Source organism: Neorhizobium alkalisoli (assembly GCF_007829835.1).
In the GTDB taxonomy this organism is placed as follows: domain Bacteria; phylum Pseudomonadota; class Alphaproteobacteria; order Rhizobiales; family Rhizobiaceae; genus Neorhizobium.
On sequence record NZ_VIWP01000003.1, the window covers coordinates 1 to 53,955 of the forward strand.

General features: G+C 57.8%; 64 protein-coding genes, 2 tRNA genes and 1 riboswitch (1 of these 67 only partly in view). Of the genes, 38 read left to right on the top strand and 28 right to left on the bottom strand.

Annotation, left to right across the window (positions count from 1 at the left end; all coding sequences use genetic code 11):
* On the top strand, positions 1–809 hold an 809-nt coding region (locus FHW37_RS10790; protein ID WP_210249286.1), incomplete at its 5' end, for a hypothetical protein.
* A gap of 1,452 nt (positions 810–2,261) precedes the next feature.
* On the opposite strand, the gene FHW37_RS10795 is transcribed toward FHW37_RS10790, so the two are convergent.
* Positions 2,262–2,513 carry a hypothetical protein gene (locus FHW37_RS10795; RefSeq protein ID WP_145636098.1) on the bottom strand — a complete coding sequence of 84 codons (252 nt, stop codon included), beginning with the start codon at positions 2,511–2,513 and terminating at the stop codon, positions 2,262–2,264.
* A gap of 99 nt (positions 2,514–2,612) precedes the next feature.
* Here FHW37_RS10795 and FHW37_RS10800 point away from each other — a divergent pair, with 99 nt between their 5' ends.
* Complete coding sequence (locus tag FHW37_RS10800; RefSeq protein ID WP_145636100.1) at positions 2,613–2,912, top strand: hypothetical protein; 300 nt, start codon at positions 2,613–2,615, stop codon at positions 2,910–2,912.
* A gap of 750 nt (positions 2,913–3,662) precedes the next feature.
* Positions 3,663–4,298 (top strand): recombinase family protein, encoded by a 636-nt coding sequence (locus FHW37_RS10805; RefSeq protein ID WP_145636102.1) that lies wholly within the window; start codon positions 3,663–3,665, stop codon positions 4,296–4,298.
* 110 nt (positions 4,299–4,408) lie between these two features.
* On the opposite strand, the gene FHW37_RS10810 is transcribed toward FHW37_RS10805, so the two are convergent.
* Positions 4,409–5,908, bottom strand: coding sequence for a KAP family P-loop NTPase fold protein (locus FHW37_RS10810; protein ID WP_145636104.1), 1,500 nt, complete (start codon positions 5,906–5,908; stop codon positions 4,409–4,411).
* Positions 5,909–6,052: 144 nt separating this feature from the next.
* Between FHW37_RS10810 and FHW37_RS10815 the strand changes: the two genes are divergently transcribed.
* The 6 genes from FHW37_RS10815 (at position 6,053) to FHW37_RS10840 (ending at position 8,919) form a co-directional block, all read left to right on the top strand.
* The gene (locus FHW37_RS10815) at positions 6,053–6,346 is read left to right on the top strand and encodes a hypothetical protein (RefSeq protein ID WP_145636107.1); all 294 of its coding nucleotides are present in this window, start codon (positions 6,053–6,055) and stop codon (positions 6,344–6,346) included.
* Between the two features lie 315 nt (positions 6,347–6,661).
* Positions 6,662–6,916 carry a DUF982 domain-containing protein gene (locus FHW37_RS34645; protein WP_145636109.1) on the top strand — a complete coding sequence of 85 codons (255 nt, stop codon included), beginning with the start codon at positions 6,662–6,664 and terminating at the stop codon, positions 6,914–6,916.
* A gap of 131 nt (positions 6,917–7,047) precedes the next feature.
* Positions 7,048–7,266 carry a hypothetical protein gene (locus FHW37_RS10825; protein ID WP_145636111.1) on the top strand — a complete coding sequence of 73 codons (219 nt, stop codon included), beginning with the start codon at positions 7,048–7,050 and terminating at the stop codon, positions 7,264–7,266.
* A 73-nt stretch (positions 7,267–7,339) separates the two neighbouring features.
* Positions 7,340–7,591 carry a hypothetical protein gene (locus FHW37_RS10830; RefSeq protein ID WP_145636114.1) on the top strand — a complete coding sequence of 84 codons (252 nt, stop codon included), beginning with the start codon at positions 7,340–7,342 and terminating at the stop codon, positions 7,589–7,591.
* Between the two features lie 418 nt (positions 7,592–8,009).
* The gene (locus tag FHW37_RS10835; RefSeq protein ID WP_145636116.1) at positions 8,010–8,210 is read left to right on the top strand and encodes a hypothetical protein; all 201 of its coding nucleotides are present in this window, start codon (positions 8,010–8,012) and stop codon (positions 8,208–8,210) included.
* 442 nt (positions 8,211–8,652) lie between these two features.
* Entirely contained in the window at positions 8,653–8,919 is a 267-nt protein-coding gene (locus tag FHW37_RS10840; protein ID WP_145636118.1) for a hypothetical protein, read from the top strand.
* 5 nt (positions 8,920–8,924) lie between these two features.
* On the opposite strand, the gene FHW37_RS10845 is transcribed toward FHW37_RS10840, so the two are convergent.
* The 4 genes from FHW37_RS10845 to FHW37_RS10860 all read right to left on the bottom strand — a co-directional run bounded on the left by FHW37_RS10845 (position 8,925) and on the right by FHW37_RS10860 (position 10,459).
* Positions 8,925–9,104 carry a hypothetical protein gene (locus FHW37_RS10845; protein ID WP_145636120.1) on the bottom strand — a complete coding sequence of 60 codons (180 nt, stop codon included), beginning with the start codon at positions 9,102–9,104 and terminating at the stop codon, positions 8,925–8,927.
* 316 nt (positions 9,105–9,420) lie between these two features.
* Complete coding sequence (locus FHW37_RS10850; RefSeq protein ID WP_145636122.1) at positions 9,421–9,801, bottom strand: PAS domain-containing protein; 381 nt, start codon at positions 9,799–9,801, stop codon at positions 9,421–9,423.
* Between the two features lie 134 nt (positions 9,802–9,935).
* The gene (locus FHW37_RS33925) at positions 9,936–10,193 is read right to left on the bottom strand and encodes a hypothetical protein (RefSeq protein WP_145636125.1); all 258 of its coding nucleotides are present in this window, start codon (positions 10,191–10,193) and stop codon (positions 9,936–9,938) included.
* Between the two features lie 189 nt (positions 10,194–10,382).
* Positions 10,383–10,459, bottom strand: a tRNA-Gly gene (locus tag FHW37_RS10860).
* Between the two features lie 129 nt (positions 10,460–10,588).
* Between FHW37_RS10860 and FHW37_RS34465 the strand changes: the two genes are divergently transcribed.
* A complete protein-coding gene (locus tag FHW37_RS34465) occupies positions 10,589–10,723 on the top strand; it encodes a hypothetical protein (RefSeq protein ID WP_281407245.1) in 135 nt (44 codons plus the stop codon).
* A 198-nt stretch (positions 10,724–10,921) separates the two neighbouring features.
* Here FHW37_RS34465 and FHW37_RS33530 read toward each other — a convergent pair whose 3' ends face one another.
* Positions 10,922–11,146 (bottom strand): hypothetical protein, encoded by a 225-nt coding sequence (locus FHW37_RS33530; protein ID WP_186458279.1) that lies wholly within the window; start codon positions 11,144–11,146, stop codon positions 10,922–10,924.
* Here FHW37_RS33530 and FHW37_RS10865 point away from each other — a divergent pair.
* The 8 genes from FHW37_RS10865 (at position 11,046) to FHW37_RS10900 (ending at position 19,701) form a co-directional block, all read left to right on the top strand.
* Positions 11,046–12,284 carry a septal ring lytic transglycosylase RlpA family protein gene (locus tag FHW37_RS10865; protein ID WP_145636127.1) on the top strand — a complete coding sequence of 413 codons (1,239 nt, stop codon included), beginning with the start codon at positions 11,046–11,048 and terminating at the stop codon, positions 12,282–12,284. The two genes, FHW37_RS33530 and FHW37_RS10865, sit on opposite strands and share 101 nt — an antisense overlap.
* 94 nt (positions 12,285–12,378) lie before the next feature.
* Positions 12,379–13,545: a D-alanyl-D-alanine carboxypeptidase family protein gene (locus FHW37_RS10870; RefSeq protein ID WP_145637975.1), complete on the top strand. Its 1,167-nt coding sequence runs from the start codon at positions 12,379–12,381 to the stop codon at positions 13,543–13,545.
* Positions 13,546–13,608: 63 nt separating this feature from the next.
* Positions 13,609–14,289 (top strand): dTMP kinase, encoded by a 681-nt coding sequence (gene tmk / locus FHW37_RS10875; protein ID WP_145636129.1) that lies wholly within the window; start codon positions 13,609–13,611, stop codon positions 14,287–14,289.
* The gene (locus FHW37_RS10880) at positions 14,286–15,317 is read left to right on the top strand and encodes a DNA polymerase III subunit delta' (protein WP_145636131.1); all 1,032 of its coding nucleotides are present in this window, start codon (positions 14,286–14,288) and stop codon (positions 15,315–15,317) included. Before tmk ends, FHW37_RS10880 begins: the two co-directional genes overlap by 4 nt.
* Before the next feature lie 111 nt (positions 15,318–15,428).
* The gene (metG, locus tag FHW37_RS10885) at positions 15,429–16,985 is read left to right on the top strand and encodes a methionine--tRNA ligase (protein WP_145636133.1); all 1,557 of its coding nucleotides are present in this window, start codon (positions 15,429–15,431) and stop codon (positions 16,983–16,985) included.
* A 33-nt stretch (positions 16,986–17,018) separates the two neighbouring features.
* Positions 17,019–17,801, top strand: coding sequence for a TatD family hydrolase (locus FHW37_RS10890; protein WP_145637976.1), 783 nt, complete (start codon positions 17,019–17,021; stop codon positions 17,799–17,801).
* A gap of 2 nt (positions 17,802–17,803) precedes the next feature.
* Positions 17,804–18,634: an MBL fold metallo-hydrolase gene (locus FHW37_RS10895; RefSeq protein ID WP_145636135.1), complete on the top strand. Its 831-nt coding sequence runs from the start codon at positions 17,804–17,806 to the stop codon at positions 18,632–18,634.
* 194 nt (positions 18,635–18,828) lie between these two features.
* A complete protein-coding gene (locus FHW37_RS10900) occupies positions 18,829–19,701 on the top strand; it encodes an alpha/beta fold hydrolase (protein ID WP_145636137.1) in 873 nt (290 codons plus the stop codon).
* Between the two features lie 30 nt (positions 19,702–19,731).
* On the opposite strand, the gene FHW37_RS10905 is transcribed toward FHW37_RS10900, so the two are convergent.
* From FHW37_RS10905 to FHW37_RS10915, 3 genes are all read right to left on the bottom strand, one after another.
* A complete protein-coding gene (locus FHW37_RS10905) occupies positions 19,732–20,211 on the bottom strand; it encodes a GNAT family N-acetyltransferase (protein ID WP_145636140.1) in 480 nt (159 codons plus the stop codon).
* A gap of 58 nt (positions 20,212–20,269) precedes the next feature.
* Complete coding sequence (locus tag FHW37_RS10910) at positions 20,270–20,854, bottom strand: J domain-containing protein (protein ID WP_145636142.1); 585 nt, start codon at positions 20,852–20,854, stop codon at positions 20,270–20,272.
* Positions 20,855–20,997: 143 nt separating this feature from the next.
* Positions 20,998–22,146, bottom strand: a complete 1,149-nt coding sequence (locus FHW37_RS10915; RefSeq protein WP_186458224.1) for an MFS transporter — start codon at positions 22,144–22,146, stop codon at positions 20,998–21,000.
* 234 nt (positions 22,147–22,380) lie between these two features.
* Between FHW37_RS10915 and FHW37_RS10920 the strand changes: the two genes are divergently transcribed.
* Positions 22,381–22,806 (top strand): DUF4864 domain-containing protein, encoded by a 426-nt coding sequence (locus FHW37_RS10920; protein ID WP_145636146.1) that lies wholly within the window; start codon positions 22,381–22,383, stop codon positions 22,804–22,806.
* Between the two features lie 60 nt (positions 22,807–22,866).
* Here the strand turns inward: FHW37_RS10920 and tgt are convergent, their stop codons facing one another.
* The 5 genes from tgt to coaD all read right to left on the bottom strand — a co-directional run bounded on the left by tgt (position 22,867) and on the right by coaD (position 26,833).
* A complete protein-coding gene (gene tgt / locus FHW37_RS10925) occupies positions 22,867–23,997 on the bottom strand; it encodes a tRNA guanosine(34) transglycosylase Tgt (RefSeq protein WP_145636148.1) in 1,131 nt (376 codons plus the stop codon).
* Positions 23,994–25,082, bottom strand: a complete 1,089-nt coding sequence (gene queA / locus FHW37_RS10930; protein WP_145636149.1) for a tRNA preQ1(34) S-adenosylmethionine ribosyltransferase-isomerase QueA — start codon at positions 25,080–25,082, stop codon at positions 23,994–23,996. The genes tgt and queA overlap by 4 nt, the downstream gene beginning before the upstream one ends.
* Positions 25,083–25,150: 68 nt before the next feature.
* The gene (locus FHW37_RS10935) at positions 25,151–25,660 is read right to left on the bottom strand and encodes a peptidylprolyl isomerase (protein ID WP_145636151.1); all 510 of its coding nucleotides are present in this window, start codon (positions 25,658–25,660) and stop codon (positions 25,151–25,153) included.
* Between the two features lie 56 nt (positions 25,661–25,716).
* Positions 25,717–26,289, bottom strand: coding sequence for a peptidylprolyl isomerase (locus FHW37_RS10940; protein ID WP_145636154.1), 573 nt, complete (start codon positions 26,287–26,289; stop codon positions 25,717–25,719).
* Between the two features lie 49 nt (positions 26,290–26,338).
* Positions 26,339–26,833 (bottom strand): pantetheine-phosphate adenylyltransferase, encoded by a 495-nt coding sequence (gene coaD, locus FHW37_RS10945; protein ID WP_145636156.1) that lies wholly within the window; start codon positions 26,831–26,833, stop codon positions 26,339–26,341.
* Positions 26,834–27,251: 418 nt separating this feature from the next.
* Between coaD and FHW37_RS10950 the strand changes: the two genes are divergently transcribed.
* Complete coding sequence (locus FHW37_RS10950; protein ID WP_145636157.1) at positions 27,252–27,431, top strand: hypothetical protein; 180 nt, start codon at positions 27,252–27,254, stop codon at positions 27,429–27,431.
* A gap of 341 nt (positions 27,432–27,772) precedes the next feature.
* Here FHW37_RS10950 and gyrA read toward each other — a convergent pair whose 3' ends face one another.
* On the bottom strand, positions 27,773–30,625 hold the full coding sequence (gene gyrA / locus FHW37_RS10955; protein WP_145636159.1) for a DNA gyrase subunit A: 2,853 nt from the start codon (positions 30,623–30,625) through the stop codon (positions 27,773–27,775).
* 228 nt (positions 30,626–30,853) lie between these two features.
* Between gyrA and FHW37_RS10960 the strand changes: the two genes are divergently transcribed.
* Both FHW37_RS10960 and FHW37_RS10965 read left to right on the top strand, forming a co-directional pair.
* Positions 30,854–31,483, top strand: coding sequence for a MarC family protein (locus FHW37_RS10960; protein WP_145636162.1), 630 nt, complete (start codon positions 30,854–30,856; stop codon positions 31,481–31,483).
* Positions 31,484–31,526: 43 nt separating this feature from the next.
* Positions 31,527–32,678, top strand: a complete 1,152-nt coding sequence (locus FHW37_RS10965) for an HPP family protein (protein WP_145636164.1) — start codon at positions 31,527–31,529, stop codon at positions 32,676–32,678.
* A 19-nt stretch (positions 32,679–32,697) separates the two neighbouring features.
* Here FHW37_RS10965 and FHW37_RS10970 read toward each other — a convergent pair whose 3' ends face one another.
* A complete protein-coding gene (locus FHW37_RS10970) occupies positions 32,698–32,964 on the bottom strand; it encodes an RDD family protein (protein ID WP_145636167.1) in 267 nt (88 codons plus the stop codon).
* A gap of 84 nt (positions 32,965–33,048) precedes the next feature.
* Positions 33,049–33,633: a single-stranded DNA-binding protein gene (locus FHW37_RS10975; RefSeq protein WP_145636169.1), complete on the bottom strand. Its 585-nt coding sequence runs from the start codon at positions 33,631–33,633 to the stop codon at positions 33,049–33,051.
* Between the two features lie 247 nt (positions 33,634–33,880).
* On the opposite strand from FHW37_RS10975, the gene uvrA reads away from it, so the two are divergent.
* From uvrA to FHW37_RS10990, 3 genes are all read left to right on the top strand, one after another.
* Positions 33,881–36,802 (top strand): excinuclease ABC subunit UvrA, encoded by a 2,922-nt coding sequence (gene uvrA, locus FHW37_RS10980; RefSeq protein ID WP_145636171.1) that lies wholly within the window; start codon positions 33,881–33,883, stop codon positions 36,800–36,802.
* A 28-nt stretch (positions 36,803–36,830) separates the two neighbouring features.
* On the top strand, positions 36,831–37,643 hold the full coding sequence (locus FHW37_RS10985) for a DUF72 domain-containing protein (protein WP_145636173.1): 813 nt from the start codon (positions 36,831–36,833) through the stop codon (positions 37,641–37,643).
* Between the two features lie 174 nt (positions 37,644–37,817).
* On the top strand, positions 37,818–38,453 hold the full coding sequence (locus FHW37_RS10990) for a BON domain-containing protein (RefSeq protein WP_186458225.1): 636 nt from the start codon (positions 37,818–37,820) through the stop codon (positions 38,451–38,453).
* On the opposite strand, the gene FHW37_RS10995 is transcribed toward FHW37_RS10990, so the two are convergent.
* Positions 38,450–38,872: an OsmC family protein gene (locus FHW37_RS10995; RefSeq protein ID WP_145636177.1), complete on the bottom strand. Its 423-nt coding sequence runs from the start codon at positions 38,870–38,872 to the stop codon at positions 38,450–38,452. The two genes, FHW37_RS10990 and FHW37_RS10995, sit on opposite strands and share 4 nt — an antisense overlap.
* Before the next feature lie 12 nt (positions 38,873–38,884).
* The gene (lipB, locus tag FHW37_RS11000; protein WP_186458268.1) at positions 38,885–39,622 is read right to left on the bottom strand and encodes a lipoyl(octanoyl) transferase LipB; all 738 of its coding nucleotides are present in this window, start codon (positions 39,620–39,622) and stop codon (positions 38,885–38,887) included.
* A gap of 184 nt (positions 39,623–39,806) precedes the next feature.
* Here lipB and FHW37_RS11005 point away from each other — a divergent pair.
* Together FHW37_RS11005 and FHW37_RS11010 are read left to right on the top strand one after the other, a co-directional pair.
* A tRNA-Leu gene (locus FHW37_RS11005) sits at positions 39,807–39,891 on the top strand.
* A 335-nt stretch (positions 39,892–40,226) separates the two neighbouring features.
* Complete coding sequence (locus FHW37_RS11010) at positions 40,227–41,147, top strand: hypothetical protein (protein ID WP_145636183.1); 921 nt, start codon at positions 40,227–40,229, stop codon at positions 41,145–41,147.
* Positions 41,148–41,228: 81 nt separating this feature from the next.
* Here FHW37_RS11010 and FHW37_RS11015 read toward each other — a convergent pair whose 3' ends face one another.
* On the bottom strand, positions 41,229–41,564 hold the full coding sequence (locus tag FHW37_RS11015) for a hypothetical protein (RefSeq protein WP_145636185.1): 336 nt from the start codon (positions 41,562–41,564) through the stop codon (positions 41,229–41,231).
* Between the two features lie 244 nt (positions 41,565–41,808).
* On the opposite strand from FHW37_RS11015, the gene FHW37_RS11020 reads away from it, so the two are divergent.
* The 8 genes from FHW37_RS11020 to FHW37_RS11055 all read left to right on the top strand — a co-directional run bounded on the left by FHW37_RS11020 (position 41,809) and on the right by FHW37_RS11055 (position 47,440).
* Positions 41,809–42,729 (top strand): DMT family transporter, encoded by a 921-nt coding sequence (locus FHW37_RS11020; protein ID WP_145636187.1) that lies wholly within the window; start codon positions 41,809–41,811, stop codon positions 42,727–42,729.
* 99 nt (positions 42,730–42,828) lie between these two features.
* Positions 42,829–43,572: a hypothetical protein gene (locus FHW37_RS11025; protein ID WP_145636189.1), complete on the top strand. Its 744-nt coding sequence runs from the start codon at positions 42,829–42,831 to the stop codon at positions 43,570–43,572.
* 43 nt (positions 43,573–43,615) lie between these two features.
* Positions 43,616–44,233: a GNAT family N-acetyltransferase gene (locus FHW37_RS11030; RefSeq protein WP_145636191.1), complete on the top strand. Its 618-nt coding sequence runs from the start codon at positions 43,616–43,618 to the stop codon at positions 44,231–44,233.
* Between the two features lie 112 nt (positions 44,234–44,345).
* A complete protein-coding gene (locus FHW37_RS11035; protein WP_145636194.1) occupies positions 44,346–45,473 on the top strand; it encodes an S-(hydroxymethyl)glutathione dehydrogenase/class III alcohol dehydrogenase in 1,128 nt (375 codons plus the stop codon).
* Positions 45,470–45,949 carry a GNAT family N-acetyltransferase gene (locus FHW37_RS11040; RefSeq protein ID WP_246690739.1) on the top strand — a complete coding sequence of 160 codons (480 nt, stop codon included), beginning with the start codon at positions 45,470–45,472 and terminating at the stop codon, positions 45,947–45,949. The genes FHW37_RS11035 and FHW37_RS11040 overlap by 4 nt, the downstream gene beginning before the upstream one ends.
* Positions 45,950–45,968: 19 nt before the next feature.
* Positions 45,969–46,292: a hypothetical protein gene (locus tag FHW37_RS11045; RefSeq protein ID WP_145636196.1), complete on the top strand. Its 324-nt coding sequence runs from the start codon at positions 45,969–45,971 to the stop codon at positions 46,290–46,292.
* 4 nt (positions 46,293–46,296) lie between these two features.
* Positions 46,297–46,764, top strand: a complete 468-nt coding sequence (locus FHW37_RS11050) for a YaiI/YqxD family protein (protein WP_432442846.1) — start codon at positions 46,297–46,299, stop codon at positions 46,762–46,764.
* A gap of 13 nt (positions 46,765–46,777) precedes the next feature.
* On the top strand, positions 46,778–47,440 hold the full coding sequence (locus tag FHW37_RS11055; RefSeq protein WP_145636200.1) for a DUF1345 domain-containing protein: 663 nt from the start codon (positions 46,778–46,780) through the stop codon (positions 47,438–47,440).
* A gap of 54 nt (positions 47,441–47,494) precedes the next feature.
* Here FHW37_RS11055 and FHW37_RS11060 read toward each other — a convergent pair whose 3' ends face one another.
* From FHW37_RS11060 to crcB, 6 genes are all read right to left on the bottom strand, one after another.
* Complete coding sequence (locus tag FHW37_RS11060) at positions 47,495–47,890, bottom strand: DoxX family protein (protein ID WP_145636202.1); 396 nt, start codon at positions 47,888–47,890, stop codon at positions 47,495–47,497.
* Between the two features lie 129 nt (positions 47,891–48,019).
* The gene (locus tag FHW37_RS11065) at positions 48,020–48,508 is read right to left on the bottom strand and encodes a hypothetical protein (protein WP_145636204.1); all 489 of its coding nucleotides are present in this window, start codon (positions 48,506–48,508) and stop codon (positions 48,020–48,022) included.
* 56 nt (positions 48,509–48,564) lie between these two features.
* Positions 48,565–49,356, bottom strand: a complete 792-nt coding sequence (locus tag FHW37_RS11070) for an ATP12 family chaperone protein (protein ID WP_145636205.1) — start codon at positions 49,354–49,356, stop codon at positions 48,565–48,567.
* A gap of 10 nt (positions 49,357–49,366) precedes the next feature.
* Entirely contained in the window at positions 49,367–50,020 is a 654-nt protein-coding gene (locus FHW37_RS11075) for an HAD-IA family hydrolase (protein ID WP_145636208.1), read from the bottom strand.
* The gene (locus FHW37_RS11080; protein WP_145636210.1) at positions 50,017–51,009 is read right to left on the bottom strand and encodes an RluA family pseudouridine synthase; all 993 of its coding nucleotides are present in this window, start codon (positions 51,007–51,009) and stop codon (positions 50,017–50,019) included. The genes FHW37_RS11075 and FHW37_RS11080 overlap by 4 nt, the downstream gene beginning before the upstream one ends.
* A 38-nt stretch (positions 51,010–51,047) precedes the next feature.
* Complete coding sequence (gene crcB, locus FHW37_RS11085; RefSeq protein ID WP_145636212.1) at positions 51,048–51,425, bottom strand: fluoride efflux transporter CrcB; 378 nt, start codon at positions 51,423–51,425, stop codon at positions 51,048–51,050.
* Between the two features lie 131 nt (positions 51,426–51,556).
* Here crcB and FHW37_RS11090 point away from each other — a divergent pair, with 131 nt between their 5' ends.
* Complete coding sequence (locus FHW37_RS11090) at positions 51,557–51,832, top strand: hypothetical protein (protein ID WP_145636214.1); 276 nt, start codon at positions 51,557–51,559, stop codon at positions 51,830–51,832.
* Between the two features lie 140 nt (positions 51,833–51,972).
* Positions 51,973–52,227 (top strand): hypothetical protein, encoded by a 255-nt coding sequence (locus tag FHW37_RS11095; RefSeq protein WP_145636216.1) that lies wholly within the window; start codon positions 51,973–51,975, stop codon positions 52,225–52,227.
* Between the two features lie 17 nt (positions 52,228–52,244).
* On the opposite strand, the gene FHW37_RS34060 is transcribed toward FHW37_RS11095, so the two are convergent.
* A complete protein-coding gene (locus FHW37_RS34060) occupies positions 52,245–52,772 on the bottom strand; it encodes a copper chaperone PCu(A)C (RefSeq protein WP_348642836.1) in 528 nt (175 codons plus the stop codon).
* Between the two features lie 174 nt (positions 52,773–52,946).
* A riboswitch (glycine riboswitch) is annotated at positions 52,947–53,035 on the top strand.
* Between the two features lie 160 nt (positions 53,036–53,195).
* On the opposite strand from FHW37_RS34060, the gene gcvT reads away from it, so the two are divergent.
* On the top strand, positions 53,196–53,955 hold the 5' portion of the coding sequence (gene gcvT / locus FHW37_RS11105) for a glycine cleavage system aminomethyltransferase GcvT (RefSeq protein WP_145636221.1). It continues 377 nt past the right edge of the window; only the first 760 of its 1,137 coding nucleotides appear in the window; the start codon lies at positions 53,196–53,198; its stop codon lies off the right edge, out of view.

Below are 53,955 nucleotides of genomic sequence, written 5' to 3' on the forward strand. Positions count from 1 at the left end.
CGTGTCGATACTCGTTAGACATAAGCCTATCCTCAAGCCTGTGCTTGAGCCTTTCTGCTTATGCCGACTGTCCGGTCGAAATGGGGGGCAGTTCAGCCTTGAAAGATGCCACGGAAGCAGATGGTGTTGGGTTCACAGCGCTCACATGGGAAACGGTTTATTCGGCGCTGTCCAAATTCGCGGACGAATGTGGGCACTCTAAAACCCTGTTGGAATTCATGGAGGATCAAGGCTTGAATGCTGGACCGCCGATCACCGCCGATGCAGCACAGGCATTCGTCGCCGGATACCCACTTCTCTCCCGTTTCGAGCGGTATATGAAGGCAATTGCCAAGCGCGATTGGGAATTCATGCCGGAACCATTGCGTGGAGATGAGTATCGACGGGTAAAACAGAATTACGGTCGTTTCGCTGTCGAGTTTCCTATCGTCAACGACATATTCGTTACAGCTGGCATCCTGTACGACAACTACGACCATCAAGTTCCGTTTGAGAACAATTCCAGTCGCGGGTTGGACGTATTTTTGAGACTGGAAAGCCATCCAAAAATGGCAGGCCGAAGAAGTATCATCGACGCCGTGAAGCCGCGCGTAGCGGAGATGATCGCGGAAGGCGGTGTTGTTCGGGTTGATGGCGATGGCATCACAGGTAATCGCCATACGATAGTGATCGCACAGCGTAGCCTTTCCGAATTCCTTGGCTTTGCTACGGAGGCTGAGCAGCAAGACGCCATCTACAGTCAGATCGCTAACTGGTCTAAAGCGCTATTCCGAGATGAAAACGTGTTCGATGTTATATCGAACGCGTAGCGCTCACGGAATTGCTTTCAATTTTCTTCGGGGTCATCAGGCCCCTTTTTCACGCGTACAAGAATTGCTTTCTGAAGCTATCTGGGGTATAAATCCATCACCCCCAAAACATCGCTGATTGCCTATTTCGTATTGTTGCGAAATTCAGGAGAAATACGCAATAATATTACGCGTAATTACTCAATCTTGCGTTTGGAGTTACCATAAATAAATTTGAGACAAATGGCTCCATGCGGCCTTTTTAAAAGCATGACGGAATCTCTAGCGTAAGGGTAATCCGTAGGTCCCATGGTCTGATGGGCAGCGCATATTGATTGCGGCAGTCGTGCCGCCTAGATGCGAGCGAATTCAAATTTAAAATTTAGCAGAAGACTGAAGCTCAATGAGCAACGGTCGAGAGATGGAAAACCATCAAAGATGTCAAAAGGTGATCGATTGGCCTTTTAACAATATCTTGCGCGTGATTACAAACCGAACGTCAAGGGCATTTCGCCACGCCTGTCCTACCCCACTTTTGAGTGGTTGTTCGCATCGATTATACACCAACATTCGACGGATTGTTGGGCGTTGTCAGCCCCCTGACGGGGCTAACTATGTCCAAATTTCAATATATTATAATATCAAATCTGATTCAAAAATTCCAAGGGATAAGCGTTTTTGAGCGCAGCGAGGAAACGATTATCTCAATCATGGAGCCGTAGGCGAAGTGATTGAGAGTTGCTTGAAGTTTTTAGAAACTATTACATGCTTCTAAATCTGTATGAGAAACTGATACGAAATATGAGATACGAATGATAAGTTTCCTCATACGGACTTAGAACTATCAGGTTGGATGATGAAGTCACTCATACGAATTTGAAACTATGAGATACGGATCAGAAAGTTCGTCATATGGATATGAATCCTTCCCTTCGGGAAGGTAATGACATTTTCTCGCAAGCTCGAAAATGCCAATTACTTCTTCTCATTTCGAAATGAGATTTGATTCAATCCGATCAAATAAGAATCTCATCCATACGAATAAGTTTCTCATTTCCGTTTCTAAAGGGATCATCTCGCCTAAAATCCCGATCCAAGTTCGATCAAGCTCATTCCGCTTCGCTGCATTCGCACCATCCAAATCTTATCAAAGCTGCTACCGAAACCCATTCATCAGGGCTTCCGAATTCTCCATTTGGATTTCCGTTCCGGTTTGCCGTTCCGTTCCGCACTCATTTTAATTTTCGCTTTGCAAGCTATTGTATTTCAACGGTTTTTAGACGCGGATTTTCGCTATTTCACGCGTAAGCTATATCGGTACTCCCTCAGAAACCTAAAACGTAATTCATATGAATTTTCGAGGTGCAAAGCCCTGTAAAATAAGGGTTTCGACCATCAACGCCGATATTTGAATGAGCTGAATTTTGAGGTCATTTCTGGTTGCGATTACTCATCATTCATGATTGCGCTCTCTTATTCCGCCTCTTCAGCGACTGCTCTTCGCACTTGCCGGTAAAGTATCAGAAGATAGCACCAAAGGATGATCACCATCCCAATAATGCAGACCGGACCAATCACACGAGCCAGCTTGTTGACAGCCTGACCATCGAGGAACAGATCGAAACACATCCAGAAGGGAACGGCGATTAAAACCAATACCGTGAATTTGTCCGGGAAGGTCGTGTACTGCCAAATATGCCTCAGTGTAATGCGTTTCGACGTCATCTGAAATTTCCGTCAATTTGATGCTTTGGGTTCAAAAAAGTGAAACCGACAAAATTGTAGCCTCGTGTTCGTACTGACGACTGAGAGCGAAGGACATCAATGATTGCTGATCAAGTGCTGATATTTCTGATCCGTAGCATTGCGGAAATTGTCTTCGCGTCTTACTTCATGATCCAAAATCCGGTGCTTTTCGGTGTTTTGGTCGCCTCACTGGTCATAGCGCTCGGCAGTCGAACCCCGTTTTGGTGGACATTTGTCTTTCCCGCTATTGGTTCGGTCGCTACTTACGCGATCTATTGGGGCGGCGTTCCGCTTTCTTCCGTATCGGTGCAGGTTGCTGTGATGATGTGTCCCGTCGCGTTGGCTTGGTGGCTGAGACGACGGTTCAGCCGTTCTTGAATTTGAAAATCATTATAAATTTTCCGGACGACCTTATCATGAATCTTGGATGCCAAGGGGGGTGTCCGGGGTCGCTATTGCCGGAATTTCGGCCAAGATTATCGAGGCAGGCGCGATGGAGAGGGAATCTCCCGCCTGCCTCGACAGCGACGAGGAAATGGAGAGACCTCAACGCACGATTGACGACATCCATGCCACCATGTCGTCAATGGAATTAGAAAGAGACAGGCTTTGAATCTGTGGGACTTAAAGCCTGTCTCGAAGAAGCTGGGTGAGCTTCCGTTCGGACGACAACCGTGATGAGTGATCGATCGCCGTCCTAGGCGAGGGGACGCCTATAGAGATCATATGCATTTGATCAAGGCTGACCAATAGGCTGGATAGCGTTATCCCATCACTCGTCCGTTAGCGTACGATCAGCAAAAGCTAAAAGGGATAGGTTCGAGCGTGCAAGCCTGTCGCGCCATTCCACAAATATGGATAGAGAGAATGGGAGCGGAGGCAGAATGGAGCCCTGAAATTTCTGCCTCCGCACCGTGATCACGAGGCGAAACGTGATGAATGAACTATGGATCGTTGTGGTTAATGAAACCCTAAGCTTCTGCGTTGTCCGTAAGGCTATAGTCCAGCGTACAATCTGAGCATTGAATGAGACCCTTGCAAATCAGGCATCACAAACTGTCCGCAAGGCTTGCAAATCTAATCGTACACGCGTATCATCGGACATCGCCTAATCGTACAGGTAATCCGATGACCAAGACCATCCTTTACAGCCGCGTTTCCACATCCTCTCAGGACCTTTCCCATCAGCTTACTCAAGCAGAGAAGGCGGGCTTAGTCATCGATGAGGTCGTTTCAGATCACGGCGTATCAGGTGTCAGCACCAAGCTCAGCGAAAGACCTGAAGGGAAACGTCTATTCGATATGCTCCGCAAAGGTGACGTTCTCGTTTGCCGTTGGGTTGATCGGCTAGGCAGGAACTATGAAGACGTAACCGAAACCATCAGAACCTTTATGAAGAAGGGCGTGGTTATTCGAACGATCATCAACAACATGACCTTTGACGGCTCGAATGATGATCCGACACAGAAAGCCGTGAGAGACGCCTTGATTGCGTTCATGGCTGCAACTGCTCAAGCGCAAGCTGAAGCTACGAAAGAAGCTCAGAGAGCCGGTATAGAGGCGAACAAAGGCAACACCGAAAAGTACCGTGGAAAGAAGCCGTCTTATGACCGCGACCAGTTCACCACAGTTATCGATATGATCAACGCAGGGCAGGGAGCTTCGGCAATTTCTAAGACGACTGGGCTGACACGGCAGACCGTTTTGCGAATTAGGGATGACCAAGCAGGGGCTGAAGCGGCCTTGGCAAAATGGATGATGTAGTTGCGAATCTCATTCGCAATAAGCTTCGCATTTGTTCTGATGTTATAGTATCACATCGCTTTGTGGAAGTTTCGGGCCTTAAGCGGCGGGGGCAGGAAATGTGGTTGAGCTCAGATCGAAAGCCTACCGGCATGGCGAATAAGCGTCGGGTACTCCGCCACCACGCTGCGTCTGACGCCATCACCATTTCTCCGCACGGGCCGATTGTTGTATTCACTTTGGAAGTACTCGTGTGCTTGTAGTAGCTGAAAGTTCTCCTTGCTTGCTTCATAACCATTTCTTATGGTGTCGTCTAAGTATTGCGAAGCAAGACCAAGAACAAGCTTAATAGAGCTTCCAACATTATTCAATTCAGTACGTTTTTCACGTCCTTGGTAGAGGTATTGGTCTTTAATAGACCAGTTTGTTGAGCCGACCATTCTCGAAAGCCACTCATTATGCGGAGGATTGGTGATATCTTCACGTCTGAGATATCCTAGAATGAGTGGAAACATGATCCCGATGTAAATTGGGAACCGGTATTGCCAAACGGTAGTCAGGCTCATCAAAATATCGATGGCTTGTTCCGACTCCCGCAAGCTCATCTTGTAATGGATAGTAGCATCAGACAGATATCTGGTCGGATTCTGCTCGAAACCTGGATGAAGCCATTTACTGACATCAGGTTTGTGAAATGCCATTAGTCTTTCGACAATCTGCTGCGTGTTTGGCTCTGGTAGTTCGTACGAGCGCGTGAAAAACCGTTGCAGATACCGGCGACTATCGAAGGACGGTCCATAAACCGCGTTGATCGAGTGCGCCAACTGAGTGGTATCCGTCGAAAGAACGAATACGACATTGTCTGCATCAAATAGGTGTTTGATCCGTTCCAGCATCGCGATTGCGTAGGTTGGGCGGCATCTGTCCAATTCGTCGATGAGGATAAAGAACGGTAGGTTTCGAGCCGTTTGCTCCTCGAATAATTTCAGAAGCTCGGAAAGGCTATCTCGGAACCGTTCGAGGCTAACACGAGCTTCGTTGAATTCCTCCATACGTTTCTTGGCAAACTTGTCGATGATTTTGTCCGTGACCTCGACCGCCTGTTTCTCAAAGGTGTCTTTGATGTCTTCTCCTGTTTTGCCAGTTTCGTGAACCTGCTGGTCAATGACCTCTAGGATTTCATCTGTGCCTTCAGCGATCACATATCGGCTCGCTCTTTTTCCTAAACCCTTGAGCGCAATCCATCCGATCTTGGCTGCATTCGTTTTGACGACTTCATAAGCTTTGCGAAGAGCAGGCTGGTCCTCTTTCTGTTGGTCGAAATAACACTGAAAATAGGCTTCAATCTCGGCAATCACGTTAGTGTACGGATCGTCTGAAAAGTCATTTTTCCATGCGTCGATAAGGACAACAGGATGTTCAGCAAGTTCCAGTTGCTGCTTGAAACGCTCCATGAAGAACGATTTTCCGAATCCCCAACCAGCATCGATGTTGAGGACATATGAGCCTGATCGGCCTGCGGCCTTTCGCTCTTCCATTCTCTTCACAAGGAAGTCGTGCAAAAAATCGGCGTCCGCTTTCCGATCCAGCATGTCATCAAGCCAAATCGTCTCAAGCGTCTTTTCGGCCATGGTATCCCCCGACTCTTCAACAAGGCAATCTTAGCTTGTCTTTGCCGGAGTGGTAGCGGAATCGGATCGCTGCAAATTTGCACCTAGACCGATTTCTAGGTTCCGGCTTACGGTCCTTCTATATCAATGAAAGGACGTACTAATATGCAGTTTCAAGCGTATGGGTTTCAACTTTTGCCCGGTTCTGATGACAGCCTTCACTTCGCCAAAACCTATGAGGAATGCCGCGACGAAGCTACCGAACTGCGCCGCGAATACAAAGCGCTCCATGCAGCCGCGCCTCCACTTGGTCCCATGAAAGTCTATCAGTTTTTCATGCGTATGCCGAAAGAGGCTGACCTTCTGAACGCTTTTAACCACCCCGACGAAACTGCTGAGATGCTGATAAACCATTGTGTTATCGAGCGGCGTGAGGTCGGCGAATTTACCGACGATTAGTCAAAACCATTGGGCGGATCGATGCCGTTTTGCAGGCGCGTTTATGAGTCTCGCTGACGAATATTGACAAGAACGCAACGTGAACAGATATTGTCTGGCTGAAGCGAAGGGTTCAGCATGTCATTACCGAATATGCAGCGGAAATGCGCGCGGTGCGGATTGGCCACGTGGCTTAATCAACGCGCGATGGGTCGCAGGTTGCCGCACCTTCAATTGAAAAACCTGTCATATCGATATCGTTGCCATTGCGACGAACCACGACATACTGCGAGCTTCGTGGGTAAAAAGTCGCTATAAAAACTTTGGGAGGAATAGATGGCGCTTGAGTACATTGAGCCATCGGTTTGGAGAGAGCCAGTCTACATCAGGATCGGCTTTGGTGCGTCCGAAATGGTTGAGGGTCCAGTTGTCGCTTTAGATTATTTGAGGCGACGGTGGCCCTCCGAGCGTGGCCCTGCATACAATGCTGCCGTGATAGCATGTCAATCCGCTATCGAAGGTAAGGTAGACCTGATGCAAGCACGAGACGATTTTGCAGCTGCCGCGAGGGAAGCTTATCTGTTGTCATGAGCGCTATTGACTCTGCCGCCTGCCGTGAACAAAATAGGAACGCAGTCCTAATCACGGAGGCCGGTCATGATCTATGCGCAAGCTCGCCAGTACGCGGGCTGAGGCCAAAGTTCGAACGCGAGGACTAATCAATGGAACGCGCAACAGCGGATGTCGCGATCTGCAACTTGCTGCGCGATCTCGGTGCTAAGGTAGATGAGCCGATCAGCATCTATCGGATCGGTGAACCGCTCATCATCGACAAAGGCTATAGCGAAGACGAGCTGATAAATGCGTTGTTCTACCTGCAAAGCCAAAAGGTAATAGACATCCTCGATGGCAATCGGCTGCGTCTAGCGAAACCCCTGTGATCTGTAGTCCGCACGTCTGACGTTTAGGAACCTTTCGATCGGTAGCCGGTTCCCTTCTTAAGGTAGGACTAAAATGGCTTCCGAAATCATTCCAGCGAAAACCATGCGAGCGATTTTCCGGCTTGAGGAGACACGGAAGCTCGCAAAGTCACGTGGAAGGATAGAAGTCATGGACGGGCTAGATGTCTACAAAGCCAAAGGAAAGCCAAAGCCGAAATTCGGTGCGGGCACCATAATCCTAATTGGATGCTGTGTGACACTCGCGGTTGTTGGGATCGTTGTCGGAGCAATCGTGATCTACGGTTCGATGCAAGCCGTGAATTGAGAGCCGTGCAAAAGGTGAAGCCCGGTCGGGGAAGAGATCGACCGGGCTTCGTTTTCCCTTACACACAGCTGGGAGGTCCAGCGCTTACATAAGACTCTCTTCGCCGACATGTTCCACATGCCTCGCGGCGGTCTCTCAAGCACGGGACTAAGTCCATCAAGTGCAAAGCTGGATGCCGCCGTAAACCAGCGCAACCGCAATGTAGATGATGGCGAATATCGTCCACATCCCCTGATCTGGATGACGTTTTTTATCTGAACGAGCCATATGAAGGGCCTCCCAACCCTTTGATTAGTGCCAAATAGTAGCCCAAACTTTTGGACAGAAAAGGGCAGGGCCTCATTCGTCCGCGAACGTACCGACCGGAACCAAATTCAAGTAGCCGCTTTAAAGCGCACCATCTTGGCGGACGGTGACCATGGATTTCGATAAGTTTGTAGAGTTCGCAGTGGCGTTGCGCGAGACAGTCGCAAAACCGTTCTGCTTCGATGAAGGCAGAGCAGCGGCTATGCAAGGTATCCATTTTGTTCGCGGCAATCCATACGCCCGCGAAACTGAACCCGAGAGCCACCAATCTTGGAATGACGGCTGGCTGTCGATTAACGAACCTCAGCAGTAAATTGACAAAGCGCACGTCTCTGTGAGTTCTGGGCGTTTATTCGCTTGATGGGCGGATAGCTTGATTGCGTAATAGTTGAGTGTATAAAGCCGCAAAAGCCAATAATAGGCTCGCGGGAACTATAAAAGTGTACATTGTATCAGTTTTTGACGCAGGTCGGGAACGGAATCTGAAGTGTTCGTCATTGATGTTCACGCCCGATGGTCTGTTCATTGTTGCGGACAATCAGAACTATAGCTTTCCATCGTCGGCACTGCTCAGTGTTGCTTCAGTGGTTGAATGCGATGAACGCGCAGATGGCGAGAGCAAGAGCGAGCCTTGGCTTAAGCTTTGAGCGAAATATCAAAAGGCGTTTTGTTCCAATAATTTAAGGGCGGTTTTCACGGAACGTCTCTGCCTGCCATCTGTTCTGCTGCATCGCAAACCAGCATGGATGGACAGCATGAAGCTGACGCTCGCGGACGTTTGGGACTTTGATAACGACGTAAGATGGTATGTCGCGGAGGAAGTGAACTCTGCTTATCTACTGTGCGCATTGGTCGATCACACCGCGAAGGGCGTTCAGGTGCACGACACCAATCGCACGTTCGAAAGCCAGCCAGCATTGATGAAGTTCGTAACGCGGATGTCGAGAGGCGCTTCGACTGTGCTTTGCGTAAAGTACGAAGACGGTCATGTCGCTCTGCAACGATATCACCATCGTGCTTGATGGTTCTAATGCAGGAACTTTCGCTTCATCTGCTCGACATTTTGCGAGCCATCGAAGATAGCAAACATCCGCGTTGCAATCTCCCGCCCTTTGTCGCTCAACGGATCGATCTCGCGTTGTGAGCAGACGTAGCGATACGCGGCGAAGATCATCTCGATTTGCTTGTCGGTGACGTTGGTTTTCATTGCGCCAATATGATGTCGAGCCGAGCTGGCGACAAGTAAGCGCTACCGTACAATCATCAGCTTGGTTTAGAAGCAGCTAATACAGAAGCGCGTCGGAACCCGGCTGGCCTTGGACTTCGCCGGGTTCCGCTCTCAAGGTGCCAGCTATTTGGCGCAGCTGGTCAAATAGAAACCGCTTGCTCTATGAAATGTTCCATCAAGGGAGGTCGGAGCGCGACGTTAGCTTTTGGGGAGTAACAGCCGCGCTCCGTTGGAGATTGCTGCGTACGGTGGGACACAGCGTCTGAATAATGCTGGTAAGAAGCAAATGTTCCGCTCAATGGCGACCGACAAAGCCCTTGCTCTGGTCGAACACACCGCCGGTAAATTGCGTCGGCATCCCGTCAGCATCGTGAAGGCATCGCCCGAACCATCCAACATGTTTCAGTTCACCGGATTCAGTTTTTACGCGAAACCGGCTCTGTATGAACCCACCAGTCAGAATGGCTGTGTGAATCTCTTTAGCAGTACGCTCGCGATCACCGTCAACTATTCGATTGATGATAAACTCTATAGATAAGCCATTAGCAGCCTTATCTACCGGCAATCCGTGTATGTTGGCAAATGCACTGTCGCCAATTAGCTTGTTCGCGCACACATCGAACGCATACATACCCAGCTGCGACAGATCGGGTTGAAATATTGCTTGAATGCCCATGTGATTCTCCGCCGATATATGCAGCTATAATAGCGAATACTGCCATTAGGTTGCATTAGAGAGATATCATATGTGACTTTTTATGGTCTGCGCGCATACAAATATGAACCTGACTCGCATTCATATTATTCTGCTCAAAGTTGTGGCAATTGGTCGGAGTTGGTCGGGGCAGGCGTGCTTCTAATCGTCGCCCAACTGGCTTTTAGCCGACGACCTGAAGCGGTCAACCGGTATTCCGGTTGTTCCAGAATGACCGCGCGCTGTTCTATAAGCCCGTCTTTGATCGCGCCCTTCAGCGTAGTGGGTCCAATGCCATGGGGTTTCGCAGCCCATTCTTTTCGAGGCATCGCCCGGATCAAGCGGATAAGTCGGTAAGTGATCTGCATAGCCATAAAAACAGCCACGGAAACAACATGTTCCCGCACTGCACACGCATGACGCATTCAGTTTTCTGGTTACACGCTGCCAAATCAGGGAACGGACGTAGACCGAAAAAGCAACAACTTGGAAAGAGAGCCCGAAGATCGGAGACAGAGGGGTCGGCAAAATCTGATATCAGCGGGGATAAGACACGATTAGCTTGGAGCGGATTAGGGGAAGTCGAACCCCTATCTCTAAATTCGGAAGACTTAGCGCTTTTCCGTTAAGCTAAACCCGCATACATCTATTTAGGAAAACTGAAAACGCGGGCTGGCCAGCAGGCACAAAAAAGCCTGATCCAACTGTCCGACGCAATTGTCTCAGGCTCGTTTGCAAAAAAGAACATAATCAAAAGGAGGAGGCTCGAATGGCTTACGATGCCTCACAAGTATTTAGTGGAATTCTGTTCCTCGAATCGTGGCAGGGGATTCTCTCTCAGGCTTTCGGCTACGCTACAAAAGTGCTACATCATGAGATTGACGTGCATGATATTATCCTTTAGAATCATTACGTTATTTCACGAAGGCAATCCCACCTCTTCCGCCATAACTGTGAAAGCCTACTGCGCGCGATGTGCGCATAGCGCAATAACGTCCATCAAGGGCGATGGGCAGGCGAACGTGTTAATCTTGGGTTAATTAAGTATTGATTAACCATAATACGTAGAAATTTAATTACTCCACAATTTTCCGTCGCATTTTTACCTCGAACCAAGCACAAGCTCGACATCATGACATTGCGGACGATTCGTCGTTCGTGTGGTTTTTGTTGCTGAAATGGCGCGGCGGAGCGAGGCCTGACCGAGCGATTTCAGCGGATGCGGAATGGGGCGGTCTGATTTGCGTTTGAGTGGCGGCACGCTTTCGCTTGGTGCGAAATGGCTTGGGATTTCGGTGGTTTGCGCGGCAATGGCATCCTGTGCCACGACGCAGTCCAAGGCACCGGAAAAGAAGGTAGCCCGTAGCAAGGAGTATTTCTCCGAGTCGGAATATGGCGTGAAAGCCAGTCCGCGCGTCGTTGCCGAAGGGCAGCCGGTTCCGAAGGGCGGCGGCCGTTTCATGGTCGGCGATCCCTATCAGGTACGCGGCAAGACCTACGTTCCCAAAGAAGACCCAAAGTATAACAAGTCGGGTCTGGCGTCCTGGTATGGGTCGGCTTTCCATGGCCGTTATACCGCCAATGGCGAAGTCTATGACAGCGCAAGCCTGACAGCCGCGCATCCGACTTTCCCGCTGCCAAGCTACGCCCGCGTCACCAATCTCGATAACGGTTCTTCCGTCATCGTGCGCGTCAACGATCGCGGTCCCTATCACGAAGGCCGCATTCTCGACGTATCCAGCAAGACCGCCGAAATGCTCGACATGAAGCGAATGGGCACTGCCCATGTGAACGTCCAGTATGTCGGTCGTGCCCGCATGGACGGCCAGGATACGCCGTTCTTGATGGCTTCCTATGTCCGCAAGGGCGATCGTCTGCCGACCTTCAATCCGGGCGGCCAGATTGCGTCCGGCGTGATGGTGGCTTCCAACCAGCCGATGCGCGAACAGATGCAAGCCTATGGCTCGTCGCTGCCGCAGCCTAGCCTTCCCGGTGGCCGCACGCCGGCTTCTGCAAAGGGGCAGGGTGCTGCGCCGATCGTCGCTTCTGCTTCGGCCTTCCCGTCGGCTGACCGGTTCGCTTCCGCATCGTCGAATACGCCGCGCCCGGCTGAGCGTCCGCTTGCGGAAACGTCTCGTCAGCCTCAGCGCGTGGTTGCAAGTGCCGTTCCGGCTCCGTCGCAGCCGCGTTTTGTTGAGCCGGCAGCGCAGGCCCGTCCTGTCGCCCAGGTTCGCCCCGCTGCTCAGTCGCAGTTCGCGGCCGCTCCGAAGGCAGTTCAGCCCGTGGTTCAGCCTAGGGAGCAGCAACGCGTGCAGGTCGCCCAGCAGCAGGTCCAGCCGCGTGCACAGGGTATCCAGCAGCGCGCGGTTCAGCCGGTCGCCCAGACCAGCGAAACTGCCTATGTCTCGCCGCCGAAGAGCCGCGGACCGCAGGTCATGTTCGGCAACGTCCTGCTTCAGGATTAAGCCTTGTGAATACCGTGCGGATGGAAGTCCGCACGGGGATTGTGGTACCGCAGGCGCGCTGCTACGCATAAGCGAAACGGTGCACGGAGCGATGATGCGCAGCCTTTTGTTTTCGGCCTTTCTCGTCGCTGCGACGGCATTTCAGCCGGGCGCGGCTTCGGCTGCCGAAGAAACGGCCGCCGCATTTCCGACCAAGGCCAAACAGGCCTATATGATCGAGGCGAAGACTGGCACGGTTCTGCTCGCCACCAATGAAAACCAGTCTTTTCCCGCCGCCTCGCTGACCAAGCTGATGACCATGGAACTGGTCTTTGCGGCGCTTGAGCGTGGTGAGATCTCGCCCGAAACCCTTTATCCCGTTTCCGAATATGCCTGGCGCACCGGTGGCGCTCCCTCCGGCACAACGACGATGTTCGCGGCGCTCAAATCGCAGATCAAGGTCGACGATCTGATCAAGGGCGTGATCGTCCAGAATGCCAATGATGCCTGCATCGTGCTTGCAGAAGGCATGGCGGGCGGCGATCAGCAGTTCGGAGCCCGCATGTCAGCCCGCGCCAAGGATCTCGGCCTTGCGCGCTCAAGTTTTGGCAATTCCACCGGCCTGCCGGATGCGGAAAACAGGACGACGGCGCGCGACATGGTGGAACTGGCGCGGCATCTCTATACCGCTTATCCGCAATTCTACCCGCTCTACAAACAGCCGGATTTCACCTGGAACAAGATCTTTCAGCGCAACAAGAACCCGCTGCTTGCGCTGAACATGGGCGTCGACGGGTTTGGCGGCGGTTTTGCCGAAGGCTCGGGTTTTGCCATGGTCGCTTCGGCCGAGCGCAACGGCACGCGCCTTTTCCTCGCTATGGGCGGACTTGCCAGCGACAAGGAACGGCTTGAGGAAACGAAGAAGGCGCTAGACTGGGGTCTTTCTTCCTTCGAGACGAAGATCATTTTCCCTCAGAACGAGGTGGTCGGTCAGGCAAGCGTTTATGGCGGCGCCGTGCGGCATGTCGATCTTGTCGCGCGCGAGCCGGTCGATCTCTACCTGCCAACCAACAGTCCTGACCGCCTTTCGGGCCGAATCGTCTACCACTGGCCGCTCAGGGCGCCGGTTGCGGCAGGGCAGGAGGTCGGAACCTTGAAAATTTCGGCCGGCGACCGGACGCTGCGCGAAATACCGCTCTTCACCACGACAGCGGTCGAAAAGGGCACTCTGGTGAACCAGGCGACCGACGCATTGCTGGAACTTGCCTTCTTCTGGCTTTGACATTGTTCCGCCAGCCATGCAGATACGCTATAAATCAGCGATGACAGCAATTCGGAAGCGCGTGTGGCAGATCATTCCGGTCTATTCGTAACGTTCGAGGGTGGAGAAGGGGCGGGGAAATCCACCCAGATCCGCCGGCTTGCCGACCTTTTGCGGCGGCGCGGCTACGATGTGCTCGTGACGCGCGAACCGGGCGGCTCGCCGGGCGCAGAGGCCGTTCGGCATGTCCTTCTGTCCGGTGCCGCTGAAAAATTCGGCGTCAAGATGGAAGCGATCCTGTTTGCCGCCGCCCGCAACGACCATGTGGAAGAGATCATCCGCCCGGCGCTGAAGACGGGGGCGATCGTGCTCTGCGACCGCTTCATCGATTCCTCGCGCGTCTATCAGGGCGCAACCGGCAATATCGAACCGGCACTGATCGAGGTGCTGCAGCGCGTCGCGATCGATGGCGTCGAGCCCGACTGCACGATCATTCTCGACCTTCCGGCCGATATCGGCCTGGCGCGGGCCCGCAAGCGCAGTTCCGGCGAGGCTCCGGACCGGTTCGAGAAGGAAGAGATCGAGACCCACGAGAAGCGTCGGCAGGCCTATCTCGACATTGCTGCGGCCGAGCCCAATCGCTGCCGGGTGATCGATGCCGATCGTGAGGAAGACGTCATCGCGACGGAAATTGCCGAAGCGATCGAGCCGATGGCGCGCGAGCTCGGCTTTGCCCAGACCAGCAGCGCGGAATCGGTCGGATGAGCGAAAATGATCCGAGCGTACTCGACGGCGCCATCGCGCCTTCGAAGAACACCCATCTTTTCGGCCATCAGGCGGCAGAGGATTTTCTGGCGGCCGGCCACGCGTCCGGCAAAGGTCATCATGCGATCCTGATCGAAGGCCCGGAAGGGATCGGCAAGGCGACGCTTGCCTTCCGTTTCGCCAACCATGTCATGTCCAACCCCGAGCCGTCGCTTGCGCCGCGCTATCTGGCGAAGCCCGATCCCGATAGCGCCGTCAGCCGCCAGATCGCCTCCGGTGCCTCGCACAATCTCCTGCACCTGACCAAGCCGGTCGACGAAAAGACCGGCCGCACCAAGACCGCCATCACCGTCGATGAAGTGCGCAAGGCCGGGCATTTCTTTTCGCAGACATCGGGAACCGGCAATTGGCGCATCGTCATCATCGATGCGGCCGACGATCTCAACCGCAATGCCGCCAACGCGATCCTGAAGATTCTTGAGGAGCCGCCGCGCCGTTCGCTTTTCCTCGTCCTGTCGCATGCGCCGGGACGGCTGCTGCCGACGATCCGCTCGCGCTGCCAGCCGCTCAAGCTGTCACCACTGAGTGACAATGATCTTTCCCAGGCGCTTGCGGCGCTTGGAAGCCCGCTGACGGGTGGCAAGACGGAAGAGACCGTGCGCGCACTCGCCAAAGGCAGTGTTTCGCGCGCGCTGAAGCTTCTGAATTATGGCGGCACGGAAATCATCGGCGCCTTCGATGAGGTGATCGCATCAGAGGGGCCGACGGCCCGCAAGGCGATGCACCGCCTGGCGGATGTCCTGTCCGGCAAGGACAGCGAAGTGATCTTTGGCTTTTTCCTGGAGCATCTGGGCGATCATCTTGTCGCCCTGGCGCGGCAGTCGGCGCTGGCGGGCGATCTTGCCGCCGCCGACCGGCAGGCGAAGCTGGTCTTCGACCTCGGCGAAAAGATTACCACCGCGCAGGCCTATAATCTCGACCGCAAGCAGACCCTGATGTCCGTTCTCGAAGCAGCAAGGCAGGCCTGAACGGCAAAACGATCGCGCGGGCATCCGAACTGAAGTTCAAGTTTGGGTTCCACCGCAGCGAAACATGCGCTAAGAGCGGCGTGACTTCCTTTCCCGCACACGAGTGCCATCATGCCGAACAAGACACCCTTTTACATCACGACCGCGATTTCCTATCCGAACGGCAAGCCGCATATCGGCCATGCCTACGAACTGATCGCGACCGATGCCATGGCGCGCTTCCAGCGCCTCGACGGCAGGGACGTGTTCTTCCTGACCGGAACCGATGAGCACGGCCAGAAGATGCAGCAGACGGCGCGCGCGGAAGGCATTTCTCCGGAAGCGCTGGCCGAGCGCAATTCCAACGAATTCCGCGCCATGGGCAAGCTCCTGAACGCGTCGAACGACGATTTCATCCGTACCACGGAAGAGCGTCACCACAAGGCGAGCCAGGCGATCTGGAACCGGATGGCCGATGCCGGCGATATCTACAAGGACAGCTATGCCGGCTGGTATTCTGTGCGCGACGAAGCCTATTACACCGAGGATGAAACCGAGGTTCGCGACGGTGTGCGCTATGGCGGGCAGGGCACGCCGGTCGAATGGGTCGAGGAATCGAGCTATTTCTTCAAGCTGTCGGAATACCAGGACAAGCTGCTGAAGCTTTATGAGGAAAACCCGGACTTCATCGGTCCGGCCGAACGCCGCAACGAAGTGATCTCCTTCGTCAAATCCGGCCTTCGCGACCTTTCGATTTCCCGCACGACCTTCGATTGGGGTATCAAGGTACCGAACGATCCGGCACATGTCATGTATGTCTGGGTCGATGCCCTGACGAACTATGTTACCGCCACCGGCTATCTCGACGATCCGCAGGGACCGCGGGCGAAATACTGGCCGGCCGATGCGCATATTATCGGGAAGGACATCATTCGTTTCCACGCCGTCTACTGGCCGGCCTTCCTGATGTCGGCAGGCCTGCCCTTGCCGAAGCGCGTTTATGCCCATGGTTTCGTGCTCGCCAAGGGCGGCGAGAAAATGTCGAAGTCGCTCGGCAATGTGCTCGATCCGTTCGAGCTCATCGAGCATTTCGGCCTTGATGCGATCCGCTTTTATCTGCTGCGCGAAATCTCCTTCGGCCAGGACGGCCATTGCAGCGAAGAGGCGATCGGTACCCGCATCAATGCGGATCTTGCCAATGGCATCGGCAACCTCGCCAGCCGCTCACTGTCGATGATCGCCAAGAATTGCGACGGCCAGGTGCCGACGCCAGGTGAACTGACGGAAGAAGACCGGCAGATGCTGGCATCCGTCGATGCGCTGATCGCCATCTGCCGCGAAGAAATGGGCAGCCAACTCATTCACCGCGCGCTGGCCGCGATCATTGCCGTCGTTTCGGAAACCGACCGCTATTTTGCCGGCCAGCAGCCCTGGGCGCTGAAGAAGACCGATCCGGAGCGGATGGGCACCGTGCTTTACGTCACGGCAGAAGTCGTGCGGCAGCTCGCCATCCTGCTGCAGCCCTTCATGCCGGGATCTTCGTCAAAGCTTCTCGATCTGGTGGCTGCATCGGCCGATGCCCGCGATTTCGCGGCTCTCGGCGAGGCAGGCCGCCTGAAGCCCGGCACGCCGATCGACGCGCCGACGCCGGTTTTCCCGCGTTATGTCGCGCCGGAAGCAAAAGCCTGATTTTGAGCATTCCGGGATTTTATTGACGTGTCCATGCTGATCGATACCCATTGCCATCTGGATTTTGCCGAGTTCGACGAGGAGCGCGACGCGTTGATCGAACGCGCCCATCGGGCCGGCGTCAAGCAGATGGTGACGATCTCGACACGGGTGAAAAAGCTCGACACGCTGCTCGCCATTTCGGAAAAATATCCGTCGGTTTTCTGTTCGGTCGGGACGCATCCGAACAATGCCGGCGAGGAACTCGATATCCAGACCGAGGATCTCGTGCGGCTCGCCAACAGCCACGAAAAGATCGTCGCGATCGGCGAAGCCGGGCTCGACTATTTTTACGACACCCAGACGCCGGCAGACCAGAAGACCGGACTTCTGCGCCATATCGCGGCAGCCCGCGAAACCGGTCTGCCGCTCGTCATTCACAGCCGCAGCGCCGACGAGGACATGATCGAGATCCTGACGGCGGAAAGCGGGAAGGGGGCTTTCCCCTTCATTCTGCACTGTTTTTCGGCCGGACCCGACCTCGCCCGCGTTGGCGTGGAACTCGGCGGTTACGTCTCCTTCTCCGGCATCCTCACCTTCCCGAAGTCGGAAGATATCCGCGCGATCGCCGCAACCGTGCCGATGGACCGGCTGCTGGTAGAAACGGACGCTCCGTTCCTTGCGCCAAAACGCTGGCGCGGCAAGCGCAACGAGCCGTCCTATGTCGTCAACACGGCCGAGGTTCTGGCTGAGGTCAAGGGCGTGACTTACGACGAGATCGCCGCGATCACCACGGAAAACGCCTTCCGCTGCTTCTCCAAGATGCCGAGGCTCTGACTGTGTCGGGATATCGGCGACGCTTCACCATTCTTGGCTGCTCGTCGTCGCCCGGCGTTCCGCGCCTCAACGGCGACTGGGGCGATTGCAATCCCGACAACCCCAAGAACCGGCGGACCCGCGCGGCCTTCATGGTGGAGCAGATTGCCCCGGATGGCCAAAGAACCGTCGTCATCATCGATACCGGCCCGGATTTTCGCGAGCAGATGATCGCCGCCAAGGTGCAGCGCGTCGACGCCGTTCTTTATACGCATGCGCATGCCGATCACCTGCACGGGATCGATGACCTGCGCGGTTATTTCATCCTGCAGAAACACCGCATTCCGATCCATGCCGATCCGTTCACGATGGACCGGATCCGCCAGGGTTTTGGATATTGTCTCGAAACGCCGCCGGGCGGCAATTATCCGCCGATCGTCAAACCCGTTCTGATCGAGACGCTGGACCAGCCGATCGTGATCGACGGTCCAGGCGGCAAGATCGCGTTCCAGCCGCACCGGCAGATGCATGGCGATATCCATTCGCTCGGCTTCAGGATCGGCAACGTGGCTTATTGCAGCGATGTCAGCGATTTCCCGGCAGACAGTGTCGCGAAGCTCGGCGGCCTCGACACGCTGATTATCGATACGCTGCAATACGCATACCATCCGAGCCATCTGTCCATGGAACAGGCGCTCGATTGGATTGCTCAGCTTGCGCCAAAGCACGCGATCCTGACACACATGCATATTCCGCTGGATTACGATCGCGTCATGGCCGAGACGCCGGACCATATCGAACCGGCTTATGACGGCATGGCATTCGAGACTGACGTTACGGAAGGCGATCTCTAACCGCGGGGACGTATCCGCCGGTTTCCATAAGCCTTTGCAGCACAACATATATCATTTAGTTCCATAATCTATCTTATCTGACTTTTGTTTAGCCATATGACCGATGAGGCGTCGGCCTCCACTCGCTGATTGTCGTATGTCTCGCCTCTACCGAAATGCGACCTTTGTTTTGATACTCACCGTGGATCACGCCATTGACCTCCCGCCGTATCTTTTCGCCCGCTCCGCCTGACCGGATCTCGCATGTCACCCCACCGGATGGAACGCGCATTGCCATCTACGAATGGGGTGATGAAAATCTGCCGTCGATCGTGCTCATGCACGGCATATACCAGTCGGCCCTCAGCTGGCACCGGCAGTTTTCGGATTCGGATCTCGTCAGCCGCTACCGGCTGGTTGCCATCGATCTTCGTGGCCATGGCGCATCCGACAAACCGTATGGCGAAAGCTTTTATCGGGACGGTCTTCGTTTTGCGGCGGATATCGCAACGGTGATCGATAAGCTGCAGCTTTCCCGTCCGGTTCTGTGCGGCTGGTCCTTTGGTGGCCGGGTCGTCAACGACTATCTGTCGGTGCATGGTGACGCCGGGCTTGGCGGCATCGTTTATGTCGGCGCGCGTTCCGTGCCGACTCTGCCGGACGAGCCGCCCGCATCGTCGCGCTTCACATCCGCCAGCCGCAATGCCCGCAGCGAAGATCCGGCTGCCTTCATCCGTGGGACACGGCAGTTCGTGCGCCTGTGTTTCCACCGTGCGCCGTCACGCGCGGAACTCGATGCGCTGGCGATGAGCAGCATGCAGACGCCGCTCTATGTCCGTAATCAGACGCTTGGGCGCAAGATGGACTATTCCGCGGCACTGAGCGCCGTTCGCGTGCCGACGCTGATCGTGCATGGCCGGCAGGACGCGATCATCACCTTTCGCGGCGCCGAACTGAGCGCCGCGGCAATCGGCCATGCACAACTGATCGACTATGACGATGTCGGCCATGCGCCCTTTGCCGAGGATCCCGAAAGGTTCAACCGGGATCTCGATCGCTTCATGCAGTCGCTTTCTGGGACGCCATGAAGGTGTCTCCCTGACATCAGTTGCTGACGGTCATTCAGCAGCAAAACTCTTCAGCGCATTATCTTCAAGCCGATAGCGGATCCATTCGGTCAGGGGTTCCGCACCAACCGCGTCATAGACCTTGATGGCGGGCGTGTTCCAGTCGAGCACGCTCCATTCGAAGCGCGCACAGCCATGGTCGACCGCGATGGCCGCAAGCCGTTTCAGCAGGGCCTTGCCGGCGCCGAGCCCCCTCGCCTTGGGCGTCACATAGAGATCCTCGAGATAGATGCCGTTCTTGGCTTTCCAGGTCGAATAGCTGAAGAACCAAATCGCCATGCCGATCGGCTCGCCATCCGCTTCAGCGATCAGCGCATGCGTGACACTGCCTGGGCCGAAAATCGAACTCTCGATCGTCTCAACGGTTGCCTCGACCTCATGCTCGGCCTTTTCGTAGATGGCGAGTTCGCGGATGAAGTGAAACAGCGTCGAGGCGTCCTCGGGGCTCGCCTCGCGGATGGTGATGGTCATGACCTGTCTCTATGTTTTATGAGGATTTTTTTGAAAAGCAGCGAGGTCCGGACGCCTTTTATTCGGCGGCGTCCTTCACCTCGATCGCTTCGATCTCGTAGCTATAACCGTCCAGCATGCCATAGGCCTGCTCGATCGTTTCGATTTCGCTCTGGGCCTTGCCGATCGCGTCCTGAATAGTCTCGCAACGGGCCTTCAGCATGCGGCCGAGCACATCGGTTTCCGGCTTGCGGCCGATACGGTCGATATGATTGCGGATACGGGCGCGATGGCGCTCCATTTCAAGGATGTGGAAACGGGCGTTGACGACACGGTCCGTCAGCTTGCGGCGCATGGAGGCGACCGGATCGAAGGAACCGGGTTCGCGTTCGTCGAGAATCATCTCGTTGACCAGGGTTTCCAGAATGACCAGGCCCTGCAGGTCCTTGGTATCGGCAAGCTCGGGATCATAGCCGGTATCGTCAAAAACCTTGCGGCGGACGGGATCGTTCAGGATCTCGTAGGCAGTCTTGATCTTGCCGAACAGGTCGACGTCGCCGCCGGCATCCGGATGCGCAGATTTCGCCCGCCTGCGATAGGCAGATTTGATCGCGGCTGCATCCGCTTCGCGGGAAACGCCAAGGATTTCATAAGGATCGATCACAGTGCCACCTGTTTTCGGCAAGTCATAACCAGAATCGTAGCGGCCAAAGCCGGCGGGCTCAAGCCATTATCCACTCTTATGGCCAATTAGCGGCGAGGCCGACCCCTGCCCGACTTTACCCACATATTCTCCACCCCTGCCCGTCAGCGTCTTCTGAAGGGGCGCCGACCTTCGGCTACGGGCGCCATCAGGAGGCTCAGGATCGCGCATGGCAAGAGAACCACGAATGTGCCGACAAGGCTTACATGTTCGGCGATGAAACCGAGCAAGGGCGGCACGCCGATGGTCGAAAGCATCAGCGTCAGCGCCAGCGCTGCCAGGTTTTCCGAAGGCTGGCCCTTTCCGAACGCGATCGTCGTCGAGACTGCCAGCGGAAATGCCAGCGCGATGCCGCAGCCGATCACGAAAAGCGCCAGCCCGGCCTGTATCAGGCTGGATGTCGTCACCAGAAGCAGGATGCCGGCAATGACGGCGATTGCGGAACTGCGGACAAGCGTGACGGGTCCAAAAGCTTCGCGCAGCTTGTCGCCGGAAAGCCGGGTCAGACCCATACCGACGGTGAAGGTGGCATAAAGGATGCCCGCCGTCTGCGGATCGGCGCCGAGATGTTCGCGCAAGAAAAAGATACCCCAGTCATAAACCGCGCCCTCAACGATGCAGAGGCCGAAGACCATCACGCAGATCAAAAGGATTGCACGATCAGGCAGGACATAGGCCGATCGCTTGGCACTTGCTGTGGTTGCCGCTCGTGGCGCGGCATCACGGGCCGTAATGCGTTGCACGAACACACATGCCAGGATGACGAAGATGGCCGCCGCCATCTGCTGGGCGAAAGGGGTCACCTCCCGTTCGGCGAGAAAGCCGGAATAGAGCGAACCGATCAGCAGGCCGACCGACCAGAAGCCATGGCTGCGGGCCAGAACCTTGGTGCCGGTGCGCTGTTCGATGCCGGCCGAGATCATGTTCGCGGAGACATCGAAAATCGTCCGGAAGAAGCCGAACAGGAAGAAGCAGACAAGAAACAGCGGCAAGGGTGCGATCGTCAGCACGGGGGTCAGAAGCGCGCAGACAGGAAGCGTCACGATCGCTGTCAGGCGCGGCGTCAGGCGGTCGTTGATACGGCCGGCCAGAGGCAGCGCAAGGAATGTCCCGACGGGGGCGCTCAGAAGCGCCATTCCAAGCACCGCCTTGTCAACGCCGAGTGACATCTGGATTGCAGGCAGGCGGGTGAACAGCGAGACGAAGAGAATGGCATTGCAGAAATAAAGCAGCGCCGGAGGGAGCAGGATCATCGGGGGCATCCGGGACGAATCATCACCCGCATTGGTGCCAGCGCTGGGGCTTTAGAACAAGCGATGAAGATGGGACCCTGCCCTGCGGCCATCGACATTCCAGCCGTTTCCGACATGCCGGATCGGCCACGGCCTGTTCACAACCGCGCGCGTGCCTGAAAAATCCGCTCCCCCCATCTTTTCCTCAGGCGCGAATGCGCTACCCTTCAAAGCGGTCGCCCTTGGAGAAAGCCGATGCCTTATCGACATGCGTCCGTAATCGCGTTCCTGGTCCTCTTCCTTGCAACCGCCGCCCGTGCCGAAGATCCGGTCGCGGACGCGCAGGCCGTCATTTCAGGCCAGATCGCCGCCTTGATGAGTGACGATGCCGACAAGGCCTATTCCTACGCTTCACCCGGCATACGAGATCTTTATCCGGACAAGAATGCCTTTCTCGCCATGGTGCAGAAGAATTACGAACCCGTCTATCACGCCGGCACTTATGCCTTTGGCCGGTCGAAGCTCGTGGGTGGCGGCGAAGTCGTGCTGCAGGAGGTTTTGATCGGCGCCCGACAGGGTACGGACTGGACGGCAATCTATGAGATGCGACTAATGGACGACGGGTCCTACAAGATCAACGGCGTGCGGATGATGCGCAATACCGGTAGCCAGGGTATCTGAATACCCTTTCCGGCAGGCCGGGACGAGGGCAGATAGGACCGCCCTCGCCTTTTGGAATGGTCAAATCGGGTCGATATCGCCCTTTGCCCAAGCTTCCTGTGTCTCGGCATAAAAATCTGCAAAGCGGCCTTCAGCGATCGCCTGCCGGATGCCCTTCATCAGGTCCTGGTAATAGTTCAGGTTGTTCCAGGAGAGCAACATGCCGCCCAGCGCCTCGTCGGCACGCATAAGGTGGTGCAGATAGGCACGGGAGTAATCACGGGCTGCCGGGCAGTTCGATTCTTCGTCGAGCGGGCGCTTGTCTTCGGCGTGACGGGCATTGCGGATATTGACCTTGCCGCGGCGGGTGAAGGCCAGCCCATGGCGGCCGGAACGGGTCGGCATAACGCAGTCGAACATGTCGATGCCGCGGGCAACCGATTTCAGCATGTCGTCCGGCGTGCCGACGCCCATCAGGTAACGCGGCTTTTCGGTCGGCAAGACCGGCAGCGTCGTTTCGAGCATGGACAGCATCACGTCCTGCGGCTCGCCGACCGCAAGCCCGCCCACGGCATAACCCTTGAGGTCAAGTTGCTTCAGACCTTCGGCAGAGCGGATGCGCAGCGCCGGCTGGTCACCGCCCTGGACGATGCCGAACATCGCCTTGCCCGGCTGCTCGCCAAAGGCGACGCGGCAGCGCTCGGCCCAGCGCAGCGACAGTTCCATCGCACGCTCGATTTCCTTCGGCTCGGCCGGCAGCGCCACGCACTCGTCCAGCTGCATCTGAATGTCGGAGCCAAGCAGGCCCTGGATCTCGATCGAGCGTTCCGGCGACATGTGGTGCAGAGAACCATCGACATGGCTCTTGAAGGTCACGCCCTTCTCGTCGAGCTTGCGCAGGCCCGACAGCGACATCACTTGGAATCCTCCCGAATCGGTGAGGATCGGGTGTTTCCAGCGGATCAGGTCATGCAGGCCGCCGAGGCGGGCAACGCGTTCGGCGCCTGGCCGCAGCATCAGATGATAGGTATTGCCGAGGATGATGTCAGCGCCGGTATCGCGGACCTGGTCGAGATACATGGCCTTGACGGTGCCGACGGTTCCGACCGGCATGAAGGCCGGCGTGCGGATCGTGCCGCGCGGCATTGTGATCTCGCCGAGGCGGGCGCCGCCATCGGTGGCCTTGAGATTGAACTGAAAGGTCTCGGTCATCGGTCTTTCCGGAAAAGCAGGCTGGAATCGCCATAGGAATAAAAACGGTAGCCCGTCGCGATCGCATGGGCATAGGCCTCCCGCATCGTCTCGAGGCCCGCGAAAGCCGAAACGAGCATGAACAGCGTCGATTTCGGCAGGTGGAAATTGGTCATCAGCATGTCCACTGCCTTGAAGCGGTAGCCGGGCGTGATGAAGATGCCGGTCGCGCCGCTCCATGGCTGGATCCGGCTATCGTCGGCGGCAGCGCTTTCAATGAGACGCAGTGAGGTGGTACCAACGCAGATCACGCGCCCTCCCCGTGCCTTGACGGCGTTCAGACGCTCGGCAGTCTCAGCGCTGACATAGCCGATCTCCTCATGCATCTTGTGATCATCCGTATCGTCGGCCTTCATCGGCAGAAACGTGCCGGCGCCGACATGCAGGGTCACGAAATGCCGTTCGATGCCGGCGGCATCCAAGGCCGCAAAGAGATCCGGCGTGAAATGCAGGCCCGCTGTCGGCGCCGCCACGGCGCCCTTCTCGCGGGCATAGATCGTCTGGTAGTCCTTGCGGTCCTTTTCATCCTCGGGACGCTTGGCAGCGATATAGGGTGGCAGCGGAATATGGCCGACCGCCATGATCGCCTCGTCCAGCGCCGGGCCGGACAGATCGAAGCGAAGCGTCACCTCACCGCCCTCGCCCTTTTCCTCGACCGTCGCCATCAGCGAACCGGCAAGGCAGGTATTATCACCGGCATGGCCGAACTCGATGCGGTCTCCGATCTTGATGCGCTTGCCGGGCTTGGCAAAGGCCTTCCAGACATCGGCGCCAGCGCGCATATGCAGCGTTGCGGAAACCTGCTGGCCGCCCGCCCCTTCCCGGTGCCGGATGCCTTCCAGCTGCGCGGGAATAACCTTGGTGTCGTTGAAGACCAGCGCATCGCCGGGCTTCAGGAAGGACGGCAGCTCGAAAACCCCATGGTCGGAAAGGACCGTTTCGCCATCCGGCTGGACGACGAGCAGGCGGGCGCTGTCGCGCGGGTCGGCTGGCCGCAGCGCAATGTTTTCCTCGGGCAGATCGAAATCGAACAGGTCGACGCGCATGGTAAATCCAGAAAATACAAGACCCGCCCCGCCTTGAAGACGGAGCGGGCCAATCGGTTAAAACCGGATCAGACGTCGGCAGCGACGCGGACCGAAACGATCGAGTCCGGATCCTTGACGGGCTCGCCCTTCTTGATCTGGTCGATGAAGTCCATGCCTTCGATGACCTGGCCCCAGACGGAATACTGCTTGTTCAGCCAGGGAGCGTCGGTGAAGCAGATGAAGAACTGCGAGTTGGCCGAGTTCGGGCTCTGCGAACGGGCCATCGAGCAGGTGCCGCGAACGTGCGGAACAGCCGAGAATTCAGCCTTCAGGTCAGGCTTTTCCGAGCCGCCCATGCCGGCGCGCGACGGGTTGAAATCCGAACCACCCTGCTTGCCGAACTTGACGTCGCCGGTCTGCGCCATGAAATCGGGAATGACGCGGTGGAAAACAACGCCGTCATAAGCCTTTTCGCGGGCAAGCTCCTTGATCCGCTCGACATGGCCCGGTGCCACTTCCGGCATAAGCTGGATGACAACCTTGCCCTTGGTGGTTTCCATGATGATGGTGTTTTCGGGATCCTTGATCTCGGCCATTCTTCTTCTCCTTTTTGCAGCGCCCGTCTCTTTTATCGAGGACGCGCGCCCTTTCGTTACTTCTTGCCGACAGTGACCTTGATCATCTTGTCGGGATTGCTGACTTCACCATTGCCGCCCTGGCCACGCTTGATCTTGTCGACCAGTTCCATGCCGGAAACGACCTTGCCGACGACCGTGTACTGACCGTCCAGGCTTGGGTATTTGGTGAACATGATGAAGAATTGCGAGTTCGCCGAGTTCGGGCTCTGCGAACGGGCCATGCCGACCACGCCGCGCTCGAACGGGACCTTCGAAAATTCAGCCGGAATATCCGGCATCGTGGAGCCACCCATGCCGGCCTGTGCAGGGTTGAAATCCTTGCCGCCCTGCTTGCCGAATTTTACGTCGCCGGTCTGCGCCATGAAGCCGTCGATGACCCGGTGGAAGACGACATTGTCATATTCGCCCTTGGCGGCGAGCGCCTTGATCTGGGCGACATGCTTCGGCGCAACTTCCGGCATGAGCTGGATGACGACCGGTCCGTCCTTCAGCTGAATGGTGAGAAAATCGTCCTGGGCTGCGAAAGCCGGCGCGACGAGTGCAGCCAGCGCAAGGGCGCCGGCAAGGGCGAGGCGAAACAGTTTCATGCAAAACTCCCGTATCTCTTGAAGATCAGCGCAGCTATCAGCGCCAAGATCAGCGTTTGTGCTTTTCGTTGAGGGCCTTCAGGATGGGAGCCGGCACGAAATCCGTGACGTCTCCCCCCATGGCGGCGATCTGGCGAACCAATGTGGCGGTAATGGGCCGCGAGGCCGTGCCCGCCGGCAGGAACAGCGTCTGGATATCCGGCGCCATCTTGCGGTTCATCGCCGCCATCTGCATTTCGTAGTCGAAATCGGTGCCGTCGCGCAGGCCGCGGATCAGCACGCTTGCGCCATGCGCGCGCGCCGCATCGACAACGAGGCCGCTGAACGAGACGACAGAAATATTTCCGCCCTTTTCCGGCAATGCCTCGATCAGCGAAGTGCGGATCAGCTCGGCCCGTTCATCAAAGCTGAACGTCGGCACCTTGCCTGGATGAATGCCGATCGCCACGACAACCTTCTCCGCCACGTTCAGAGCCTGAACGAGGATATCGAGATGGCCGTTCGTCATCGGGTCGAAGGAGCCGGGATAAAGCGCAGTCGTCATGCCGAAATGGAGACCTGTTCCAGCTGGATTTCTGCGCCTTTTGTCATGGAAGGCGGCCCGCCGCAAGGGTTTCCGTCGCGGCAATAGGGCCTGAATATCAGATGAACACGCCATTCAAGACGCTTTCAGGGCCACTATGGTCAACTCATCCTCACGACGGACAGAGTGCCCGTTGAAACACGAGAGAGACGACAATGCTGGCGTTGATGGTCATGGGTGCGGTGTTTGCAGCAGTTCTGCTCGATGCCTTCCTCTATGTCTTCGTCGAAGAGGAAGCCTGAACCGGCTCCAATTCTGAACGCCAGATGAACGAGCCATTCAAACATGCTTCAGAGCAAATGGTTTACGTTCTCTCAAAATACGGTGGATCTCGGGCGTAAAATTTACGTCAGGGCTTAGAAAGAAGGATACAGCGGAGATGATGATCGCAAAACGCAAGATGGCCATGGACAAGATCACCATGATCAACCTGGTCTGGACTGCCATGGTCGCAATGATGCTGACCGCGACGGTTACGCTTTATCAGGACCGTTCCCACTTCAACGACAACGGCTATCAGCAGATCACTGGTCGCTACAACGACATCTCGTACTACTGATCGGATCGGGGCGGAGTTGACTGACGATATCGAAACTCCGCCAAAAGCGTGAGGGTATCGACGACTTCGCTCTTCATCGCAGTGCTTTTCAAGCAGACGTTTCATTCATAACGTTTTCAGGCGAATTCAGCAGCGAGCCGGGCTTCAGGCAGCTGTTCAGCGCAGCCGGTTCAAAAAAAGCCGGAGGATCTTCATCCTCCGGCTTTTTTGATTCCGAATGTCCACGTGACAATCCGCCACCTGAAAGCAATCGGCCCGAAAATCAGAGCTGATCTTCGGGCCGATTGTTTACAGATTAAAAGAGTTAGCGTCGCGCGCTGGGCTGCGGATCAAAGGGCGCCTTATTCGGCGGCGCCCTCATCCGTCTCACCGGCCACGCCGGCTTCATTGGCCTGAGCGCCTTCCGATGCGGTACCGGCTTCGGCACCTGCCTCGTCCAGCTCGGCCGCAACTTCATCCTCACCTTCCGGCTCGCTGATGCGCTCGACGGACACGACCTTCTCGTCCTTGGCGGTGGAGAAGATGGTGACGCCCTTTGTGGCGCGGCTGGCGATGCGGATGCCGCCGACCGGAACACGGATCAGCACGCCGCCGTCGGAGACGAGCATGATCTGATCCTTGTCCTCGACCGGGAAGGCGGCGACGAGTTCGCCGATCTCGGCGGTCTTCGACGTATCCGTTGCGCGGATACCCTTGCCGCCGCGGCCCGACGTGCGGAAATCGTAGGACGACGACCGCTTGCCATAGCCCTTTTCAGAAACCGTCAGGACGAACTGTTCACGTCCCTTCAGCTCTTCGTAACGCTCGTCACCCAGCTGTCCCTCTTCGGTGACTTCCTCACCGACAAGAGCGATATCCTCTTCATCGACGCCGGCAGCACGACGATCGGCAGCCGAGCGCTTCAGATAGGCGGCACGTTCCCAAGGTTCCGCATCCACATGGCCGAGAATGGTCATGGAGATCAGGCGGTCGCCTTCGGCAAGCGTCAGGCCACGAACGCCGATCGAGTTGCGGCCGGCAAAGACGCGGACCTCATCGACCGGGAAGCGGATCGCCTGGCCGAGCGCCGTGGTGAGCAGAACGTCGTCACCGGGTTCGCCGATATCGAGGTTCGGACCCTTGCAGGTTTCGACGGAGAGGATTTCATCGCCCTCCTCCTCGAGCTTCATCGCGATCTTGCCGTTCCGGTTGACCTGAACGAAGTCTGACAGCTTGTTGCGGCGAACCGTGCCGCGCGTCGTCGAGAACATGACGTCGAGATCTTCCCAGGACTTTTCGTCCTCGGGCAGCGGCATGATCGTGGTGATGCGTTCGCCGGGCTCCAGCGGCAGCATGTTGATCAGCGCCTTGCCGCGCGATTGCGGCGTGCCGATCGGCAGGCGGTAGACCTTTTCCTTGTAGACGATGCCACGCGAGGAGAAGAACAGGACCGGCGTATGCGTGTTGACCACGAACAGACGTGCAACGAAATCCTCGTCGCGGGTCGCCATGCCGGAACGGCCCTTGCCGCCGCGTCTCTGGGCACGGTAGGTGGCCAGCGGCACACGCTTTATATAACCGAGATGCGAAACGGTGACGACCATGTCCTCGCGGGCGATGAGATCCTCATCGTCCATGTCGAGGCCGCCATCCATGATCTCGGTGCGGCGCGGCGTGCCGAATTCATCACGAACAGCCGCCATCTCGTCCTTGACGATCTGCTGGATGCGCAGACGCGAGGAGAGAATGTCGAGATAATCCGAGATCTCAGCGCCGATCTTGTTCAATTCGTCGGCGATTTCGTCACGGCCGAGAGCCGTGAGGCGGGCCAGACGCAGTTCGAGAATAGCACGGGCCTGCTCTTCCGAGAGGTTATAGGTGCCGTCCTCGTTGATCTTGTGGCGCGGATCGTCGATCAGCCGGATCAGCGGCTCGACATCATGGGCCGGCCAGCGGCGGGTCATCAACTGCTCGCGGGCGGTCGCCGGATCTGGCGCCTTGCGGATCAGGTTGATGACTTCGTCGATATTGGCGACCGAAATCGCCAGGCCGACCAAGACGTGGGCGCGTTCGCGCGCTTTGCGCAGCAGGTATTTTGTACGACGGCTGACGACTTCTTCGCGGAAGGCGACGAAGGCGCGTAGCATGTCGAGCAGCGTCAGCTGTTCCGGCTTGCCGCCGTTCAGCGCCACCATGTTACAGCCGAACGAGGTCTGCAGCGGCGTGTAGCGGTAAAGCTGGTTGAGGATGACGTCGGCATTGGCATCGCGCTTCAGCTCGACGACAACGCGGTAACCCTGACGGTCGGATTCGTCGCGCAGGTCGGAAATGCCCTCGATGCGCTTTTCGCGCACGAGTTCGCCGATCTTCTCGACCATCGACGCCTTGTTCACCTGATAGGGAACTTCGGTGATGATGATCTGTTCGCGATCGCCACGCAGCGGTTCGATCGTGGCGCGGCCACGCATCATCACCGAGCCGCGGCCCGTTTCATAAGCCTGACGGATGCCCTGCCGACCGAGAATCAGCGCGCCGGTCGGAAAATCCGGACCCGGAATGATTTCCATCAGTTCCGGCAGTTCGATCGCCGGATTGTCGACGATCGCGATGCAGCCGTTGATGACTTCCGTCAGATTGTGCGGCGGGATGTTCGTCGCCATGCCGACGGCGATGCCGCCTGCGCCATTGACGAGCAGGTTCGGGAATTTTGCCGGCATAACGACCGGCTCCGACATGGTGCCGTCGTAGTTATCGCGGAAATTGACGGTCTCCTTGTCGAGATCGTCGAGCATCGAATGAGCAGCCTTTTCAAGGCGACACTCGGTATAACGCTGGGCGGCCGGCGGATCGCCGTCGATCGAGCCGAAATTGCCCTGACCATCGATCAGTGGCAGTCGCAGCGACCAGTCCTGCGCCATACGCGCCAAGGCGTCGTAAATCGCCGAGTCGCCGTGCGGGTGATATTTACCCATCACGTCGCCGGTCACGCGGGCCGATTTTACGTATTTCTTGTTCCAGTCGATCCCCATCTCGTTCATCGAGAAAAGGATACGCCGGTGCACCGGCTTCAATCCGTCACGGACGTCGGGAAGCGCGCGGGACACGATGACGCTCATGGCGTAATCGAGATAGGACCGCTGCATCTCTTCCATGATGGAAATGGGTTCGATGCCTGGAGGCAGCTTTCCGCCGCCGGGTGTGCTTTGCTCAGTCAAATCGGATCACGATCTCTGTTCGGAATCAGTTGAATTTTTATAGCGGAAAGCGTTTCCGAGCGCCAATTTCCGCCATGGTTTTGAACAGCTTTTGCGCGTTCAACATGGCTTTTCGAAGAGGTGGGAGGCGCAGGAGGTGGGCTTTTCTTCATAGATGACCTGTCCTAACAATCTTCGCATGCGACCGCAAGGTTCGCGACGATCAGGGCCAATACGCTGGGGGATGATATGGCGACACCGGATATGCTGGTCAACGCGCTGACCACGATGCTCGTGACACTCGACCCGCCGGGACTGGCGCCGGTCTTTCTCGGGCTGACGGCGGCGATGACCCGCGACCAGCGAAAATTCGTCGCCCTGCGCGGCTCGCTGATCGCCTTCGGCATTTTGGCTGTCTTTGCGCTGTTCGGCTCTGCCGTTCTCGGGCTTCTCGGCATATCGATCGGCGCCTTCCGCATCGCAGGCGGCCTGCTGCTGTTCTGGATCTCGTTCGAAATGGTGTTTGAAAAACGCCAGGAACGGAAGGAAAAGACATCACGGGCGGCGATCACCATCGACCAGATCCACGATATTGCCGTCTTCCCGCTGGCCTTGCCGCTGATCGCCGGCCCGGGCGCGATTTCGGCGACCATCCTGCTTGCCGGCAGTTTCAACGGCCCGCTGGACCGCGCACTTCTGATAGGCGTCATCGCGCTGATCATGATCGGCCTTTACGCCACGCTGCTGGTGGCCGAACGGCTCGACCGGTTTCTCGGCGTGACAGGCCGGGCGATCCTGACACGGCTACTCGGCGTCCTGCTTGCGGCTCTCTCCGTGCAATTCGTCATCGACGGTGTGCGTTCCGCCTTCAACCTCTGATACCTCATCCTTTGACCGTCATCAGAAATACCGAAAGCCTTCCATGCGCCGCGCAATCCGCATGTTCCTCGCCGAACAAAACACCATCAGCCTTCAGGAAAAACTGCGGGCCGCAGCCGGAGCCTTTTTCGGTATCCTGATCACCGGCCTGACCGGCAGTCTCGCGCTCAACCTAGATTCCGCTCTGCCGATCCTGATCGCCCCGATGGGTGCTTCCGCAGTCCTTCTCTTCGCCGTGCCGGCAAGTCCGCTGGCGCAGCCTCGCTCGATCCTAGGCGGCAATGTGCTCTCCGCCCTGATCGGGGTGACGGTCGGCATCTTCGTCCATGATCCTGTTCTGTCATCCGCGCTGGCGATTGGCCTTGCCATCCCTGCCATGATGTTTCTGCGCTGCCTGCATCCGCCGAGCGGTGCAATCGCGCTCAGCGCGGTACTCGGCGGCCCCGCCGTCCATGCGATGGGCTATGGCTTCGTTCTGTGGCCGGTGCTTGGAAATTCCCTGGCAATCCTGCTGGTCGCCCTGATCTTCAACAACCTGACCGGCCGCCCCTATCCCCACACCGTCAAACCTGCGCCAGCCGGCCACAAGACAAGCGACCCGGCGCCGGCACAGCGCATCGGTTTCAGCTCCGAAGATCTCGACGATGTTTTGAAGGACTACGATCAGGTTCTCGATATCGAACGCGACGATCTGGAAGATATCTTGCGCCGGACGGAGCTGCGCTCCTATCGCCGCCGGGCGACCGACCTCACCTGCGCAGACGTGATGTCCCGCGACGTGATCAGCGTTTCACCCGACAATACACTGCAAGATGTCCAGAAATTGCTGCACGAACATCACCTCAAGGCCCTACCCGTCATCGACGACAAGGCGGACGTCGTCGGCATCGTCACCCAGACGGATCTTCTCGACAAACCGGCATGGTCATCCGCCAAACCGGTAACCGGCCTTCGCCGGCGACTGCAGCTGCTCCTCAAGGGATCGACCGCGCCCGATGGCACGGTCAGTGATATAATGACCGCCCCAGTTCGGACGGTTGGGCCGGAAACGCTGCTCGCCGATGCGATCCTCATCTTCGCAGAGGAAGGCCTGCATCATATTCCGGTCGTTGAGGGCGGCAAGCGGCTCGTCGGCATCCTCTCGCAATCCGACGTGCTTGTCGCCATGCTGGCGGACCACCCGGTCAGCGCCTGACGGAAAAGCCGGCCGCCGATCAGCGGTCGGTTCGCCTGGCCTTCAAAATGTATTTCCAGATCGTACCACCGAAGAACCGGTTGAAGACGACGAAATAGGCGATCATCAGCGCAAAACACAAGAAGGCGGGCGCGCCATTCAGCTGAAAGCCTTCTTCAGTCATCCCGCCGAAAATCGAAGCGACGAGGAAGCCGGCAGCCACGAAAATCGTGAAGAAATCGAGGATGAACGCCAGCACGATACGCCATGTCGCGGGTGCTTTGCCGGTATTTGCTGTTTCTGTCATATCCCCTCCATCCAAGCCAACTATGGCACACCATAAAGACGAAAGGCGCCTTTCGGCGCCCTCCATTCAATTCAGTTTCTGATCTCAGAACGGGATGTCGTCGTCGAGATCCCGCGAGAAATTGCCGCCGCTCGGAGCGCCACCGCCCTGCGAACGGCCGCCGCCGCTGCCGCCACGATTGCCACCGGACGGCGCGCGGTCGTAATCGCCACCACCGCCGTAATCGCCGCCGCCAAAGTCTCCGCCACCAAAATCCTGGCCGGAGCTTCTGCCGCCACCACCGCCGCCGAAGCTGCCGCGATCGCCGCCGCCCTCGCCGCGACCATCGAGCATGGTCAGGGTCGAGTTGAAGCCCTGCAGCACGATTTCCGTGGAATAACGGTCGTTGCCGGTCTGGTCCTGCCACTTGCGGGTCTGCAGCGCGCCTTCGATATAGAGCTTGGCGCCCTTCTTGACGTATTGCTCGACGACCTTGCACAGGCCTTCGTTAAAGACGACGACGGTGTGCCATTCGGTCTTTTCACGACGCTCGCCGGAATTGCGGTCGCGCCAGGTTTCGGAGGTCGCGATGCGCAGGTTGGCGATCGGGCGGCCGTCCTGGGTCCGGCGGATTTCCGGATCGGCGCCGACATTGCCCACCAGAATGACCTTGTTCACACTACCCGCCATAAAACTCTTCCTTCATCTGCCGCTTCATGCGGCTTTCAATCTATCCGTTTCATCTTAGCCCATCGCTTCCGGCCGTTGGGGATGCGGCCGCCTTAATCCACAGGCAATTTTGTTCTTTATTTGTTCTGGTTTATCCCTATAGTCGTGTCAACCGAATCGGAACCGCGCTGCATTGCGGCAGTTTCGTCTCGACAGGCGGGAATCAATCACTACATAAGGACCTTCAATCCTCCCCGAAGGCATGACGATGAGCGAACTGAAGACGATTTCCATACGTGGTGCGCGTGAGCACAATTTGAAGGGCATCGATCTCGATCTGCCGCGCAATTCGCTGATCGTGATGACCGGCCTGTCGGGCTCCGGCAAGTCGTCGCTCGCCTTCGATACGATCTATGCGGAAGGCCAGCGGCGTTATGTCGAAAGCCTATCGGCCTATGCCCGCCAGTTCCTGGAAATGATGCAGAAGCCGGATGTCGACCAGATCGACGGTCTGTCGCCGGCCATCTCGATCGAACAGAAGACGACCTCGCGCAATCCGCGCTCGACGGTCGGCACTGTCACCGAGATCTACGATTATATGCGTCTTCTTTTCGCGCGCGTCGGCGTCCCCTATTCGCCGGCGACGGGCCTGCCGATCGAAAGCCAGACGGTCAGCCAGATGGTCGACCGCATCCTTGTTTTCGAGGAAGGCACCCGCCTTTACATCCTCGCGCCGATGATCCGCGGCCGCAAGGGCGAGTACAAGAAGGAACTCGCCGAGCTGATGAAAAAGGGTTTTCAGCGCGTCAAGGTCGATGGCCAGTTCTACGAGATCGCCGACGTGCCGGCGCTCGACAAGAAATACAAGCATGACATCGACGTGGTCGTCGACCGCCTCGTCGTGCGCCCGGATATCGGCGCACGTCTAGCGGACAGCCTTGAGACGTCGCTGAAGCTGGCCGAGGGCCTGGCGGTCGCCGAATTTGCCGACAAGCCGCTGCCACCGGAGGAAACAGCGGCCGGCGGCTCTGCAAACAAGTCGCTCAACGAGACCCATGAACGGGTTCTGTTTTCGGAAAAATTCGCTTGCCCCGTGTCCGGCTTCACCATTCCGGAAATCGAGCCACGCCTGTTTTCGTTCAATAACCCTTTTGGCGCCTGCCCGACCTGTGATGGTCTCGGTTCGCAGCAGAAGGTGGACCAGAACCTGATCGTGCCGGAACCTGCCCGCACCCTGCGCGACGGCGCGATTGCGCCATGGGCGAAATCCAGCTCGCCCTATTACAACCAGACGCTCGAAGGTCTCGGCAAGGTGTTTGGCTTCAAGCTATCGAGCCGCTGGAACGAGCTTTCCGAAGATGCCCAGGACGCGATCCTGAAGGGCACCGAGGAAAAGATCGAATTCAACTATGCCGACGGCGCCCGCTCCTACAAGACGGTCAAGAATTTCGAAGGCATCGTGCCGAACCTGGAGCGCCGCTGGAAGGAAACCGACAGCGCCTGGGCGCGCGAGGAAATCGAGCGTTACATGTCGGCCGCCCCCTGCCCATCCTGCAAAGGTTATCGCCTGAAGCCGGAAGCGCTGGCGGTCAAGATCAACAAGCTGCATATCGGCGAAGTCACCGAAATGTCGATCAAGGTCGCGCGCGAATGGTTCGTCGGCCTGCCGGAAACGCTGAACGCCAAGCAGAATGAAATCGCCGTCCGGATCCTCAAGGAAATCCGCGAGCGCCTGCAGTTCCTCAACGATGTCGGCCTCGACTATCTGAGCCTGTCGCGCAATTCCGGAACGCTGTCGGGCGGTGAAAGCCAGCGTATCCGCCTTGCCTCGCAGATCGGCTCCGGCCTCACGGGCGTTCTCTACGTGCTCGACGAACCCTCGATCGGCCTGCATCAGCGCGACAATGCCCGTCTGCTCGATACGCTGAAACATCTGCGTGACATCGGCAATACCGTCATCGTCGTCGAACATGACGAGGATGCCATTCTGACGGCCGATTATGTCGTCGATATCGGCCCGGCTGCCGGTATTCATGGCGGCACGGTCGTTGCCGAAGGCACGCCGCAACAGGTCATGGCCAATCCCAAGTCACTGACCGGTAAATACCTGTCCGGCGAACTCGGCGTGGCCGTGCCGGCAGAACGGCGCAAGCCCAAGAAGGGCAAGGAAATCAAGGTTTTTGGCGCACGCGGCAATAACCTGAAGAATGTTACGGCTTCCGTGCCGCTCGGCGTTTTCACGGCGGTGACCGGCGTGTCCGGTGGTGGCAAATCCACCTTCCTGATCGAGACGCTCTACAAGTCGGCCGCACGCCGCGTCATGGGCGCCCGTGAAATCCCGGCCGAACATGACCGGATCGACGGTTTCGAACATATCGACAAGGTCATCGATATCGACCAGTCGCCGATCGGCCGCACACCGCGTTCCAACCCGGCGACCTATACCGGTGCCTTCACGCCGATCCGCGACTGGTTCGCGGGCCTGCCGGAAGCCAAGGCGCGCGGTTATGCGCCCGGCCGCTTCTCGTTCAACGTCAAGGGCGGCCGCTGCGAGGCCTGCCAGGGCGACGGCGTCATCAAGATCGAGATGCACTTCCTGCCCGACGTCTACGTCACCTGCGACGTCTGCCATGGCAAGCGCTACAATCGCGAGACGCTCGACGTGCATTTCAAGGGCAAGTCGATCGCCGACGTTTTGGACATGACGGTCGAGGAAGGCGTCGAGTTCTTCTCTGCGGTGCCGGCGGTGCGCGACAAGCTGCAGTCGCTGTTCGATGTCGGACTTGGCTACATCAAGGTCGGCCAGCAGGCGAATACGCTTTCGGGTGGCGAGGCGCAGCGCGTCAAGCTAGCCAAGGAACTGTCGAAACGCTCGACCGGCCGCACGCTCTATATTCTCGACGAGCCGACTACCGGCCTGCATTTCCACGATGTCGCAAAACTTCTGGAAATGCTGCACGAACTGGTCAACCAGGGTAATTCGGTCGTGGTCATCGAGCACAATCTGGAGGTCATCAAGACGGCCGACTGGATCATCGATATCGGCCCCGAAGGCGGCACGGGCGGCGGCGAGATCGTTGCCCAAGGCACGCCGGAGCAGATCGTCAAGGAGAAGCGGTCCTATACCGGTCAGTTCCTCAAGGAACTTCTGGAGCGGCGCCCGCCGAAGAAGGTTGAAGCGGCGGAATAACCTGTAATTGGGAATATTGGAGGGGTAGATGAGCAAACACGGCACGATCCGCACCGGCATTGGCGGCTGGACCTTTGATCCGTGGGAAGGCACGTTCTACCCCGAAAAGCTCGCCAAGAAGCGGCAGCTTGAATATGCCGCCAGCAAGCTGAAGGTGATCGAGGTCAACGGCACCTATTACGGCTCCCAGAAGCCTGAAACCTTTGCCAAATGGGCCTCCGAAGTGCCGGATGGGTTCGTGTTTTCGCTAAAGGCGAGCCGGTTCACGACCAACCGCAAGGTGCTGGCCGAAGCGGGAGAGTCGATCGAAAAATTCCTCACCCAGGGCCTGACCGAACTCGGCGATCATCTTGGCCCGCTCCTGTGGCAGTTTGCGCCGACCAAAAAATTCGAGCCGGATGATTTCGAGGCGTTTCTGAAGCTTCTGCCGAACAAGCTTGAAGGCCTGCCGCTGCAGCATGTGGTGGAAGTCCGGCATGACAGTTTCAAGGTGCCGGAATTCGTTGGCCTGATCGAGAAATACAATATCGCGCCCGTCTGCGCCGATCATTTCGATTATCCGATGATCGCGGATGTCACGGCGGATTTTGTCTATGCGCGGCTGCAGAAAGGTTCTGACGAGATCAAGACCTGTTATGCGGACGAGGATATGGCCGCCTGGCAGAAGCGGCTGGAGACCTGGGCGGAAGGCGGCGTGCCGGGCGATCTGCCGCTGGTCGACGAAAGCCGCAAGCCGAAGAAGCAGCCGCGCGATGTCTTTGCCTTCTTCATCCATGAAGGGAAGGTCAACGCACCTCATGGCGCAATGGCCATGCAGGAGAGGCTGGACGCGGCCGGCTAGATAAGGTCTCGTTCTTCGCTCCATACAGCTCCGCTTTGCGATATGAGCGATGTGGCCTTGTGTAAGGCGTTTCATTTCATCGAAGCGAACAGGCAGAAGCAAAAAGCTGGCTGGGCGCCCCTTCCCGCTATGAAAAGCAATTCCCGTCGCTTCGTTCAATATTCGCATCGGCGGATGGCATATTCCATCTTATCGTCAGGCGCGCAGCCGGCAGGCGGAACCAAGGTGCCGGCCCGCGGGTTCCTCTCCTGCGATGACGCCAAGGCTGCAGAGGCCGGCGCCTCCAGCCACCGGTATGAGAAGGAGATGACCATGCCATCCACCAGGAAGGTTGACGATATTTCGCGTGAAGAAGATTTTCGCGATTACGAGGATCGCAATATCGATGAAGGCTGGCCTTATGACGATGCGGCCGGCGCCGGCGCACGCCCTGTCGACAACGCAGCTTACGGACAGCCTGCCGCGAATTTTGACGATGATCGCAATGGTGGCTTCAAGATCGACGAGGCCGGCTTCGACGGGCTGGAAGAACGGCTCGTCGACAGCAATCGTCCGGCCGAGACGGGAGCCGGAGATGCCGACGAGATCGAAGAGCGCGTAAACGACGCGATCGAAGCGCTCGGCGTCGCCTCCATGGATTCGATCGACCTGCATGTGGAGAGCGGCACCGTCACGATCGAAGGCATGGTCGATGAGGCGCAGGCGGCACGGCAGATCATCCATGCAGCAAGACAGGTGACGGGTGTCCGGCGTGTGGTCAGCCGGCTTCAGGTTGATGGTGTCGACGGACGGATCCCCAACGAGGATTAGGCGATCTCAAGGGCGATTTCCGCACCGGCTTTCAGCGTATTGCTGACGGTGCAAATTTCTTCCGCCATATGGGCGATATCGACTTTCTGGCTTTCGGTGAATTCGCCGTCGATGGCGAATTCACAAAAGAATCGCGTGACTCGAAAAGGCTCTTCATGGGTCTTTTCGAGTGAAACGCTGACACGTATCTCGATGAGATTCTCCAGCAATCCCAAGCGGCTCGCAGAGATGCGACCACTGAGTGCCAGACAGCTTGAAAGCGATGCGCACATCAGGTCGAGAGGATTGAATCCCTCGGCAGAGGCGCCAGTGACGACTTCGATTCTGCCACCCGTCCGACTTGTCACCATAGGGTGACCCTTTGGGCTGACGACCGCTGCGGCACCAATCGACCTCTGCTTTATCGAAACACTCGCCATCAGGCCTTCCCCTCAGCAGCCTGCAATAACCGGCTCTGCTTCCGTCGGCCCGAAAACCTCCTCGAAGGCCTCACGCAGTCGCATATCGACATCGGCCATCATGACCGGCAAACCGAGATCAACGAGGCTGGTGATGCCATAGGAGCTGATGCCGCAGGGCACGATGCCGGAAAAATGCGAGAGGTCGGGGTCGACATTGAGTGACAGGCCGTGAAAGCTGACCCAGCGGCGCAGACGGATGCCCAGCGCTGCAATCTTGTCCTCGGCCATCGACCCGTCCAGCAATGGCGGTTTCTCCGGCCGCCTGACCCAGACACCGACGCGATCCTCGCGCCGTTCGCCCTTGACGTTCATCATATCAAGACAGCGGATAATGACGGCCTCCAGCGCCGCCACATAGGCCCGCACGTCCTGCCGGCGTCGCTTGAGGTCGAGCATCACATAGGCAACCCTCTGGCCCGGGCCATGATAGGTATATTCCCCGCCCCGGCCGGTCGCAAAAACCGGAAACCTGTCCGGCTCTATAAGGTCCGCGACATTGGCGCTGGTGCCCGCCGTATAGAGAGGTGGGTGCTCGACCAGCCAGACAAGCTCGTCTGCACGGCCTTCGGCAATCGCCGCCACCTCCGATTCCATCACCGCCACAGCCTCTTCATAGCCCACAGGCTCATCGGAGATTCGCCAGCGGACCGGCTTTGATCCGGCAAAGGGCAGCATTGAGACATCAAGATCGGTGCGCGTGAGCATAATGGGTACCTTCGGCGAAATTTTTTCAAACGCGGCAAGGCCACGTTTTCCGGGCTTTATACAAGCTTCCCATATAGGGTGTTGAAGCAATTGTTTTTATCCTTCAAAAATCTGTCACGGCACACTTGTGCACCCGGAATCCTTTTGCTACATGCTCGCTCGCCGGAGCAAAACGGCCTACCACGATGCGGTCGTGGCGGAATTGGTAGACGCGCAGCGTTGAGGTCGCTGTGGGGCAACCCGTGGAAGTTCGAGTCTTCTCGACCGCACCAAAAGAACCCGGCTTCGGCCGGGTTTTTTGTTTTCTGGCAATGACTTGCATCTTTCTGGCCTCCCACGGAAAAACATCCGTGAGACACGTCCGATCTCTTCCCTGTGGATAACCTGCTCGTCACTGAATGCATCGGAAACGCATTTTTCGGATGATTTTCATCCCGCCGGATACAGCCGTGGGTCGCTTGCCAAACAATAGAGACATGGACGACAATGTGTGGGAGACGGAACGGTGAACAAGGCATTGGCCTTGCCGGCAAGTTGTCGCATATAACGTCTATGAAATGCTGGCGGAATCGCCGGCGAAACCGTTCAACTCGTATTCGAATCTCCCATGTCTGGCGCTGCTGCCGTTATTGACGCAACACCGATCGCCTATTCCGCGCACCAGCTCGCGGCGATGGGGCGTTTTCCGATAGGCCTTTCGCAGGCGGTCGAGGAACTGCTCGAAATCCACAGAACGATCCCGCGCGAGGTTCGTTACGTCGCCGATGTCCAGAAATTCATACTGAGCCAGGCAGCGATGGCGCTCCATTACGAGCACGTGCTCGATCCGACGGCTGCGGGTCTGACACCCAGCCATCTGATAAAGTTCCTCGATGGCAAGCCGGTAGCCAGCAAGAATACCGTCCTCGCCTTCCTCATGGAAATGCGGCACTACCGTTTTGTCGATGCGATAGAGACATCGGACCGCAGGAGCCGCGCATTTCGCGCGACGGAGCGCACAGAAGAGCTGATGCGCATCTATTTCGATATCCACCTGCGCGCGCTCGACACGATCGACGGTGGTGCCCGGCATGCGCTGTCTCTTGCCGATCCAAGCTTCGTGCACATCGCTCAGCCGCGCTTTGCCCGCCTGATGCTGCTTGCGGAAACCTGGTGGTCACCGCCGAAGAATATTGCGGCCTTCGTGAAGTCCGATTCGGGAAGCAGCGTCGTCCATGACCTGGTTTCGCGGGTTGCCGGGCAGGAAATCGGCAATGACCCGATCAATGTCGGACGTGTTTCGCCGACAGAGGTTGCCAAGCGGTATGTCGTCTCCCAGACGCATACGGTGCGTCTTTTTGCAAAGGCCCGCAGCGAGGGTCTTATCAGCTGGGAAAAGAATATCAGTCGGGGTGATTGCTGGGTTTCACCGCAGCTTGTCAGCGCCTACCGGCTTTGGCAGGCAATGAAGTTCTCGGCAATGTCTGAAGCCGTTGCCTATGCCGCCGCCCTGCGCACGACCGGGCGTGCTTCCGCGCATATCAAGTGACACTTGGAGGGATCCGCAGTCGCGGACCCCTCCAAGGTCGGCCCGACCCCCGTCAGGCTATCCGATTCATCAGTGGCCGGCTTATTCGTGGATCGTGTACGAGCCGAGCTTGCAGAGATCCTGCGTGTCGGTCGTGGTGTCCAGGTTGGAGCCTTCCTCGAACTCGAACTTCATGTCGTATTTGCACACGGTACGACCATCGGCGATGGTGATGTCCATGCTCTCGCCCGGATTGAGGACATCTTTGCCGAACACATCGTCTTCCCACTCGTTGACACCGACTGGAGACGTATAAAAATTGGTGAGAACGGACTTGGTGCCGTTCTTCAGGCTAAAGGTCAGGTCTTCTGCATGGGCGGCGCCTGCAAGGCAGAACGAGAGCACCGACGCAGCTAGAGCGAAGTGAAACTTCTTCATGGTTTTCATCCTGTTGGAGATATTGTCGCCAGGTCGGTGCGGGACCTTCGGCGTCGGAATCTAGAGAGATTCGCGTCACCCTTCCCGCACCATTTCTGGGTGGATCGGCTCTGCAGGGCTCTAGTTTTGTACAGGGTTAATACGGCCGGGCGGTCGCAAATACGCGCAATGGCTTCGGTTGCCCTGCACTTGAAGAACGCCAACAGCTGTGGTTGAAAAAGCCGTTCATCGAAAGCAAAGCCGCATGCCTGCCCAGACAGTCGAAAATCCCCTGAAGGGCATGGCCATCATGGCCACCTGCATGATCATCCTGCCGCTGATGGATGCCATCGCCAAATACATGGCGACGTTCGAGGCGATGTCACCGGGTCAGGTAACATTCTACCGCTTCCTGTTTCAGTTCCTCTGCCTTTTGCCGCTCGCGCTCGCAGCCCCTGCAGCGCTGTTCAGGGCAAAACGCCCATGGATGAACCTTTTTCGTGGCATGCTGCATGCAGCCGCCAGCCTGATGTTCTTCACCGCCGTCAAATACATGCCGCTGGCCGATGTGTTCGCCATCTATTTCGTCGAGCCCTTCATGCTGACGATGATGTCAGCACTTTTTTTGGGCGAGAAGGTCGGCTGGCGCCGCTGGCTCGCCATCGTTGTCGGCTTTGGTGGCGCCATGATCGTCATCCAGCCGAGCTATGCGATCTTCGGCTGGACCGCGCTCCTGCCGGTGGTCTGCGCCTTCCTTTATACGATCTATCTCTTCCTAAACCGCGCCATCGGTGAAGCCGATTCACCGCTCGCCATGCAGACCATGGCGGGGCTCGGCGGAACATTGCTGATTGCAGCGACGCTTGTCGGAGCGAGCGGAACCGGAGCGGCCGATTTCGAACCATCCCTGCCCGGCTCGGCGCTTGGCTTGCTGCTGCTGATCATCCTTGGCTCGATCTCCGGTTACATGCACCTTCTCGTCGTGCGTGCCTTCCGCCTGGCGCCTTTGTCGCTGCTGGCCCCTTTCCAGTATTTCGAGATCATCTCGGCAACAGTGCTCGGCTACGCACTGTTCGGCGACTTCCCGACCGCCTCCAAATGGCTGGGCATTCTGATCATCGTCGCATCCGGCCTGTTCATCATTTGGCGCGAACGGATCAGAACGAAACAGGCGACTTCTGCCTGACGCACAATATGCGGCTTCGTTAACCGCCATTCTTGTCTGCTCATAAAGAGATTGAACTTTATCCTCTCCGTGCAGTTTCATGATGAAACGGAGTAAGGGATGAGCGAAAACCGCTTTTCTTTCCCGGCATGTATGATCGCCGGCAAGGGTCGCATCGAGGCTTATGACGTCCTCATGCTTCGCACCTATGCTTTTCCGGAGGGCGTCCGACGCGTCTCCGATACGCAGATGATGCTCGAACTTCACGATCTTTGCCCGACGCAATGCGATGAATGGGCGAATTATTTCGTCGAAAGTCTTTCGGCCTACCTCGTCAATGGCGGCGGCATGCCGGGTGTCATCGATGAGCGCAAGACCTCATGGCTGATCCGCGCGATCGCAGACAATGGCGCGGTGCGCAGCTGGCTCGAGATCGAACTTCTGCTGCACGTGATGGAAATCGCCGACAGCACGACCGAGACACTGTCCGCATTCGCACTCGATCAGGTCCGCATCGGATTATCGACGACTGCAAGTGGCCGATTGGGCGGGATATCGAATTCGGCCTACGGCAAAACAAGGCCCGCTCAGAACGGCGTGACGGCCTTCGATCTCTCCTATATCTGGCGCGTGCTGAGACCTGCCGTCGACAAGGGCAGGCTCATGCTGTCGATGATGGAGCTGGCGATATTGAGCGAAATCGACGCACTCGCCCAACGCAGTGATCATCACCCAGGCTGGAACGAGATCATGCTGCAGTTTGCGGCGATCGAGCGGCTGACGGAGGCATCGAAGCAGCTTTACCCTGCCAGCCATTGGCTGCCTGCTGAGGCTGATCTGCAGCCGGAAGGCCACGCGGCCTGACCGCTGCGCTTGACATGGCGACGGCAAAATCCTTCAAGGGGGCATGAAAACCGAATTCCCTGCCCTCGCCTCCGGTTATTCGACTGTGCCGCCAGGCCATGTCGCAACCATCGTCACCTGCCTTGAAATGTTCGCGCCGCCGCCGCGCAGTCCCGTGCCTGCTGCCGCAGCGACGCTGGTGCTGGAGCGCTGGGATTCGCCAGATATCGAAGGGTATCGCGCGCTGTTCAGGGATGTCGGTGCCAGCTGGATGTGGGTTTCACGCCTGACCATGGCAGACGACAAGCTCGCCGCGATCCTCAATGATCCGAAGGTCGAGATCTACGCACTGGTCGATGCCGGCCGGCCGATCGGCCTGCTGGAACTCGACTTCCGCACCGAGAACGAATGCGAGCTCGGTTTCTTCGGCCTGGTGAGTGATGCGATCGGCAAGGGTGCCGGACGGTTCCTGATGGACAAGGCGATCGAGACGGCATGGTCACGTCCGATCGGCCGTTTCTGGGTTCATACCTGCCATCTCGATTCGGCGGCTGCCCTACCTTTCTATCAGCGCTCCGGGTTCAAGCCGTTTCGCCAGATGGTCGAGATGCTGGAAGATCCGCGCCTGACAGGCGTGGTGCCGCGCACCGCCTCACCACATGTGCCGCTGATCGAAGCCTGACCCATCACCTTATTGCGACTTCAGCATGTCGCTTGCGGCTTGAGCCGCAGCGCCTCGCCATGCCAAAGTCGCTCGAATCGAAATTTTCAGAAAACCTTTAGGGAGAACACCCATGGACGTCCGCGCCGCCGTAGCCGTACAGGCAGGAAAACCGCTGGAAGTGATGACGGTTCAGCTCGAAGGCCCGAAGGCGGGCGAAGTGCTGATCGAGGTCAAGGCGACCGGCATCTGCCATACCGACGATTTCACCCTCTCGGGTGCCGATCCGGAAGGCCTGTTTCCGGCGATCCTCGGCCATGAAGGCGCAGGCATCGTCGTCGATGTCGGCCCCGGCGTCACCTCGGTCAAGAAGGGCGACCACGTCATTCCGCTCTACACGCCGGAATGCCGCGAGTGCTATTCCTGCACCAGCCGCAAGACCAACCTCTGCACCTCGATCCGCGCCACCCAGGGCCAGGGCCTGATGCCGGATGGCACCAGCCGGTTCTCGATCGGCAAGGACAAGATCCACCATTACATGGGCTGCTCGACCTTCGCGAACTTCACGGTCCTGCCGGAGATCGCGGTTGCCAAGGTCAACCCGGACGCCCCCTTCGACAAGATCTGCTATATCGGCTGCGGCGTGACGACCGGCATCGGTGCCGTCATCAACACGGCCAAGGTCGAGATCGGCTCGACCGCGATCGTCTTCGGCCTCGGCGGCATTGGCCTCAACGTCCTGCAGGGCCTGCGCCTTGCCGGTGCCGACATGATCATCGGTGTCGACATCAATCCGGACCGCAAGGCCTGGGGTGAAAAGTTCGGTATGACGCATTTCGTTAATCCGAAGGAAGTCGGTGACGACATCGTGCCTTACCTCGTCAACCTGACGAAGCGCGGCAACGACCTGATCGGCGGCGCCGATTACACGTTCGATTGCACCGGCAATACCAAGGTCATGCGCCAGGCGCTGGAATCGTCGCATCGCGGCTGGGGCAAGTCCGTCATCATCGGCGTTGCCGGCGCCGGCCAGGAAATTTCCACGCGTCCGTTCCAGCTGGTGACGGGCCGCAACTGGATGGGCACGGCCTTTGGCGGCGCCCGTGGCCGTACCGACGTGCCGAAGATCGTCGACTGGTACATGGACGGAAAAATCCAGATCGATCCGATGATCACCCACACCATGCCGCTCGAAGACATCAACAAGGGTTTTGAGCTGATGCATTCGGGTGAATCGATCCGCGGCGTGGTGGTCTATTGACTACCCTTCCCGCCTATACGGTCGACGTGCGGAGACTAGAAGAGTTCTCCGCACGCGATCTCTATGCGATGCTGAAAATGCGCGTCGATGTCTTCGTCGTGGAGCAGAAATGCCCCTATCCGGAGCTCGACGGCAATGATCCGGACTGCCTGCATCTGCGGCTTCTGGATGGCGAAACGCTGCTGGCCTGCGCCCGCCTCTGGCGCCCGACGCCGGACATGCATCCGCGCATCGGCCGGGTCACCGTCTCTCCCGACCATCGCGGAAAACGGCTTGGCGAGGCGCTGATGCGCGAGGCGATCAGCGAATGTGAAAAGGCCTATCCGGGCGAAGCGATCGAACTTTCCGCCCAGAGCCATCTCGAAAAATTCTACGGCAGTTTCGGTTTCGTGCCGATCTCCGAAGAATATCTCGAGGACGACATCCCCCATGTGGACATGTTAAGAGCGGTATGCGGGCCAGCATCAGCGCCCTAAATCAACCGGTAAACTCGTCATGAGCGATGTGAAAAACTGGAAACTCAAACTCAGATACGGAAAGCTGAAAACAAGCTTTCAGCATTTCACAGTCATCGCAGACGGCGAGACATTCGAACAAAATGACGATTTTGGCACCATTGCCGGATCCCCGGCATTTTTCAGAATCAATGCCTGGGCGATTGATGATGACCAAGCTGTCGATATGGTGATCTCGATCGGGCGGCATTTGGGATTCGATGCGACAGGAAGGATTTACATCTATTCCACCGATCCCACGGAACCACCTGGCGATGAACCTCACGCCTACGGCCTTGGCTTTAACTCCTACCAACATGAATGAAACCATGCCGCAAATCTATGTCGACGCCGATGCCTGCCCGGTAAAGCCGGAAATCCTCAAGGTCGCCGAGCGTCACGATCTTGAAGTGACGCTCGTCGCCAATTCCGGCCTGCGCCCGTCGCGTGATCCGATGGTGAAAAACGTCATCGTTTCGGCCGGTTTCGATGCCGCCGATGACTGGATTGCCGAACGCGCCGGCCGCGGCGATATCGTCATCACGGCAGACGTTCCGCTTGCCGGTCGTTGCGTTGCGGCAGGTGCTTTCGTTACCGGCCCGACAGGCCGCGTGTTCGACGAGACGAATATCGGCATGGCGACTGCGATGCGCGATCTCGGCGCGCATCTGCGTGAGACCGGCGAGAGCAAGGGCTATAACGCCGCCTTCTCGCCGCGTGACCGTTCCAAATTCCTCGAAACCCTTGACCGCCTGTGCCGCCGCGCCAAATCCTTGGGTGACAATCCGTCCGCCTGACAAGAGGATTTACATGCCGCTGAATTGGCGAAAGGTCGTGCATCACAGACATGGGCCCTTCGCGATTGCAGCCGCCGTCGCTGTTCTTGCACTCCCCGTTTTCATTGCCGGCTTTCCCGACATTGCGGCCGGTCTGACGGTGGTGATCTTCTTCCTCACCTATCTCGTCCTGATGGCTTTTCGCATCCCGGCGGTCGATGCCGATCGCCTACGGCGAACGGCCCAGAACGAAGATGAACCTGCAGCCGTCATCCTTGCGGTGACCCTTGCTGCCGCCGCGGCCGCCATCATTCTTCTGTTCGAAGCCCTGAACCGCAAGGGCGGGACTGCTGCCGCAGAGGTCGGCCTCGCCTTCGCATCGGTCCTGTTCGGCTGGCTGACAATCCATACGATGTTCGCGATGCATTACGCGCATCTTTATTGGCGGCCGGACGAGCAGAACCAGAAAGACGAAGACAAGCGCGGTGGGCTGGACTTTCCCCAGACCGATGAGCCTGGTGCCTATGATTTCCTGTATTTTTCCTTCGTCATCGGCATGACGGCGCAAACCTCGGACGTGGCCATTACCAGCACCGCCATGCGGCGCGTCAATCTCGTCCACGCCATCGTATCGTTCTTCTTCAACACGGTCCTGGTCGCCGCCTCCGTCAACGCGGCCGTGGGCCTGGGGCAGTAGCGACCAGTCGCGTCGAGGATGAGCGCCACGTCAGCGACGCGGCGCTCACGCAAATCACTTCGCGCTGCGGTTATCGATCGACCACGCACCTGCACCGGCAAAAACCAGGTAGAGGAAGGCGAAGCAGAACAGCACGGCTGCATCGCCGCCATTCATGGCCGGGAAGAACGAGCGCGGGGCATGCGCCATGAAATAGGCAAAGGCCATTTCACCGGCGAGCAGGAAGGCGACCGGACGGGTCAGGAAACCGACCGCGATCAGAATGCCGCCGACCAGCTCGAGCAAAGCTGCAAACATCATCAGTGCGGAAAGCGATCCGCCGGCACCCTGCGGCCCGGGGAATGCGAACAGTTTCATCGTTCCGTGTTCGATGAACAGCAGCGCGGTCATGATACGAAGAACCGCCAGAGCCTGGGGCCGGTAAGCGCCGAGGCGCTCGAAAATGGACATGGGAGAAGACCTCTCAAGAGTAAGTTGCGGTGCGAAGCCTTATTCAAGCCCGCGACCGCCAGACACTCAAAAGAGCCTGACGCGCTTTCACATTTCGTTGAAACTGCCTTGAACGACGAATGTCGTTGCTTACTCGGCAAGCGCACTTGCGAGCGAACTGCGCCGCCGATCATCAAGGCGGAACTCGCTGGAGATTCTATTGACGACCTTCAGAGCCAGCTCCTGGTTGGCAACCTTTTCATCAAAGAGGTAGATTGATGCCGTAAATGTGCCTTCGGCAACCGGTTCGCCACTGGTCACCGAGACCGCCTGAACCGTGACCTTTGCGATATGCCGCACACCGATCAGCATCGGCACGCTCGACGTTTCTTCGATGCGGATTGCAATGATCGTCCGCGGCAGAACCGTCGACCTGGTGGTGGACTGGATGGCAGATTCGACCAGTGAATCGACGGCGGTCACCAGCGTTTTCGGAACGTCGGGTTTCGCCGTCACGAAAGCGCCGCGCACGTCATAAAGCAGTCGTTCGCTGACCTCACGCGACGACGGCATCCGGAATGCCATCAACGGCAGGACGGTGAGAACGAGCAGCGCATGAAAGGACAGGCGGCGAAGCATGAGAAAACCCGGAGGATACGACCTCCGGATGTTCGCCGAACACGGTTAGAGAAGGATTAAGCGGCGCCCTGCAAGGACAGAAAAACGGCAGATGCAGCCTGCATTTCCTGCTGTCGCAAGGCGCGGCGATGCGACGCCTCGGCGTCCTCGCCCCAATGCTCGATTGTCCAGTCCTCGTCGAGATGCGCAAGCTCCCAGGCCTCGTCGGCCGTGACTTCACCTTCCGCGAAGGCAAGCGCCAAAATGGCCGAGCCCGTCAGCGATGTCACCAGGTGGAGGGCGGCAAGCTCGATGGGCGACTGGTACTTCCTGAGCGTCACCGCAAAGGCGGCGATCGCCTCCTTCGGCTGCTCCTTCGGCATGATGCCTTCGATCAGAGTGAAGCGCGCGCCGAGCACATTCGCAGCCCAGTCGATGACCGGATCCCATTTCTCGTTCTGCCGAGCGACGAGACCGTCCGGACCGTCGGCCCGGTAACACAGCATGTCGCTCGACGAGAAGCGCAGAATATCCTCGAAGACCGCCTGCGGATCGGTGGATATACCGTCGATCGCCGTGTTGACGAGCCGGGTAACCGGCATGGTTTTCGGATCGATCACCTCGACCTGATCGGCCCATTCATCAGCCAGAAGTGCCGCAAGCCGCACCGCCGGTACGACCAGCGCGTTTTTGGCGGGCGTCTTGATCGGCTTGCCATCGAGATGAATGGCATGACCACCCTCGCCTTCCGCTACGGAAACTTCCGTATAGAAACGCTTCGGCAGCGGCTTGTGCATCTGGATCTGCGCCCGCCGGGTCGGATCCTCATGGCTGAGGATCTCTTTGGGATCGGGAAAAATGTCGCGCATGAAATAAACCTCAGCCGATATGGGCCAGCAATTCGCTCGGGTGATCGACGATCGCGTCGGCACCCGCCGCCAGCAATTCTTCGCGCATCGCGTAACCCCAGGAAACGCCGATCGCCTTGGCGCCGGCCGCCTTCGCCATCTGCATGTCGTAGATCGCGTCGCCGATCACGATCGTATCCTCCGGCCGCATGCCGGTCTCGTCGCAGCATTCCGTCACCATGGCGGGATGCGGCTTTGAAGGGCAATCGTCGGCCGTGCGGGAGACGATGAAATAGGAGCCAAAATCATGGGTTTCAAGGATCGTGTTCAGCCCCCGACGGGACTTGCCGGTGACGGCGCCGATGAGAAGGTCGTCACGCGGACCGATCGTGTCGAGCAGCGCCTGGATGCCGTCGAACAGCGGATCATGATAATCGAGCTCGGTCCGAACCGGCCCGAACAGCGACTTGTAATAGGCCATCATCTCGACGTCTTCGGCATCGGCATGCGCCTTGCCCTGCATCCGGGCAATGGCGATGTCGAGCGTCAGGCCGATAATCGACTTGGTGTCTTCAAGAGACGGTTCCGGTTTGCCGAATTTCACGAATGTGCGGCGCATGGTTTCGTGGATCAGCGCAGCACTGTCGACCAGCGTGCCGTCGCAATCGAAAAGCACCAGTTTCATTCGTCGTCGTCCCTTGCGCCATTTTCCATATCGAAGCCGAGCAGGTTCCAGCTCTGCACCATATGTGGCGGCAGGGGTGCCGTGACCTTCAGGCGGCCGCCGCTCGGATGCGGAATGTCGATATGCCGTGCGTGCAAGTGCAGCTTCTTCTGGATACCGCCCGGGAACGGCCAGTTGATATCGTCGTCGAAATATTTCGGGTCACCGAGGATCGGATGACCGATATGCAGCGCATGGACGCGCAGCTGGTGGGTGCGGCCGGTATAGGGCTCCATTTCCAGCCAGGCGAGCGACTGCGCCGCCGTCTCCAGAATGCGGTAGAAGGACACCGCATGATCGGCGCCGTCTTCGCCGTGCTTGGCAATCCGCATCCGGTCGCCATCCGGCGTCTGTTCCTTCACGAGCCAGGTCGAAATCTTGTCCTCGCGCTTGCGCGGCACGCCCTTTACCAGCGACCAGTAGGTCTTCTTGGTATCGCGTTCGCGGAAAGCCGCAGTCAGCTTCTGGGCGGCACCGCGGGTGCGGGCGATGACGAGCACGCCGGATGTGTCGCGGTCGAGCCGGTGCACGAGGCGCGGCTTTTCACCCTTGGGGCTGATGAAGGATTCGAGCATCTGGTCGATATGCCGCGTCACGCCCGAACCGCCCTGCACGGCAAGGCCGGCCGGCTTGTTGAGGACGAGAACCTTGTCGTCCTCGTGCAGGATCATCCGCTGCAGGAGTTCGTAATCGCCTGCATGCTTCAGATCCTTGCCGGCAATCGGCCCGGTCTTCTTCGCATCCACGTCCATCGGCGGCACGCGAACCGTCTGGCCCGGCTGGACGCGGGTATCGCTCTTCACGCGGCCGCCATCGACGCGCACCTGTCCGGAGCGCAGCAGTTTCTGGAGAGGACCGAAGCCGAGGCCCGGATAATGGACCTTGAACCAACGGTCGAGACGCATGCCCGCCTCGTCTGGCTGAACGAGGATATGCTCGATGCCTGCCATCAAAGCTCTTTCATTTTATCTGTGATCAGCCCTGCCCTTTAGAACATTGCTCGCCCGAGCGCCAGCCCGGCAAAGATCGCAGCAAAGGAGATCACCAGACTGCCTGCCAGATAAGCGAAGGCGGGGAGCGCCGCACCACGCTCCAAAAGGACCATCGTGTCCAGCGTGAAGGAGGACCATGTCGTGAATCCACCGATAATGCCGGTGACGATGAACACCCGCATTTCCGCGGACGCATTGAAGCGGCGGGCGATCATCTCCACCATCAGGCCGATGAAGAAGGAGCCGATCACGTTGACGGCAAACGTGCCCCACGGGAAACTCGGACCGAACAGTCGCACCGCCCAGACGCCGACCAGATAGCGAAAGACGGAGCCGATGGCGCCACCAACGGCAACGAGAACCACATTTGTCATCAACCTGTCCTGTCTTGTCCGGCAAGAATGGGATTCATTCAAATGCCGCAGATTTCCTTAAGCACAATCTAAGCGATAGAACGTTATGACACTTCGATCGTTGAAGGCTGAAACGTCGAGGGGGTAATGCGATGACACAGCTTGTAACAGTCTCCGCCGCCACCGCAGCGCTCAATATCGAATTGCTTAAAGTGCCGCGGCGGATCTCTGTCAAGGATCAGGTGGCCGACATCAAGGCCGATGCCGACCGCAATGCACGGCGCGCTGAAAATGCCGATCCAGATGCCACGGATACGATGCTTCCGCCGGCGACGGTATCGCTCGACCTGATGGAGTCCGGTCAGCAGCCGCATCAGCAGGCGACCATCCGCGAGGCCGAAGCCGCCTATCGCGAAATGGAAGAGTGAACGGCGCCAAGCGTTGCAACGAGGCCCTGCGATAAACAGCAGGCCTGTCGGAACAGAATGCCGCAACCGCCATTATGGCGAGGCGGAGGCGCAACAGGTCGATCTTGTCGCCTGTTATTGCCTGACGAGGGAGAGGTCTGATGAACAGCACCAGCGGCGGCATATTCGATTTCGAGCAGCTCAATCGCATCCGAGATGCGCATCGGGACTGGTGCGCCCAGAGTGGCATCGACCCTAAAAGCCCGTTCGGACAGGAGGCCGCCGGCATGATGCTGGAGGCCTATCAGACGGGCAAGACATCCTACGACGCCTTGATCGGCGCATGTGAAGACTATGCGAAGCTTCGCAGCGCACATGTCCGGCCCGGCACGACACCGATCGACAGTCGTTCCTGATCGACCGGATTCCGCCGTTATTTCGGCGACAGACCGCTGACGGGAAGTGCGATCTCGACATTGCCGGCCTTGGCGAAGGTCAGCGTGACGGCAACAGTCTCACCCTGCTTGAACGGCTGTTTGACCTTGGTGAACATCATGTGCAGTCCGCCGGGTGACAGCTCCACCGACTTGCCGGCCGGGATGGCAATGCCCTTGTCGAGCTTGCGCATCTTCATCACCTCGCCCTGCATCGCCATCTCGTGCAGCTCCACCGCACCTGCGACGGGAGAAGATACCGACATAAGCTCGTCATCGGCCTTGCCGTTATTGGTGATCGTCAGATAGGCGCCACCAACCGGCTGGCCCGGCAGCATCGCCTTCGCATAGGCCTTGCTGATGACAAGCGTGCCGGCCGTGACTTCGGCGCTACCCGTAGGCGCGGAACCGCCCATATCCATGTTCATCTTGCCGCCAGCGGCCATGCCCTGCGAAAAGGCCGGCCCCTCCGGCAGGACAGGCAGCGCGAAGGCGGTACAGACGACCAGCGCCAGAAATCTTTTCATGCGACTTTCCTCCCGTTCGCGCAAGCGCCGACTATTTCCGTATTCTTGCGATTTGCCAAGCGTGGCAAAAGCGCTTGGGCGTGCTTCGGAGGGCTCATTTGTGACTTGCGACAAAAATAGCATTCACTGCGACATCGGCCTCTTGTCAAACCGCCGTCTTGCCGGATAATGGAGCGCATACCCGATGGGAGAAACCGCTTCGATGCGGTGCCGAAGGAGCAACCGCCCCGGAAACTCTCAGGCAAAAGGACCACGGGTAGCCGCAGGAACTCTGGAGAGAAGCAACCGTAATGGGGGCTCGCCGAAGGGATAACAATCTCAGGCGACAAGGACAGAGGGGGCTCGAAACCGGCGCATTTATGCGCCCTAATCTGAGCCGGCGTGCGACCTGTTTTTCAGGCGCGCCAAACCTGGAGGCGTCGTTTGGACGACCATACAGTTCTCAAGACCACACCGCTGCACGCGCTGCATCTGTCTCTCGGTGCAAAAATGGTGCCTTTCGCGGGTTATGACATGCCGGTGCAATATCCGCTTGGCGTCATGAAGGAACATCTTCACACCCGCGCATCCGCCGGCCTGTTCGATGTCTCGCATATGGGCCAGGTGATCGTGAAGGCGAAGTCCGGTGCTTATGCCGATGCTGCCCTCGCGTTGGAAAAGCTGGTTCCCGTCGATATCTTGGGCCTCAAGGAAGGCCGCCAGCGCTACGGCTTTTTCACCGACGCCAATGGCTGCATTCTCGACGACCTGATGATCACCAATCGCGGCGACCATCTTCTCGTTGTCGTCAACGCCGCCTGCAAGGATGCCGATCTCGCCCATATGAAGGCGAATCTTGAAGGGTGCGACGTCACCCTGCTCGACGACTGTGCGCTTCTTGCCCTGCAGGGCCCGCGGGCAGAAGAGGTTCTGGCCGAACTCTGGCCCGACGTCACCGACATGAAGTTCATGGATGTCTGCGACGCCCTCCTCCATGACGTTCCCTGCATCGTCTCCCGCTCGGGTTATTCCGGTGAAGACGGTTTTGAAATTTCCGTTCCCGCCGATAAGGCCGAACAGGTGGCCCGCGCACTGCTCGAAGATCCGCATTGCGAGGCGATCGGCCTCGGTGCCCGCGATTCGCTGCGTCTCGAAGCCGGCCTGTGTCTCTACGGAAACGACATCGACACCACGACATCGCCGA

What these genes read in the sequence shown, in the direction of transcription:
- FHW37_RS10795 (WP_145636098.1), bottom strand. Translation starts at nt 2,513, where the DNA reads ATGACGTCGAAACGCATTACACTGAGGCATATTTGGCAGTACACGACC.
- FHW37_RS10800 (WP_145636100.1), top strand. Translation starts at nt 2,613, where the DNA reads ATGATTGCTGATCAAGTGCTGATATTTCTGATCCGTAGCATTGCGGAA.
- FHW37_RS10805 (WP_145636102.1), top strand. Translation starts at nt 3,663, where the DNA reads ATGACCAAGACCATCCTTTACAGCCGCGTTTCCACATCCTCTCAGGAC.
- FHW37_RS10810 (WP_145636104.1), bottom strand. Translation starts at nt 5,908, where the DNA reads ATGGCCGAAAAGACGCTTGAGACGATTTGGCTTGATGACATGCTGGAT.
- FHW37_RS10815 (WP_145636107.1), top strand. Translation starts at nt 6,053, where the DNA reads ATGCAGTTTCAAGCGTATGGGTTTCAACTTTTGCCCGGTTCTGATGAC.
- FHW37_RS34645 (WP_145636109.1), top strand. Translation starts at nt 6,662, where the DNA reads ATGGCGCTTGAGTACATTGAGCCATCGGTTTGGAGAGAGCCAGTCTAC.
- FHW37_RS10825 (WP_145636111.1), top strand. Translation starts at nt 7,048, where the DNA reads ATGGAACGCGCAACAGCGGATGTCGCGATCTGCAACTTGCTGCGCGAT.
- FHW37_RS10830 (WP_145636114.1), top strand. Translation starts at nt 7,340, where the DNA reads ATGGCTTCCGAAATCATTCCAGCGAAAACCATGCGAGCGATTTTCCGG.
- FHW37_RS10835 (WP_145636116.1), top strand. Translation starts at nt 8,010, where the DNA reads ATGGATTTCGATAAGTTTGTAGAGTTCGCAGTGGCGTTGCGCGAGACA.
- FHW37_RS10840 (WP_145636118.1), top strand. Translation starts at nt 8,653, where the DNA reads ATGAAGCTGACGCTCGCGGACGTTTGGGACTTTGATAACGACGTAAGA.
- FHW37_RS10845 (WP_145636120.1), bottom strand. Translation starts at nt 9,104, where the DNA reads ATGAAAACCAACGTCACCGACAAGCAAATCGAGATGATCTTCGCCGCG.
- FHW37_RS10850 (WP_145636122.1), bottom strand. Translation starts at nt 9,801, where the DNA reads ATGGGCATTCAAGCAATATTTCAACCCGATCTGTCGCAGCTGGGTATG.
- FHW37_RS33925 (WP_145636125.1), bottom strand. Translation starts at nt 10,193, where the DNA reads ATGGCTATGCAGATCACTTACCGACTTATCCGCTTGATCCGGGCGATG.
- FHW37_RS34465 (WP_281407245.1), top strand. Translation starts at nt 10,589, where the DNA reads ATGGCTTACGATGCCTCACAAGTATTTAGTGGAATTCTGTTCCTCGAA.
- FHW37_RS10865 (WP_145636127.1), top strand. Translation starts at nt 11,046, where the DNA reads ATGGGGCGGTCTGATTTGCGTTTGAGTGGCGGCACGCTTTCGCTTGGT.
- FHW37_RS10870 (WP_145637975.1), top strand. Translation starts at nt 12,379, where the DNA reads ATGCGCAGCCTTTTGTTTTCGGCCTTTCTCGTCGCTGCGACGGCATTT.
- FHW37_RS10880 (WP_145636131.1), top strand. Translation starts at nt 14,286, where the DNA reads ATGAGCGAAAATGATCCGAGCGTACTCGACGGCGCCATCGCGCCTTCG.
- metG (WP_145636133.1), top strand. Translation starts at nt 15,429, where the DNA reads ATGCCGAACAAGACACCCTTTTACATCACGACCGCGATTTCCTATCCG.
- FHW37_RS10890 (WP_145637976.1), top strand. Translation starts at nt 17,019, where the DNA reads ATGCTGATCGATACCCATTGCCATCTGGATTTTGCCGAGTTCGACGAG.
- FHW37_RS10905 (WP_145636140.1), bottom strand. Translation starts at nt 20,211, where the DNA reads ATGACCATCACCATCCGCGAGGCGAGCCCCGAGGACGCCTCGACGCTG.
- FHW37_RS10915 (WP_186458224.1), bottom strand. Translation starts at nt 22,146, where the DNA reads ATGATCCTGCTCCCTCCGGCGCTGCTTTATTTCTGCAATGCCATTCTC.
- FHW37_RS10920 (WP_145636146.1), top strand. Translation starts at nt 22,381, where the DNA reads ATGCCTTATCGACATGCGTCCGTAATCGCGTTCCTGGTCCTCTTCCTT.
- tgt (WP_145636148.1), bottom strand. Translation starts at nt 23,997, where the DNA reads ATGACCGAGACCTTTCAGTTCAATCTCAAGGCCACCGATGGCGGCGCC.
- queA (WP_145636149.1), bottom strand. Translation starts at nt 25,082, where the DNA reads ATGCGCGTCGACCTGTTCGATTTCGATCTGCCCGAGGAAAACATTGCG.
- FHW37_RS10935 (WP_145636151.1), bottom strand. Translation starts at nt 25,660, where the DNA reads ATGGCCGAGATCAAGGATCCCGAAAACACCATCATCATGGAAACCACC.
- FHW37_RS10940 (WP_145636154.1), bottom strand. Translation starts at nt 26,289, where the DNA reads ATGAAACTGTTTCGCCTCGCCCTTGCCGGCGCCCTTGCGCTGGCTGCA.
- coaD (WP_145636156.1), bottom strand. Translation starts at nt 26,833, where the DNA reads ATGACGACTGCGCTTTATCCCGGCTCCTTCGACCCGATGACGAACGGC.
- FHW37_RS10950 (WP_145636157.1), top strand. Translation starts at nt 27,252, where the DNA reads ATGATGATCGCAAAACGCAAGATGGCCATGGACAAGATCACCATGATC.
- FHW37_RS10960 (WP_145636162.1), top strand. Translation starts at nt 30,854, where the DNA reads ATGGCGACACCGGATATGCTGGTCAACGCGCTGACCACGATGCTCGTG.
- FHW37_RS10965 (WP_145636164.1), top strand. Translation starts at nt 31,527, where the DNA reads ATGCGCCGCGCAATCCGCATGTTCCTCGCCGAACAAAACACCATCAGC.
- FHW37_RS10970 (WP_145636167.1), bottom strand. Translation starts at nt 32,964, where the DNA reads ATGACAGAAACAGCAAATACCGGCAAAGCACCCGCGACATGGCGTATC.
- FHW37_RS10975 (WP_145636169.1), bottom strand. Translation starts at nt 33,633, where the DNA reads ATGGCGGGTAGTGTGAACAAGGTCATTCTGGTGGGCAATGTCGGCGCC.
- uvrA (WP_145636171.1), top strand. Translation starts at nt 33,881, where the DNA reads ATGAGCGAACTGAAGACGATTTCCATACGTGGTGCGCGTGAGCACAAT.
- FHW37_RS10985 (WP_145636173.1), top strand. Translation starts at nt 36,831, where the DNA reads ATGAGCAAACACGGCACGATCCGCACCGGCATTGGCGGCTGGACCTTT.
- FHW37_RS10990 (WP_186458225.1), top strand. Translation starts at nt 37,818, where the DNA reads ATGGCATATTCCATCTTATCGTCAGGCGCGCAGCCGGCAGGCGGAACC.
- FHW37_RS10995 (WP_145636177.1), bottom strand. Translation starts at nt 38,872, where the DNA reads ATGGCGAGTGTTTCGATAAAGCAGAGGTCGATTGGTGCCGCAGCGGTC.
- FHW37_RS11010 (WP_145636183.1), top strand. Translation starts at nt 40,227, where the DNA reads ATGTCTGGCGCTGCTGCCGTTATTGACGCAACACCGATCGCCTATTCC.
- FHW37_RS11015 (WP_145636185.1), bottom strand. Translation starts at nt 41,564, where the DNA reads ATGAAGAAGTTTCACTTCGCTCTAGCTGCGTCGGTGCTCTCGTTCTGC.
- FHW37_RS11020 (WP_145636187.1), top strand. Translation starts at nt 41,809, where the DNA reads ATGCCTGCCCAGACAGTCGAAAATCCCCTGAAGGGCATGGCCATCATG.
- FHW37_RS11025 (WP_145636189.1), top strand. Translation starts at nt 42,829, where the DNA reads ATGAGCGAAAACCGCTTTTCTTTCCCGGCATGTATGATCGCCGGCAAG.
- FHW37_RS11030 (WP_145636191.1), top strand. Translation starts at nt 43,616, where the DNA reads ATGAAAACCGAATTCCCTGCCCTCGCCTCCGGTTATTCGACTGTGCCG.
- FHW37_RS11035 (WP_145636194.1), top strand. Translation starts at nt 44,346, where the DNA reads ATGGACGTCCGCGCCGCCGTAGCCGTACAGGCAGGAAAACCGCTGGAA.
- FHW37_RS11045 (WP_145636196.1), top strand. Translation starts at nt 45,969, where the DNA reads ATGAGCGATGTGAAAAACTGGAAACTCAAACTCAGATACGGAAAGCTG.
- FHW37_RS11050 (WP_432442846.1), top strand. Translation starts at nt 46,297, where the DNA reads ATGCCGCAAATCTATGTCGACGCCGATGCCTGCCCGGTAAAGCCGGAA.
- FHW37_RS11055 (WP_145636200.1), top strand. Translation starts at nt 46,778, where the DNA reads ATGCCGCTGAATTGGCGAAAGGTCGTGCATCACAGACATGGGCCCTTC.
- FHW37_RS11060 (WP_145636202.1), bottom strand. Translation starts at nt 47,890, where the DNA reads ATGTCCATTTTCGAGCGCCTCGGCGCTTACCGGCCCCAGGCTCTGGCG.
- FHW37_RS11065 (WP_145636204.1), bottom strand. Translation starts at nt 48,508, where the DNA reads ATGCTTCGCCGCCTGTCCTTTCATGCGCTGCTCGTTCTCACCGTCCTG.
- FHW37_RS11070 (WP_145636205.1), bottom strand. Translation starts at nt 49,356, where the DNA reads ATGCGCGACATTTTTCCCGATCCCAAAGAGATCCTCAGCCATGAGGAT.
- FHW37_RS11075 (WP_145636208.1), bottom strand. Translation starts at nt 50,020, where the DNA reads ATGAAACTGGTGCTTTTCGATTGCGACGGCACGCTGGTCGACAGTGCT.
- FHW37_RS11080 (WP_145636210.1), bottom strand. Translation starts at nt 51,009, where the DNA reads ATGGCAGGCATCGAGCATATCCTCGTTCAGCCAGACGAGGCGGGCATG.
- crcB (WP_145636212.1), bottom strand. Translation starts at nt 51,425, where the DNA reads ATGACAAATGTGGTTCTCGTTGCCGTTGGTGGCGCCATCGGCTCCGTC.
- FHW37_RS11090 (WP_145636214.1), top strand. Translation starts at nt 51,557, where the DNA reads ATGACACAGCTTGTAACAGTCTCCGCCGCCACCGCAGCGCTCAATATC.
- FHW37_RS11095 (WP_145636216.1), top strand. Translation starts at nt 51,973, where the DNA reads ATGAACAGCACCAGCGGCGGCATATTCGATTTCGAGCAGCTCAATCGC.
- FHW37_RS34060 (WP_348642836.1), bottom strand. Translation starts at nt 52,772, where the DNA reads ATGAAAAGATTTCTGGCGCTGGTCGTCTGTACCGCCTTCGCGCTGCCT.